General features: G+C 43.8%; 51 protein-coding genes and 1 pseudogene (2 of these 52 only partly in view). 27 read left to right on the top strand and 25 right to left on the bottom strand.

Features of this window, described 5'->3' with window-relative positions; genetic code table 11:
* Both bioD and ACIQ6T_RS02100 read left to right on the top strand, forming a co-directional pair.
* Positions 1–265 carry the 3' portion of a dethiobiotin synthase gene (gene bioD / locus ACIQ6T_RS02095; RefSeq protein WP_395783734.1) on the top strand. The gene continues 359 nt to the left of window position 1, outside the view, so the window shows 265 of its 624 coding nt (coding positions 360–624); the start codon falls outside the window, past its left edge; it ends in the stop codon at positions 263–265.
* Between the two features lie 78 nt (positions 266–343).
* The gene (locus ACIQ6T_RS02100) at positions 344–1,963 is read left to right on the top strand and encodes a sodium/solute symporter (protein WP_395783736.1); all 1,620 of its coding nucleotides are present in this window, start codon (positions 344–346) and stop codon (positions 1,961–1,963) included.
* 39 nt (positions 1,964–2,002) lie between these two features.
* Here the strand turns inward: ACIQ6T_RS02100 and ACIQ6T_RS02105 are convergent, their stop codons facing one another.
* The gene (locus ACIQ6T_RS02105; RefSeq protein WP_395783738.1) at positions 2,003–3,340 is read right to left on the bottom strand and encodes a PhoPQ-activated pathogenicity-related family protein; all 1,338 of its coding nucleotides are present in this window, start codon (positions 3,338–3,340) and stop codon (positions 2,003–2,005) included.
* Positions 3,341–3,545: 205 nt separating this feature from the next.
* On the opposite strand from ACIQ6T_RS02105, the gene ACIQ6T_RS02110 reads away from it, so the two are divergent.
* On the top strand, positions 3,546–3,875 hold the full coding sequence (locus tag ACIQ6T_RS02110) for a hypothetical protein (protein ID WP_395783740.1): 330 nt from the start codon (positions 3,546–3,548) through the stop codon (positions 3,873–3,875).
* Here the strand turns inward: ACIQ6T_RS02110 and ACIQ6T_RS02115 are convergent, their stop codons facing one another.
* From ACIQ6T_RS02115 to ACIQ6T_RS02145, 7 genes are all read right to left on the bottom strand, one after another.
* Positions 3,876–5,975, bottom strand: a complete 2,100-nt coding sequence (locus ACIQ6T_RS02115; protein ID WP_395783742.1) for a c-type cytochrome domain-containing protein — start codon at positions 5,973–5,975, stop codon at positions 3,876–3,878.
* Entirely contained in the window at positions 5,975–7,426 is a 1,452-nt protein-coding gene (locus ACIQ6T_RS02120) for a DUF1501 domain-containing protein (RefSeq protein ID WP_395783744.1), read from the bottom strand. The genes ACIQ6T_RS02115 and ACIQ6T_RS02120 overlap by 1 nt, the downstream gene beginning before the upstream one ends.
* Before the next feature lies 1 nt (position 7,427).
* Positions 7,428–9,746: a PSD1 and planctomycete cytochrome C domain-containing protein gene (locus ACIQ6T_RS02125; RefSeq protein WP_395783746.1), complete on the bottom strand. Its 2,319-nt coding sequence runs from the start codon at positions 9,744–9,746 to the stop codon at positions 7,428–7,430.
* 57 nt (positions 9,747–9,803) lie between these two features.
* Positions 9,804–11,237 (bottom strand): c-type cytochrome domain-containing protein, encoded by a 1,434-nt coding sequence (locus ACIQ6T_RS02130; RefSeq protein ID WP_395783748.1) that lies wholly within the window; start codon positions 11,235–11,237, stop codon positions 9,804–9,806.
* Complete coding sequence (locus ACIQ6T_RS02135) at positions 11,238–12,227, bottom strand: 6-bladed beta-propeller (protein ID WP_395783750.1); 990 nt, start codon at positions 12,225–12,227, stop codon at positions 11,238–11,240.
* A gap of 85 nt (positions 12,228–12,312) precedes the next feature.
* Entirely contained in the window at positions 12,313–15,087 is a 2,775-nt protein-coding gene (locus ACIQ6T_RS02140; RefSeq protein WP_395783752.1) for a PSD1 and planctomycete cytochrome C domain-containing protein, read from the bottom strand.
* A 4-nt stretch (positions 15,088–15,091) separates the two neighbouring features.
* On the bottom strand, positions 15,092–16,552 hold the full coding sequence (locus ACIQ6T_RS02145) for a DUF1501 domain-containing protein (protein ID WP_395783754.1): 1,461 nt from the start codon (positions 16,550–16,552) through the stop codon (positions 15,092–15,094).
* A 103-nt stretch (positions 16,553–16,655) separates the two neighbouring features.
* Here ACIQ6T_RS02145 and ACIQ6T_RS02150 point away from each other — a divergent pair, with 103 nt between their 5' ends.
* Positions 16,656–17,741 carry a Gfo/Idh/MocA family protein gene (locus ACIQ6T_RS02150; RefSeq protein ID WP_395783756.1) on the top strand — a complete coding sequence of 362 codons (1,086 nt, stop codon included), beginning with the start codon at positions 16,656–16,658 and terminating at the stop codon, positions 17,739–17,741.
* Here the strand turns inward: ACIQ6T_RS02150 and ACIQ6T_RS02155 are convergent.
* Positions 17,730–19,016 carry a GntP family permease gene (locus tag ACIQ6T_RS02155; RefSeq protein ID WP_395783758.1) on the bottom strand — a complete coding sequence of 429 codons (1,287 nt, stop codon included), beginning with the start codon at positions 19,014–19,016 and terminating at the stop codon, positions 17,730–17,732. The genes ACIQ6T_RS02150 and ACIQ6T_RS02155 overlap by 12 nt on opposite strands.
* 105 nt (positions 19,017–19,121) lie before the next feature.
* On the bottom strand, positions 19,122–19,778 hold the full coding sequence (locus ACIQ6T_RS02160) for a peroxiredoxin (protein WP_395783760.1): 657 nt from the start codon (positions 19,776–19,778) through the stop codon (positions 19,122–19,124).
* Positions 19,779–19,930: 152 nt separating this feature from the next.
* Here ACIQ6T_RS02160 and ACIQ6T_RS02165 point away from each other — a divergent pair, with 152 nt between their 5' ends.
* The gene (locus tag ACIQ6T_RS02165; protein ID WP_395783762.1) at positions 19,931–22,423 is read left to right on the top strand and encodes a zinc-dependent metalloprotease; all 2,493 of its coding nucleotides are present in this window, start codon (positions 19,931–19,933) and stop codon (positions 22,421–22,423) included.
* Here ACIQ6T_RS02165 and ACIQ6T_RS02170 read toward each other — a convergent pair.
* Positions 22,413–22,829 (bottom strand): SRPBCC domain-containing protein, encoded by a 417-nt coding sequence (locus tag ACIQ6T_RS02170; protein ID WP_395783764.1) that lies wholly within the window; start codon positions 22,827–22,829, stop codon positions 22,413–22,415. The genes ACIQ6T_RS02165 and ACIQ6T_RS02170 overlap by 11 nt on opposite strands.
* Before the next feature lie 122 nt (positions 22,830–22,951).
* On the opposite strand from ACIQ6T_RS02170, the gene fabV reads away from it, so the two are divergent.
* Entirely contained in the window at positions 22,952–24,154 is a 1,203-nt protein-coding gene (gene fabV / locus ACIQ6T_RS02175) for an enoyl-ACP reductase FabV (protein ID WP_395783766.1), read from the top strand.
* Between the two features lie 108 nt (positions 24,155–24,262).
* On the opposite strand, the gene ACIQ6T_RS02180 is transcribed toward fabV, so the two are convergent.
* Positions 24,263–24,712 carry a nuclear transport factor 2 family protein gene (locus ACIQ6T_RS02180; RefSeq protein WP_395783768.1) on the bottom strand — a complete coding sequence of 150 codons (450 nt, stop codon included), beginning with the start codon at positions 24,710–24,712 and terminating at the stop codon, positions 24,263–24,265.
* Between the two features lie 147 nt (positions 24,713–24,859).
* Here ACIQ6T_RS02180 and ACIQ6T_RS02185 point away from each other — a divergent pair, with 147 nt between their 5' ends.
* The 9 genes and pseudogenes from ACIQ6T_RS02185 (at position 24,860) to ACIQ6T_RS02225 (ending at position 31,564) form a co-directional block, all read left to right on the top strand.
* The gene (locus tag ACIQ6T_RS02185; protein WP_395783770.1) at positions 24,860–25,774 is read left to right on the top strand and encodes a helix-turn-helix domain-containing protein; all 915 of its coding nucleotides are present in this window, start codon (positions 24,860–24,862) and stop codon (positions 25,772–25,774) included.
* 31 nt (positions 25,775–25,805) lie between these two features.
* Positions 25,806–26,267, top strand: a complete 462-nt coding sequence (locus tag ACIQ6T_RS02190) for a (2Fe-2S)-binding protein (RefSeq protein WP_395783772.1) — start codon at positions 25,806–25,808, stop codon at positions 26,265–26,267.
* A gap of 1 nt (position 26,268) precedes the next feature.
* Complete coding sequence (locus tag ACIQ6T_RS02195) at positions 26,269–28,509, top strand: molybdopterin cofactor-binding domain-containing protein (protein ID WP_395783774.1); 2,241 nt, start codon at positions 26,269–26,271, stop codon at positions 28,507–28,509.
* Between the two features lie 80 nt (positions 28,510–28,589).
* Positions 28,590–28,802 (top strand): annotated as a pseudogene (locus ACIQ6T_RS02200) (DUF4386 family protein); the annotation flags it as partial.
* A 25-nt stretch (positions 28,803–28,827) separates the two neighbouring features.
* A complete protein-coding gene (locus tag ACIQ6T_RS02205; protein WP_395783776.1) occupies positions 28,828–29,250 on the top strand; it encodes a DUF4386 domain-containing protein in 423 nt (140 codons plus the stop codon).
* Positions 29,247–30,032, top strand: coding sequence for a PhzF family phenazine biosynthesis protein (locus ACIQ6T_RS02210; RefSeq protein WP_395783778.1), 786 nt, complete (start codon positions 29,247–29,249; stop codon positions 30,030–30,032). Before ACIQ6T_RS02205 ends, ACIQ6T_RS02210 begins: the two co-directional genes overlap by 4 nt.
* 50 nt (positions 30,033–30,082) lie before the next feature.
* Positions 30,083–30,220 carry a DUF2256 domain-containing protein gene (locus ACIQ6T_RS02215; RefSeq protein ID WP_252624661.1) on the top strand — a complete coding sequence of 46 codons (138 nt, stop codon included), beginning with the start codon at positions 30,083–30,085 and terminating at the stop codon, positions 30,218–30,220.
* Entirely contained in the window at positions 30,195–30,488 is a 294-nt protein-coding gene (locus ACIQ6T_RS02220; protein WP_395783855.1) for a TIGR03643 family protein, read from the top strand. Before ACIQ6T_RS02215 ends, ACIQ6T_RS02220 begins: the two co-directional genes overlap by 26 nt.
* Positions 30,488–31,564, top strand: coding sequence for an FAD-binding domain-containing protein (locus ACIQ6T_RS02225; RefSeq protein ID WP_395783780.1), 1,077 nt, complete (start codon positions 30,488–30,490; stop codon positions 31,562–31,564). The genes ACIQ6T_RS02220 and ACIQ6T_RS02225 overlap by 1 nt, the downstream gene beginning before the upstream one ends.
* Here the strand turns inward: ACIQ6T_RS02225 and ACIQ6T_RS02230 are convergent.
* From ACIQ6T_RS02230 to ACIQ6T_RS02240, 3 genes are read right to left on the bottom strand one after another with little or no spacing between them, the layout of a single operon-like run.
* Positions 31,544–32,983 (bottom strand): cryptochrome/photolyase family protein, encoded by a 1,440-nt coding sequence (locus ACIQ6T_RS02230; RefSeq protein WP_395783782.1) that lies wholly within the window; start codon positions 32,981–32,983, stop codon positions 31,544–31,546. The genes ACIQ6T_RS02225 and ACIQ6T_RS02230 overlap by 21 nt on opposite strands.
* The gene (locus tag ACIQ6T_RS02235) at positions 32,980–33,582 is read right to left on the bottom strand and encodes an FAD-binding domain-containing protein (RefSeq protein ID WP_395783784.1); all 603 of its coding nucleotides are present in this window, start codon (positions 33,580–33,582) and stop codon (positions 32,980–32,982) included. Before ACIQ6T_RS02235 ends, ACIQ6T_RS02230 begins: the two co-directional genes overlap by 4 nt.
* Positions 33,564–34,352, bottom strand: coding sequence for a deoxyribodipyrimidine photo-lyase (locus ACIQ6T_RS02240; protein ID WP_395783786.1), 789 nt, complete (start codon positions 34,350–34,352; stop codon positions 33,564–33,566). The genes ACIQ6T_RS02235 and ACIQ6T_RS02240 overlap by 19 nt, the downstream gene beginning before the upstream one ends.
* An 84-nt stretch (positions 34,353–34,436) precedes the next feature.
* On the opposite strand from ACIQ6T_RS02240, the gene ACIQ6T_RS02245 reads away from it, so the two are divergent.
* Positions 34,437–35,066 (top strand): hypothetical protein, encoded by a 630-nt coding sequence (locus ACIQ6T_RS02245; protein ID WP_395783788.1) that lies wholly within the window; start codon positions 34,437–34,439, stop codon positions 35,064–35,066.
* Here ACIQ6T_RS02245 and ACIQ6T_RS02250 read toward each other — a convergent pair.
* The 3 genes from ACIQ6T_RS02250 to ACIQ6T_RS02260 form a co-directional block, all read right to left on the bottom strand.
* A complete protein-coding gene (locus ACIQ6T_RS02250; RefSeq protein ID WP_395783790.1) occupies positions 35,061–35,612 on the bottom strand; it encodes a PIN domain-containing protein in 552 nt (183 codons plus the stop codon). The two genes, ACIQ6T_RS02245 and ACIQ6T_RS02250, sit on opposite strands and share 6 nt — an antisense overlap.
* Positions 35,612–36,064: a helix-turn-helix domain-containing protein gene (locus ACIQ6T_RS02255; protein ID WP_395783792.1), complete on the bottom strand. Its 453-nt coding sequence runs from the start codon at positions 36,062–36,064 to the stop codon at positions 35,612–35,614. Before ACIQ6T_RS02255 ends, ACIQ6T_RS02250 begins: the two co-directional genes overlap by 1 nt.
* Positions 36,065–36,131: 67 nt before the next feature.
* On the bottom strand, positions 36,132–38,138 hold the full coding sequence (locus ACIQ6T_RS02260; protein WP_395783794.1) for a glycoside hydrolase family 3 N-terminal domain-containing protein: 2,007 nt from the start codon (positions 38,136–38,138) through the stop codon (positions 36,132–36,134).
* A 53-nt stretch (positions 38,139–38,191) separates the two neighbouring features.
* Here ACIQ6T_RS02260 and ACIQ6T_RS02265 point away from each other — a divergent pair, with 53 nt between their 5' ends.
* Both ACIQ6T_RS02265 and ACIQ6T_RS02270 read left to right on the top strand, forming a co-directional pair.
* Positions 38,192–38,839 carry a DUF1801 domain-containing protein gene (locus ACIQ6T_RS02265; protein WP_395783796.1) on the top strand — a complete coding sequence of 216 codons (648 nt, stop codon included), beginning with the start codon at positions 38,192–38,194 and terminating at the stop codon, positions 38,837–38,839.
* Positions 38,840–38,898: 59 nt separating this feature from the next.
* The gene (locus ACIQ6T_RS02270) at positions 38,899–39,393 is read left to right on the top strand and encodes a 2TM domain-containing protein (RefSeq protein WP_395783798.1); all 495 of its coding nucleotides are present in this window, start codon (positions 38,899–38,901) and stop codon (positions 39,391–39,393) included.
* A 47-nt stretch (positions 39,394–39,440) separates the two neighbouring features.
* Here ACIQ6T_RS02270 and katG read toward each other — a convergent pair whose 3' ends face one another.
* The gene (gene katG / locus ACIQ6T_RS02275) at positions 39,441–41,585 is read right to left on the bottom strand and encodes a catalase/peroxidase HPI (protein ID WP_395783857.1); all 2,145 of its coding nucleotides are present in this window, start codon (positions 41,583–41,585) and stop codon (positions 39,441–39,443) included.
* Between the two features lie 297 nt (positions 41,586–41,882).
* Here katG and ACIQ6T_RS02280 point away from each other — a divergent pair, with 297 nt between their 5' ends.
* From ACIQ6T_RS02280 to ACIQ6T_RS02310, 7 genes are all read left to right on the top strand, one after another.
* The gene (locus ACIQ6T_RS02280; RefSeq protein WP_395783800.1) at positions 41,883–42,779 is read left to right on the top strand and encodes a LysR family transcriptional regulator; all 897 of its coding nucleotides are present in this window, start codon (positions 41,883–41,885) and stop codon (positions 42,777–42,779) included.
* A gap of 54 nt (positions 42,780–42,833) precedes the next feature.
* Positions 42,834–43,457 (top strand): hypothetical protein, encoded by a 624-nt coding sequence (locus tag ACIQ6T_RS02285; protein ID WP_395783802.1) that lies wholly within the window; start codon positions 42,834–42,836, stop codon positions 43,455–43,457.
* Positions 43,450–43,752 (top strand): winged helix-turn-helix domain-containing protein, encoded by a 303-nt coding sequence (locus tag ACIQ6T_RS02290; RefSeq protein ID WP_395767574.1) that lies wholly within the window; start codon positions 43,450–43,452, stop codon positions 43,750–43,752. Before ACIQ6T_RS02285 ends, ACIQ6T_RS02290 begins: the two co-directional genes overlap by 8 nt.
* 1 nt (position 43,753) lies before the next feature.
* On the top strand, positions 43,754–44,998 hold the full coding sequence (locus ACIQ6T_RS02295; protein WP_395783804.1) for a hypothetical protein: 1,245 nt from the start codon (positions 43,754–43,756) through the stop codon (positions 44,996–44,998).
* Between the two features lie 192 nt (positions 44,999–45,190).
* On the top strand, positions 45,191–46,105 hold the full coding sequence (locus ACIQ6T_RS02300) for a transporter (RefSeq protein ID WP_395783806.1): 915 nt from the start codon (positions 45,191–45,193) through the stop codon (positions 46,103–46,105).
* A gap of 27 nt (positions 46,106–46,132) precedes the next feature.
* On the top strand, positions 46,133–47,533 hold the full coding sequence (locus ACIQ6T_RS02305) for a Gfo/Idh/MocA family protein (protein WP_395783808.1): 1,401 nt from the start codon (positions 46,133–46,135) through the stop codon (positions 47,531–47,533).
* A 273-nt stretch (positions 47,534–47,806) separates the two neighbouring features.
* The gene (locus ACIQ6T_RS02310; RefSeq protein ID WP_395783809.1) at positions 47,807–48,403 is read left to right on the top strand and encodes a sterol desaturase family protein; all 597 of its coding nucleotides are present in this window, start codon (positions 47,807–47,809) and stop codon (positions 48,401–48,403) included.
* Here the strand turns inward: ACIQ6T_RS02310 and ACIQ6T_RS02315 are convergent.
* From ACIQ6T_RS02315 to ACIQ6T_RS02330, 4 genes are all read right to left on the bottom strand, one after another.
* The gene (locus ACIQ6T_RS02315) at positions 48,400–49,788 is read right to left on the bottom strand and encodes a TolC family protein (protein ID WP_395783811.1); all 1,389 of its coding nucleotides are present in this window, start codon (positions 49,786–49,788) and stop codon (positions 48,400–48,402) included. The two genes, ACIQ6T_RS02310 and ACIQ6T_RS02315, sit on opposite strands and share 4 nt — an antisense overlap.
* A complete protein-coding gene (locus ACIQ6T_RS02320; RefSeq protein ID WP_395783813.1) occupies positions 49,778–51,091 on the bottom strand; it encodes an HlyD family secretion protein in 1,314 nt (437 codons plus the stop codon). Before ACIQ6T_RS02320 ends, ACIQ6T_RS02315 begins: the two co-directional genes overlap by 11 nt.
* A complete protein-coding gene (locus ACIQ6T_RS02325; RefSeq protein ID WP_395783815.1) occupies positions 51,078–52,721 on the bottom strand; it encodes an ATP-binding cassette domain-containing protein in 1,644 nt (547 codons plus the stop codon). The genes ACIQ6T_RS02320 and ACIQ6T_RS02325 overlap by 14 nt, the downstream gene beginning before the upstream one ends.
* A gap of 147 nt (positions 52,722–52,868) precedes the next feature.
* On the bottom strand, positions 52,869–54,077 hold the full coding sequence (locus ACIQ6T_RS02330) for a multidrug effflux MFS transporter (protein WP_395783817.1): 1,209 nt from the start codon (positions 54,075–54,077) through the stop codon (positions 52,869–52,871).
* A gap of 270 nt (positions 54,078–54,347) precedes the next feature.
* On the opposite strand from ACIQ6T_RS02330, the gene ACIQ6T_RS02335 reads away from it, so the two are divergent.
* Positions 54,348–54,728, top strand: a complete 381-nt coding sequence (locus ACIQ6T_RS02335; RefSeq protein WP_395783819.1) for a hypothetical protein — start codon at positions 54,348–54,350, stop codon at positions 54,726–54,728.
* Positions 54,728–55,525: an SDR family NAD(P)-dependent oxidoreductase gene (locus ACIQ6T_RS02340; RefSeq protein WP_395783821.1), complete on the top strand. Its 798-nt coding sequence runs from the start codon at positions 54,728–54,730 to the stop codon at positions 55,523–55,525. Before ACIQ6T_RS02335 ends, ACIQ6T_RS02340 begins: the two co-directional genes overlap by 1 nt.
* A gap of 53 nt (positions 55,526–55,578) precedes the next feature.
* Here the strand turns inward: ACIQ6T_RS02340 and glf are convergent, their stop codons facing one another.
* Complete coding sequence (gene glf, locus ACIQ6T_RS02345; RefSeq protein WP_395783823.1) at positions 55,579–56,682, bottom strand: UDP-galactopyranose mutase; 1,104 nt, start codon at positions 56,680–56,682, stop codon at positions 55,579–55,581.
* 144 nt (positions 56,683–56,826) lie between these two features.
* Positions 56,827–57,671: the 3' portion of a 1-acyl-sn-glycerol-3-phosphate acyltransferase gene (locus ACIQ6T_RS02350; protein ID WP_395783825.1), read on the bottom strand. The gene runs 37 nt beyond the window's last position; only the last 845 of its 882 coding nucleotides appear in the window; its start codon lies off the right edge, out of view; its stop codon occupies positions 56,827–56,829.

Consider the following 57,671-nt stretch of genomic DNA (forward strand, 5'->3'; position numbering starts at 1 on the left):
ACAAATTCCTGTTATTCTTGTTTCCAGAAATTACCTAGGAAGCATTAACCATACCATATTATCCATTGAGGCTTTGCAGCACCGCCAGATTTCGATTGCCGGAATTGTCTTTAATGGCGAACCCAATTCCGCAACGGAAACATTCATCGAAAAATATAGCCAACTACCCGTACTTTTTCGGGTAGGAGATCTTCCGGAAATTAGCCCGAAAGTCATCAGTAAATTCATCAAAGAAATGAATATCGATTCACTGAAATTCTTTTAGCATCAAAGTGATATTTAATTGAATTTCGGTAAGTTTGAACAAATATGAGCTTTAGAGCTCTGAACCTATTGACCATTCATGAAACAATTACAATCACTCGATTACGTCGTATTTCTATTATATTTTATCTCCGTCACCAGTTATGGCTATTGGGTATACCAACGGAAAAAGAAAACAGAGGTTTCCACAAAAGATTTTTTTCTTGCTGAAGGATCACTAACGTGGTGGGCCATCGGTGCATCTTTATTAGCCTCCAATATTTCTGCCGAACACTTTATTGGTATGTCTGGCTCCGGATTTGCGATTGGTTTAGCCATTTCCTCCTACGAATGGATGTCGGCAGCCGCACTCGTAATCGTTGCCATTTTCTTTGTTCCCATTTTCTTGAAGAATAAGATTTATACGATGCCACAGTTTTTGTCGCAGCGTTATAACAATACGGTGGCAACCATTATGGCCGTTTTTTGGTTGTTGTTGTATGTATTTGTCAACCTGACTTCCATCCTTTATCTAGGTGCTTTAGCAATCGAAAGCATCACGTCGATTCCCTTTTTATATGCGATGATCGGTCTCGCTCTATTCGCCATTTTCATCACTTTGGGTGGGATGAAGGTGATCGGATACACGGATTTTATTCAGGTAATTGTCTTGATTATTGGCGGCCTCGTGGTGACTTATTTGTCTCTCGATATGGTTTCTGATCGCTTTAACAGCGGAGGTGTTTTCGGTGGATTGTTGGAGTTGCGCACGCAGGCCGACGACCATTTTCATATGATTTTTTCTGAGGGTGATAACTACTACGACGTACTACCCGGCTTTGCGATTTTATTTGGAGGGATGTGGATTAATAACCTAAACTATTGGGGATGTAATCAGTACATAGTCCAACGGACTTTGGGAGCGGATTTGCCAACAGCCCGTGCGGGTATTTTGTTCGCAGCCTTTTTAAAATTATTGATGCCGCTTATTTGTGTCATCCCGGGGATCGCGATGTATGTCTTATACCAAAATGGCGCGTTCCAAAATGAAATGACTATTGCCGGAATTGTGAAGCCGGACCATTCGTATCCTACCCTCATGAACTTGTTACCTGCCGGTCTAAAAGGGCTTTCTTTTGCGGCTTTAACAGCTGCAATCGTGGCCTCATTGGCCGGGAAAAGCAATAGCATCTCCACAATTTTTAGCTTAGATATTTATAAAAAATCCCTCAATCCGAATGCTACTGAGGCCCAAACAGTTTGGGTTGGCCGCATCGCAATTTGGGTTTCTTTCGGGATTGCTTTATTAATCGCTCCGCAATTACGCCAGCTTGAACAAGCCTATCAGTTCATACAAGAGTATTCTAATTATTTGACGCCAGGAGCCTTCGCTTTGTTCTCTTTGGGCCTATTTTGGAAGCGGACTACCTCGTCGGCCGCCATCGTTGCCGCAGTCGCCTCCATTCCATTAGTCGTTTTGTTCAAGAACTTACACACGTTTATCGGCGGGAATCCAATTCCATTCCTGAATGTGACGATGTGGGTCTATCTGCTCTTGGTCGCGTTGATGGTGGTGATCTCTTTGGCAGATCGCAGTTCAAAAGACAATCCAAAAGGATTGGATGTGGAGCGTGCTGACTTCCTTGTATCGAAGCAGTTTGCGATTATTTCCATTTTAGTCATGGGAATTGTGGCCGCGCTATATACCGTATTTTATTAATGGGTTTTGGGGGCAATCATTTAATTGCCCCCAAAAACTTTATAAAACCTTTTCTGTATCCGTTGTAAACAAACGCGTACTTACGGTATACGTTCCTCCATTCGGGTCTTTGTATTTCAAATCCATGTAAAATGCTTGGTATCCTTTTTTAACAAATGGGATCATATATTTGACCGTTGACCCCTCATATTTTACCCGACGCGTTTGCCATAAATTATTTCTAAAATCCCGATCAGCCGAAGTCGTTGCCCATATTGCAGCCTCTACTAATTCCTCCGGTTTTGCTTGCACTGTTAATTCAAACCCCTCCTTACCTTTCACCACATTCCAGGTGCTTACTGGGTAATCCTTGTTTTGTAAAGTCAAACCAAAGAACGCACTCAATCCCTCAAGCGCTTGTTTCCCGCCCGCCAAATCATGTCCGGCATTCGGTACATAGTGGATTAAATTTTTTCCAGGTATTTGATCGAAATAAAGCTTGATGGCATCAGCAGTCCAGTAGGGGTCGTTTGTGCCAACAAATATCATCTTGGGAACGGTCAGTTTCTCCCGATAGGAATAAGGATCAATCATGGCTGTAATCGCCTTACCATCAGGGCTTTCTGTGCTTTGTGGGATACCTATTTTGACATAATCCTCTATTTGGTCACTGTATTCGCCATAAGTTTCAAGTTGGTAACTTAGGGATTTTGGCATGTTTAACATGTCGATTACCATGGGCCCAATTGCTTTTACACGCTTATCGTCGATGGCGCTCGACAACCAAGTGGTCCATCCGCGCTTCGATGCGCCAGCAATCACAAAATTTGTGACGGCATTTTTTGTCTTTTTGGCAACAAATTCCTGAACAGCATCCATGCCACGAACAGTGGACTTAACCATCGGGAATAACAAGGGCCATGTGTAATCTTTATTTTTACGGAACTCGTTTAGGGTATACGTAATCAATTCGTCTTCTGTTTTTCCACCATAAAACGGTTGATTAGGGACCTGTTTGATTAGGGCAACCACCGCTTTATTCTTTGTCGCAATCGCATTTAAAACAGGCCATAATTTATCTTCATTACTCCAGTTCGGTTGCTCATCTTTATTACTTCCGCCCGTGATGAAAAGTAGCGCGCCGTCGTATTGTACGGTCGACGGAATGATAATGGTAAGTTGGTGCCGCCACATGATCCCTTGCCATTTTTGCGAAGTCAATACGAGCTGATATGCTTTGGCGCCACCGAAGTTGGCAGAATCCTTTAGTTCCCAAGCATAGTTTTGGTCGCCATTCGATAAGTAACTTTTAAGCGCATTTTCGGGTTTGATTTTGGATTGTGAAAATCCAAGAATTGGAATCAATAGGAAGATGATTCCGGCTAATCGATTTTTCATAGGTGAGTTAAATAGTTTTGGCAAATATATTAAATTAATGAATACAAGCCTGTCGAGCGGACGTCCCTTAATTCCCAATCATCCCTTAATTTTACGTCTTGTCATTTAATTTTTGAATTTTCTGAGGAGACTCATAATATTAGTCGTGGCTACCTCAGATTTTACCTAAAACTAGGTGGGAAATAGAACCTAAAATAAGTACAACATGTACATCTCACTCACGGGTTTAAAGCCCAAAGGCTTCTTCGCTTATCTTCGGTTTTGGCTATTAGCCATTCCTTCATTTCGCCAGGCTCAAATAGCGGAAGGAAATCTGCATTGTGATGTTAAAAAAGTAAATGAATATCAATGCACAATTACGGCGTGGGAAAGTAGAGAAATCATGCTCAAGTATTTGCGAAGTGGCGCACATCTTAAGGCCATGAAAGCGTTTAAGCAAATTGCGACCGGGCCTACGTACGGATATGAATCAGAGATAATTCCGACTTGGGATGAGGCTTACGTTTTACTCACAGAAAAGGGTACAATGCATTGATTAGTAAAACAATAACTCATCTACTCGCAGCCAAGAATCTTTGATTTTTTCATCTACAAAACTTGGTAAACTTTTTAAGCGCACAGCTTTAATTCGGTAATATGTGTATGCATTATTTGCCAACGGGATATTAATTCCGCGCGGAGAAAAACCTTTTTTCTCTTTCGGCTGAATCGGTTTCGCCGAAGCGACCATGCGTAAGTTAGTAGGCGAATCTCCTGCCCAAACCTCAATCCGAGTTGGCGGAAAAACTCCCGTATCCGTTTTCTCTAAATACGAAAGCGTTACGCCATGAATCGCCGTTGATTTTTCGAAACTCGCCACCACATCTAAGTCGGCATTTTTAAATCCCAGCCACGTAAAATTAGGAACGCCTTTTACCTCGCGGGCACCTGCAATAAAGTCCATTAAACTCGCCCCACCTGCTGCCGGATATTTTGGATCTGGCTTAGAAAGTAAATCCATGCGCGCTGGAATGAATTGCGATTTATATACGCGGAGATCGATGGGTTTGCTGGCGCGCCAACCGCCCTTTGTGGCTAAAACACGAACCTTTACAAAGTTTGTGATCGCAATGGATGCTTTTGTCGCCGGACTTTGCAAGCTATCCGGTAAGGAATCATTCAAGGTATAGCGAAACAATACGTCACGCAACGTATGTTTAAACGTAAGTTTTTCGCCTGGCCGCAATATCAAATTTTCATTCACCAAAATCGGTGGATTGATTTGCAAGGTTTCTTCCTTCGCGATGTAGCCTGCATCAAAAATTACTTTGGGAAATGTTTTGCGTAAGGCCGTTAAATCTTCAGCCGAAAGTCCCGAACTCCACACATGAATTTTTTGCAAGGCCGGAAGTTTGGGGAGGAGCTTCGCGATTCCCGATCGTCCAATTTTTGTTCCGGAAATAGCCAATTGCTCCAAGTGATTTAAGCCGGCTAATTGGCTTATTCCTTCATCATTAATGGACGTGAAATTCAAGTTCAATTTTTCTAGATTAGCGAACTTCGAAACAAGATTTAATGACTCATTGGTAATTGGCATTTTAGCGAGTTGTAAACCCACCAACTGCTCACTGACTTGTGATAAATCCGATAGTGTTTTGGGATCGAATTTTGCCGCGACATAAAAATCTGCCTGCAAAGCTGGGGACTCATTCGCGATCGGATACACGGTACAATAAGGCGTGTTCATGGATTCGATGGTGGACGCCGAAGCAGTAGAAAAATCGTACGTTTTTGTACTAATTGTTAGTTCAGCGGGCTTAATTAGCTTCTGAAAATCAGGACTGTATTGCCCCAGTTTTTTCTCAAATGAAGCACCTTCTTTAACCCACAAACGTAAGATCGTAATTTCATCAGGAGTTAATTGCGCCTTCCCCAGCGGAGGCATGTGCTCCTTCGCATTCATGGGTAATTTGATTCGTTGGACCAAGTGACTATTCAGTTCATCCCCCGCTTTCCAAATCGCACCATGTTTTCCGCCTTTCATCAGGTTTGCGATGCTATTCATTTTGAGTGCGCCTTTCGTTTTTTGGTCGTTGTGGCAAGACTCACATTTGGCTTTTAAAATCGGTTGGACAATGTCCTCAAACACCACACTCGCTGAAGTAATTTCTGAGGCTTGTGCTCCAAAACGCAAGTAGTCTTCGCCATGTGTGATACTCGCTCCGGTGTGGCCGGCAATCACTAAGGCAATGAATCCAAGCGCCGCTCCCACGATGAGATTTCTGCGGACAAGCACCCATGTAAAATAGATAAATGACACCGCGACGCCCGACCATTGATGCCAGTCCAATGCGCTCTTTTCGTAGCCGCCTTCTTTGGCCAAAAACAAGCCAAAAATGGCGGTTGACGTGGAAAGAATAGCGGTTAACAAGAGCAAGAATTCAGCCAAAACCTCAAAAGATGCCAGCTGTTTTTTAATGCTAAAAAGACCGAGTAATAAAACTCCGAAGCCAATAGGTAAATGTAAAATTAAGGGATGCAGATGCCCGATACCTGCTAGCGGCAAGGCAAAGCTCGACTGAAAAATCAAGAGAAAAACGAGGAAGCCTTGGAGACCCCACAAAATCAAATTGCCTATCTTTTCGACCTTCCCCATTACGCGATTAATCCGGGTAAAACATTTCCTGCGATATCGGTTAATCGGTAACGCCGACCTAAATGTTTGTAGGTTAATTGCTCATGATTGATACCCATCAAATGCTGCACCGTCGCATGGAAATCATGAATATGCACCGGGTCCTTCACCACATTGTAACCAAACTCATCTGTTTCTCCATAAACGGTTCCTGGCTTTACGCCGCCACCGGCCATAAAAATACTATATGCTCGGGGATGGTGATCGCGGCCGTAGGTGTCAACCGTGTATTTCCCTTGGCAATAATTCGTCCGACCAAATTCCCCTCCCCAGATAACCAACGTTTCGTCCAACAATCCCCGCTGTTTCAAATCTGAAATTAACGCTGCCGATGACCGATCCACATCCTGTGCTTGCATCGCCATTTCTTGAGGTAGGTTGCCATGTGAGTCCCAACCTTGGTGGTAAATTTGTACGAAGCGAACACCTGATTCAGAAAGTTTACGCGCTAATAATACGTTGGCCGCATACGTCCCAGGAACTAAACATTCCGGTCCATACATTTTGATGATATGATCCGGCTCCTTTGATAAATCCGTTAATTCGGGAACCGCCGTTTGCATGCGGTACGCCATTTCATATTGCTGTACTTTAGCTTCTACTTCCGGATCTTTATTCTCCGCAAATCCCTCGTGGTTTAATTCCGCGAGCTGGTCTAGCATTCTGCGCCGACCGGCCTTATCGATTCCATCCGAATCATTTAAGTATAAAATCGGATCCTCTGAACTACTAAAAACAACTCCTTGGTGTGTGGAATCTAAAAATCCATTCGTCCAAAGTTTCGAATAAACACCCTGTCCATTTCCGCGTCCGCGCGAAAGCAATACGCAAAAAGCCGGCAAGTTTTTGTTCTCACTTCCTAACCCATAGGACATCCAAGCTCCCATACTCGGGCGGTTGCCCACCTGCGCTCCTGTTTGTAAAAAGGTTAAGGCCGGATCGTGATTAATCGCATCCGTACTCATAGTTCGAATGACGCAAATATCATCTGCCACCGATCCAATATGTGGGAATATATCACTAATGTAGGTCCCCGATTTGCCGTATTGTTTGAATTTATAAAACGAACCTACTAAAGGAAATTTATCCTGAGAGGCAGTCATTCCCGTTAGCCTTTGTGTTCCCCGAATCGAAGCCGGCAAATCTTGACCGGCCATTTTGTTCAAAGTTGGCTTATAATCAAAACTCTCATATTGAGATGGCGCTCCGTTTTGGCAGAGGTAAATTACGCGTTTCGCTTTGGGCGCAAAATGTGCTACGCCTAATGGCAACGTTTGGCTAGACGCATCGCCTTTAAAAAGCTCAGGTACCAAAAGTGACCCTAATGCCAACCCGCCAATGCCCGCAGCCGCCTGACCAAAGAAATGCCGGCGCGTAATATTCAGTCGATTTTTAAAGAATTCATTTTCCATATTAAACCCGCATGATGGCCTCCTCCATGTTATAGATTAATTGAATTGTCAGCATCATCGCTGCTGTAGATCCCGTGACCGTCGCCTTATCCTGTTTGTATTCCCCAATCTTCATGAGTTTCTGAACCTTTTTGGGATTCTGGGTACAGGATACTTGCTCCGCGGCATAATATTTTTTGAGCATGGCAAGCTCTTTTTCGTTCGGGGCCCGACAAACAATGCGTCTAAATGCCCGCGTTAATTTTTCATCGATGTTTCCTTTTTCACGCGAAAATTGACTTGCCAAAACACGCGAACTTTCCAATACATGCGGATCATTCATCATCACCAAAGCTTGTAATGGCGTGTTTGTTCGGCCACGCTGCACTTCACATTGATCCCGATTACTCGCATCGAAAATCAACATGGTGGGCGGAGGAACGGTACGCTTAATGAACACATACATCCCGCGGCGATATAAATCTTGGTTATGATCTTGAATGTAATTCATCAACGATCCACGACCGGAAGTTGCGACTTCCCACAAGCCTTTAGGCTGATAGGTCTTCACGCTCGGCCCACCGATTTCTTCATTTAAAATGCCCGCGGATGCCAAAACCTGATCCCGAATTTGTTCCGCTGGAATACGAATTCGTGACATGCGCGATAAGTAAATATTTTCTGGGTCCACTTGTTGGGCCGAAGAGGTCACCGTGGAGGCTTGTTGGTACGTTGCCGACATCACCATCTGTTTCACCAATCGTTTGATGTTCCAGCCGTGACTTTGGAAATCGACGGCCAACCAGTCTAATAATTCGGGATGAGTAGGAAGTTCACCTTGCATACCAAAATCCCCAACGGTTTTTACAATGCCGCGTCCAAAGATTTGAGTCCATAGTCGGTTGACAAAGACGCGCGATGTTAATGGATTTTGAGGTTCTAGTAGCCAGCGAGCTAAACCAAGCCTATTTTGGCCATATTTCGAGGCAGAGTAGGGTAAAATACTTTTGGGAATTCCGACACCCACTTCAGGACCAGGCATATCGTAATTGCCACGCGACAAAACATAGGTAGGTCTGCGTTTACTTGAGTCTGCCATGACCATCACGTCCACGGAAGCCGTATCTTTTTTATGAATGAACTTCATAATAGACTGAACATCTTTGGTCGTAATGTTCATATTTGGGGGATCTGCAAATGATGCATCGATGGTCCCAAACAATCCTTTTTCAGGCACTTGATTAAAAAATGCATACGTGCTGTAATAGTCTTTTTGCGAAATGGGATCGTACTTGTGATCGTGGCAACGCGCACATTCAAAAGTCAGCGCGAGGAAGGATTTCGAAAATGTATTTGTCCGATCGTTCACATATTCCACCCGGTACTCCTCGTCGATAACCCCGCCTTCTTGCGTGATTTTATGATTGCGATTGAACCCGGTGGCGAGCAACATTTCTTTCGAAGGTCGTGGCAGTAAGTCGCCGGCTAATTGCCAAGTGACAAATTTGGCATACGAATAATTTGAATTAAATGCGTGAATCACCCAATCTCGCCAAGGCCACATCGTCCGTAATCCATCGTCTTGATACCCATGTGAATCCGCATACCGGGCTAAATCCAACCATTGTACCGACATCTTTTCGCCGTAATGTTTGCTACCTAAGAGTTCATTGACAATTTTCTCATACGCCTGAGGGCTGTTGTCTTTTAGAAAACGATCCTGCATCTCAAGGCTTGGTGGCAAACCCGTCAAGTCTAAGGAAACCCGTTTTAATAGTTGTTCTTTTGACGCTTCTGGGCTAGGCTTCAGCGATTTCTCCGCCATTTTCGCATAGACAAAATAGTCGATGGGATTGCGCACCCATTCCTCATCAGCATCTGGCAAAGCCGCTTTCACGGGTTTGATAAAGGCCCAGTGGGGCTTATAAACCGCACCTTGTTTAATCCACTTTTCGATGAGGTTAATTTCATGTTTTGAAACACTCAAGTGTGAACTTGGCGTAGGCATGAGCAAGGAAGTATCTTTTGTAATTAGGCGTTGAAAAACATCCGAACTTTCCGGGTGGCCTGGTACAATGGCGTGCATGGATGGATTATCCTTGAACGCGGCGTAAGCTCCTTCTGGTGTATCTAATCGCAGACCGGCCTTACGTTTATTAGCATCCGGCCCATGGCATTTAAAACAACGATCAGAGAAGATGGGACGAATGTGGTAATTATAGTCGATGACATCCGGCATCGCCGTTTCTTGTGCTTGCGTTTCCGTGCAGCGCGTGTAGGTAAAAATGCCTCCAATGGCAATAAGTAAAATAAGCCAAGAACGCTTTTTAAAGAAATTCATTTAGTGGAATCCTATTTAGGCCGTTAATATACGATTAAATTTTTTCTTTGAAAATTTCTATTTAGCTAATACCATTTGCGTACTGTCCACTTCTAATGGCCATTTACCCTTAAAGCCTGACTTAACGGTTAAAGCAGGATTTATTTTTTTTAGGGCCAGGATTCCCTTTTCCGTTACGCGCGTTTGCCATAAATAGGCGCGTTTAAGGGATTTGATTTTGGCGAGATGTACTAAGCCACGATCACTAATTTGGGTGCCTACCAAATTAATTGATTCCAAATAGGCCATGTTTTTGAGTTCCTCTAGGTCCTTATCTGCCATTTTTGTGTGATTTAAATCGAGATGGATAAGCAGCGGCATGGCGGCAATTTCTTGAATAAAATCTCCACCAACACACGTATTTCCTAATTTCAGACGGACAATTTGCTCTTGAATAGCCCGTAAATCTGCGAGTTCTTTGCTCGTCACGCGAGGAGCATTGATGGCATTAACTTCGATAAAGTTCTGGTCTTTCGAAATGGGATTTGCCAATAATCCGTGTTTGCGAATGCGTTCAAGATCCGCCTCGTTTGCAGCCTTAATTGTAAGTTTAAAAACAGGCGACTCCTGCGTCTCCTCCATTTTTGTATACGCTGTGAGCACTTTTTTAATCTTTTCATCAGCAGGTAATTGGGCAACTTTTTTAGTAAAGTCGGCCCCATGTTGCACCCACCAGTGAAGCAAGGCAATCTCATTTTCGGTCAGCGGGGTTTTGCCTTTGGGTGGCATGTGGTGTTCATCGTTCTCGTCTAGCAATAGACGCTTGATGAGCTCACTATCCAAGGGTTTTCCTGCGGAAATGATGGGGCCATCTTCCCCGCCTTTTAAGATAAAATCCGGTGTATCTAAGCGAAGTTTCCCTTTCTGTTTTTGGTCGTTGTGGCAAGAGGTACATTTTTGGGTAAGCAGCGGTTTTACGAGTTGGGTGTACACGATTGCCTCGGGGAGGTTGGTGATTTTGGGCACCTCCTTACGCTCGGCTTCTGCTTCTTTCATGCCCAGCATTTTGCGGGCTGAACCCGGCAAACTCGCCGTCAAATAATCAGAACCATGCGTTAAATTACCTCCGTAATGCCCGGTGATCGTGAGGCAAGTTAGACCCAAAATAAATAGGGTATTAGTCGGCCGAGGATTCATACCCGAGCGCATGGCAAAAGCTAAAACTGCCGACAGCCCGCAGGTGCTTATCCCGAGCCATTGGTGAATTTGTAACGCCTCCGGATCATATTCACCTGATTGCGCCAGGCTCCAACCCATCGCTGCAGAAAGTATGGAGAAGACGGTCGTCCAAATTAAAATTCGGACGATAATTTCATGGTTTTCCGAGGTTTGCTTGGAAAAAAATTGCAAAATCCCCGCAATGAAAAACATCCCGATGGGCAAATGCACCAGCATCGGATGGAAATGTCCCCAAAAAATCAGCCACGACTGGCCCGCCTCCGCTACCATCATTTAGCCAATTCGTTCTAATTTAATCGGATAGGTTTTTCCCGAAGCCCACTGTGGTACGTATATGTTTTCATCTGAATCGGCATAAACATCATGCGGATGAATAAACACTTTGTGTTCATCTTCTTTTCGCTGCTTCTGCAAAACACCATTTTTATAGATCGGTTCAGAGCCACCTGGGGTCGAAACGACTTTCATGTTTTTATCTAAAATTTGTAAGTAGCCTGAGCCTGCCCAGGATCCGTCAGTACTCCGGAAACATGCGGCGAGAATGTAGTCGCCGTGTAGGACAGGCCGACAAACAAACGATCCTGGAAGGTGGTAACGCGTGATGAATTTTCCGTCCAAGGTGAATCTTTTCAAGCTGTTATTCACCCGATCCGTAATTAATAAAGTCCAGTTATTCGGGTCGCGCGTATCCACTAAAACCCCATGGCAACAATTGAATTTGTCATCTGCATAACCGGTAGTTGATCCTCCAAAATGACGAATGTACCGTCCCTTTGCATCGTATTGAATGATGTAATTTGAGCCATATCCATCAGCTACATAGATGTCACCGTTTTTTGGATTGACGGCTGTTTCGGTAGGCACAAATTGACGCGGATAATCGTAAACGCCAGTTTCTTTTGGGTACTCAATTTTAAAAATCTCTTTCCCTTTTAAATCGGTTTTGATGACTTGGTGGCGGTTATTATCGCAGATCAACAAAAACTGCTCACCACCTTCATTCAGTATGGTTAAGCCATGCGCACCTGGATATGAATGGCCCCATGAGTCAAGTAATTTACCTGATTTATCATAAATAAGGACGTTGTTTTTGACTTCGTTCGTCAGCAAGAATAGTCGGCCTTTCGCATCTTCCACCATCTCATGGCAGTCGTTAACTGGGTTTTTCCCAGCGTCTAATAAACCCCAATTAGGCACAACCTTGTAGGTAAATGAGCCATGACCAAGGGTAATCTCCCCTGCTTTCGGTGCAATTTTTTTCATAGTGTTGTTGGTTAATAAAGATGTTCCGAGGAGTGCGGAACTGGTTTTTAAAAAGTTTCTACGAGGAATGTGTTCGTTCATGTTATTACGGTTTATTTACGCTTTCATCAATATTAAATAGGGCATTAGCCACCATGGTCTTGGCAACTAGGTTGGCCGGATTACGCGGTTTCTCATTATCCGAACAAAGTTTTAAAAAGGCTATGGTCTCTTGTGGATGTGCCTGATAATAGGCCAATGTCTTGGTATAAAAGGCATTCAATTTTTCAGCTTTTGATGTAGAAATCTCTTTGCCAAATAAATCAGCATAGCCTTTTTGGATAAAGGCGATGCCATTTTCCGCGTATTTCCGTGCGAAAAACTGGGAGGCTTCAAGGAATACAGGATCATTCAGGGTGCTCAGCGCTTGCATCGGCGTATTCGTTCTTATCCGTCTTGAAAGACAAATATCCCGAGTTCCCGCATCAAAGGTCACCATCGTAGGGTATGGACTGCTACGGCGCCAATAGGTATAAAGCGAGCGCCTCCACTGATCTTCCCCATCACTTTTTTTCCACTCCATTCCACTATACGGCGCATTCCAAATGCCATCCGGTTGTTCCGGCATCACACTCGGGCCACCTAATTTTTGACTCAATATTCCTGACCAGTACAAGGCCTGATCGCGGAGTTGTTCTGGGCTCAAACGAACACGCGGCCCACGCGTAATGTAGCGATTGTTCGGATCCTTTTCACGCGTTGATTCGTTCACGATGGAGGACTGCTGGTAACTTGCCGACATCACCACATACTTTAAAAACGCCTTGGTTTGATACTTAAAATCAACTTGAAATTTATGCGCTAGATGGTCCAATAATGCCTGGTTTGCGGGTGCGAGCCCTTGACTTCCCAGGTCCTCTAACGTTTCCACAATTCCGATTCCAAACAATTGCTCCCAGAAGCGGTTCACGGCTACGCGGGCGGTTAAGGGGTTGTTTTTGCCTCCAATCCAATTCGCTAATTCGAGTCGATTGGATACGGGGCCGTTTTTAAATAATCCTGGAATTCCGGGCTGAACAGCTTCTGCTTGATTTAACCAAGAACCGCGCGTGAAGACACGTGTCGTTCGGCTAAATTCGGCCGGGTTTTCCAATATAATGGGTGTCGTTTGCTCAGGTTCGGTGGCAATGGCTTGGAAGGCTAATTTTTCAAAATCGGTAGATTTAAGTTGGCCTGGCACTTCCGGCAACACGGCCCAAAATCCAATACTTGCGGTCGTCTGGTCTGGCTTTGTTTTGGTGTTCAAAAACTCCCAAACGAGGTCTTGCTTTCCGGGTAAAGAGGGAATGTTAACAAACATATAAGCCCAGCCTTTCACCCACTGGCCTTTGGGTTTCGCATATTTTTCTTGCAGTGTCGTGTCTAGTTTAACGCGCGCAATAATCGGTCCCGTTTTAGTTCCCTGGTGAATATTTAAGTAGGTAGGAGCTGGACCTGAGTTCTTACAAGCGATCAAGATCTTTGTTTTTCCCATCATCGGCACGGCCTTAAAGCGCGTGAATCCCTTATTCCGCATGGCTAAATATTTATTGTCGGCCAATGCCCCATTTTCAAATTGGTCTGCCCAATGTGGATGTATTTTGGGCTCAACAAACCGGATCATTTGATCCCATGCTTTTTGGGTTGCGAGGGGCTGCTTGACTAAGAAGGATTTTAGCTGAGCAATCGTTTTTTCATTAGCCGGCGTATGGTGCTTGTATGTTGGTGATTCATCTGGAATATCCTCATCGCGTGAGTTATTGAAGAACGCCATGTATTTATAATATTCCTCATGTCGGATGGGATCATACGGATGCGAATGGCATTGTACACAGCTAAAACTTGTTCCTTGCAGCACTTCCCAAGTCGTATTGACACGGTCCAAAATCGCCGCTGTACGGAACTCCTCATCTTCTGTTCCTCCCTCATCGTTATTCGTCGTATTCCGATGAAAGGCCGTGGCGATGTAATCAGTTTCTTTTGGGTTTGGAAGCAAGTCCCCGGCTAATTGCTCTTTAATAAATTGGTCGTAAGGCTTATTCTGATTGAAGGATGTGATGACATAATCCCGGTATTTCCAGATGTTGCGTGCATCATCTTTTTCATAGCCTTTTGTATCTGCATAGCGGGCGAGGTCCATCCACATCGCCGCCCACTTCTCGCCAAAATGCGGTGATTTTAAAAGTTTGTCTACCTGCTTCTCATACGCGTCTTTTGAATCATCTTGTTCAAATGCTTGGTAGTCGGCCGCTAAAGGCGGAAGCCCCGTTAAATCCAAATACAGCCGACGAAGCAAATCGGCTTTTTCAGCCTGATCCGTATGCGTAAGTCCTTGGTTTTTTTGTTCCGCTTGAACGAAATAGTCGAGGTCATTTTGTGCCCAGGAGGCTGGAATGCCGATAAAGGATAATGCTTTTTCAAGCCAACTGCCCGTTGGGATGCTCGGAGCTTCCAGCGGTTGGTACGCCCAATGACTCCCCCAATTAGCCCCCTCTTTCACCCAAGTAGTTAATAAATCGATTTCTTCCTCAGACAAAGCTGGCCGTTGATACGGCATTTTTTCCTCCTGATCTTGGCTGTGTAGGCGCTGGATGAAACTCGATTGTTCTGGGTGCCCAGGAATGATGGCTGGTTTTCCGGATTTGGTTTTTCCTAAGGCCTCCTCTTGAAAAAGTAAGCTAAATCCCCCTTGCTTTTTGACACCTCCATGGCATGAAATGCAATTCTTATTTAAGATGGGTTTTATCTGTGTGCTGTAATCAACTTTTTGTTGCTTGTTCGATACGTAGTAGGCGGTCATTCCCGCGATGCAAAAGCCCAGAAAAATGAATACTTTTTTCATTAGTCTATGCCAAAATTGGTTTAATCACTTTTCCATATACGTCGGTCAGCCGGAAATTTCGCCCCTGAAATGGGTACGTAAATTCTTCGTGGTTAATACCCAAGCAATGCAAAATAGTCGCCTGAACATCATAAACGGACGTTTTTCCACTTACTGTCGAATAGCCCAAATCGTCTGTTTCGCCTAGGGACATGCCGGGTTTAATTCCGCCGCCAGCCAGCCACATGGTGAATGCTTCCGTGTGGTGATCACGACCAAAATAACTTTGCGTTTTCCCTTCTCTATTTTCTTGCATCGGGGTCCGACCAAACTCGCCGCCCCAGACAACCAACGTTTCGTCTAATAAACCACGTTGTTCTAAATCGATCAATAATGCGGATACGGCTTGGTCGGTTTCCATGCATTTTTGGTGTAAACCAAAATCTACTGAACCACCTTTGCTCGTTCCATGCGAGTCCCAGCCCCAATCAAATAACTGGACAAAACGAACGCCTTTTTCGACCATTTTGCGCGCCAATAAACAGTTATTGGCAAAAGATTCTTTCCCTGGATTTGTCCCGTATAATTGGTGAATGTATTCCGGTTCTTTGCTGATGTCCATGACATCGGGAACCGAACTTTGCATTTTATAGGCCATCTCATATTGGGCCATACGAGCCACGGTTTCCGGATCACCAAATTCGGCAAATGTTTCTTCATTGACCGAATTAATCACATCGATACTTGCTTTGCGCATGTCGGCATTGACCCCCGCTGGATTCTTAATGAAGAGGACAGGTTCACCTGCCGAGCGGCATTGTACGCCTTGGTAGACGGATGGGAGGAAACCGCTTCCCCAGGCCGACTTCCCTGCGTCGGGGTTTTTACCACCTGAGGCGAGCACCATGAAGGAAGGTAAGTTTTCGTTTTCAGATCCGAGGCCATATGAAACCCAGGAACCTAGAGACGGCCGACCGAGTCGCGCTGAACCGGTATGCATGAGTAATTGAGCCGGTGCATGGTTAAATTGATCCGTGTACATGCCCTTCAAAAACGTGATTTTATCTGCTTGTGTAGCCAAATGCGGCATGTGGTCGGAGATCCAATGCCCCGAATTTCCATGTTGGAGGAACTTAGCTTTTGGTCCCAATAAATTAGGAACGCCCCGAATAAAAGCGAATTTTTTCCCCTCGAGCAATTCTTTGGGACACTCTTTCCCGTCGAATTTGGCTAATGTGGGTTTATAGTCGAATAATTCCAATTGCGATGGCGCCCCAGCCATGTGTACAAATATGACAGATTTCGCTTTCCCAAAATGAGGCGGAATACGCGTGGAGGCTTGTTGGCTTTTTGTATCCGAAGAACACCCCAAAAGGGCTGAACCAAAAGCAATGGAACCGATGCCCGTACCTAGCGACTGCAAAAAATGCCTTCTCGTCGCCAAAACAGCTTCTTTCTCGATTGCTTCTTTAACTAAATTGTTCATGTTGCCTGAATCAGGGGATGTCGGATAAACCACAATTTCAAATATACTATTTTACTTAATATGTAGGATATTTTTTATAATTTCCTGCCAAAATACTACAATCATGAAAAAGCTATTCTTTTTGATTTTGTTGCCCTTTGTTTTTCAAGCCAAACCACTTCGGGTAGGTATCGCAGGGATGACGCACGGTCATGTGGGGCAGGTTTATACGGCGCTAAAAAAGCCCCAAAAAGATGTGATCATCGTGGGTTTTGCCGAGCCAAACAAAGAATTAGGCTTATCACTTTTAAGGAAACAAAATCTGCCGGATTCGCTTTGGTTTCCATCCTTGGAAGCGCTTATTGCCAAAACCAAACCGGAGGCAATTGCCGCATTCAATAGTATTTATGAGCACCTCGAAGTGGTCAAAGTTTGTGCTCCCAAAGGAATCCATGTCATCGTGGAAAAGCCGTTGGCAGTCAACATGGATCACCTCAATCAAATGAAGGCGCTCGTTGCCAAACACCCCATACACTTGTTGACGAATTTTGAAACAACCTGGTATCCATCCCATGCAAAAATGTGGCAGCTGGTTAAGGAAGAAAAAGCCTTGGGAACGATACGCAAAGTGGTGATTATGGATGGCCACCGCGGACCAAAAGAAATTGATTGCGCTCCAGAGTTTTTAAACTGGTTGACAGATCCTGTGCTGAATGGGGGTGGTGCTCTTATTGATTTTGGTTGTTATGGGGCGAATATCATGACGTGGTTGATGGATGGCCGGAAGCCACTGGCGGTGACGGCGGTGACCCAACAATTAAAACCGGATGTGTATCCGAAAGTGGATGATGAGGCGAGTATTATTTTGACCTATCCGGATTGCCAAGCGATTATTCAGGCTTCTTGGAATTGGCCCTTTGACCGGAAGGATACTGAAGTGTATGGGACAAAAGGAATTTTGGTGGCGGATAAAACAAACAAAATGCGCTATGTTTCGGGAGATCGATTTGGGAAGGAAGGCATGCTTTCGCTGAATCCCCTACCTCATGATGTTTCGAATGTATTTCCGTATTTAGCCGCAGTCGTACAAGGGCGAATCAAACCTCAAAAAGATTTATCTTCTTTCGCAATCAATCAGGTTGTCGTGGAAATATTAGAGGCAGCTAGGGAGTCGGCAAAAACGGGTAAAAAAGTCCAATTACAGCACTAATTCGAGTCCGAGTACCCCCAGTAAGCCCACGACAGCAAGAATGGTTTCCATGATGGTCCAGGAGCGCAAACTGTTTTTAATCGAAACGCCGAAGTATTCTTTGTAGAGCCAGAAGCCCGCGTCATTGACATGCGAAAGGACCATGGAACCCGCCCCGATGCTTATGGCAAGGAGGTTCGGATTTACGCCCGAGGAGGCTAATAAAGGCAAAATCAATCCGGCTGTGGTAATTCCGGAAACGGTGGAGGACCCCGTCACGATACGTAGTACAGCAGCAATTCCCCAGGCAATAATCAATGGATTAACCGCGGAACCTTGCGTCATTTCATGCATCGCATCGCCTACATGCATCTCTTGTAAGATTTCTTTGAAGGCGCCGGCACCGCCGAAGGTCAACATTAAAGGAGCAACATCTTTGATAGAATCTACGAGCCAGCTGCTGATTTCAGGCCACGAAATTCCGCGTCTTAGCCCGAGGAAGTAAACACCCACAAACACGGAAATCAACAGGGCAACCATCGGTTCGCCAATCAAATCAATACCGGGAAGATGGACAAAAGATTTAATCGCAATCAGTGCCACAGGTAATAATAGAATCGATAAGCTAATTCCTACCGAAGGATTATTTCCACTTTCATCAGACTCCACAAACGACATGGGCGTAGCCGGGATATTTTTCAAAGTCTTGCCAAACAGCCAACCAGAAGCGAGCATGGCTGGAATCGAAATTAGAATACCATAGCCAAGTGTCGTCCCCATTTCTGCCCCGGGTAAATGCGTCACTAAATAATAGGGTGCGGGATGTGGTGGGAGAAATCCTTGGGTGATTGAAAGTGAGGCCAACATCGGAATTCCTAAATATACGGGGGGTAAATTATAGCGCTCTGCCGTGGACAGCACGAGTGGGGTGAGCAATAAAAAGGCCACGGAAAAAAACAAGGGAAGCCCCACGATAAAGCCAATCAGCATGAAGGCGATTGGTAAGTTTTTCGGGCCAAAAAGCTGGACAAAATATTCGGAGAGGACGAAGGTAGCCCGACTTTTTGCAACCATTTTGCCCAACATGGACCCTAGAATAATGATGGGAATAATCGATCCCAATGTTCCGCCAATTCCCTTTTGCATGGCGGCGACGGTCTGCTCAGTTGTTAACGATGCGGCCATACCCAAACCGAGCGAAACGACTAGAAAGGCAATAAAAGGCTGTAGTTTCATGACCGAGATGAGGGTCACAAGTACGAATATTGCCGCGCAGATTAGGAGCCAAATGCTCATTTGAGTGAATTTATTAGAATTACATCTCAAGTTTCTCAAATGAATTGGTAAATCAAATAGTTCGTAAAAAAAAGCCGCTATTAAAATTTAATAGCGGCTTCAACTTTACAAAATGGTTTTCTTTGCCAAATAAAAATCGATTTTTTCGCACGTCGTATCGGCGATACGTGCATCCATTTCTGCTAAGGTTTTTGGTGGAGGAACAATCACCTTATCGCCGGGTTCCCAATTTAATGGCATGGCTACTTTGTGTTTGTCGGCGAACTGCAAGGCTTGAAGCGCACGAATAATTTCATCCATATTACGCCCTACATTTAAAGGATAATACATGATGAGGCGTATCTTTTTTGTCGGGTCAATGAAAAATACCGCACGAACGGCTGCCGTTTCACTTTCATTGGGCTGAAGCATACCGTATAATTTTGAAACGTGCATGTCTATGTCGGCGATGATCGGGAATTGAAAATATACCCCTGTTTTTTCGCGCACGTTATTTACCCAAGCTAGGTGCGAGTGAATGCTGTCAATGCTCAAACCCAAAAGTTCCGTATTCATAGCCGTGAACTCATCATGTCTTTCGGCAAAACCACTCATCTCTGTAGTGCAGACTGGGGTGAAGTCGGCCGGATGCGAAAACATCACAATCCACTTATCCTTCGCGAAGTCTGAAAATTTAATTTTTCCTGTTGTCGTTACTGCGGTAAAGTCAGGCGCCATATCCCCGATCCGAGGCATTGGGTACATTTGTTCTGTTGTTTCCATGATCTATTTTGTTTATTTGTGTGCTGCAAACTTAAAGAGCCCATAGGTCTTAATTTGTGACAATTATCACTTCCGCCCAAAGCCTGTCCTTTTTTTTAATGGTATGGGATAAAAGAAAAATGACTAAATTCGAAAAACCCAATTTAAACCGAATGAAAAAAGCTTTTACGCTCATCTCTTGCCTTTGTGCAGTATCCTTTTTTAGTTTTGCGCAGTCGGCGAAAGCCCCCGCAACTCCTCCCGTAAAACCGGCAGATTCTTCTGCTGTAAAAAAACCTGCGTCGAAGGCAAAGTCTTACGAACAAGTAATTACGAAGGAAGCTAAATCCAAGAAAGGATTATTTACCACGCACCAAGTAGGCGATAAATATTATTTTGAAATTCCGAAGAAACACTTGGGTAAAGACATGTTATTGGTCAGCCAAATCGCGAAACTTCCAAGTGGTATTGGTGGAGGCTATGTCAATGCAGGAACGTCTTCGCGTGAACAATTAATTGTGTGGGAGAAATTCCAAGAAAAGATTTTGATCAAAGTTAAATCGTATGCCTCCGTGGCCGCAGATTCGTTGCCAATTAGCTTATCGGTGAAGGCGAATAATTACGAGCCAACTTTGTACATGTTTGACATTGAAACGTATAGTAAAGATTCGAGCCATGTGGTTATTGATGTAACCAAGTTTTACAGCAGTGACATTCCCGCGATGAGTGGTTTGGATGCGTCGTTGCGTGAAGCACACAAAGTCAGAAATTTAGATCCAAGCAGAAGCTTTATTCGTTCTGTTAAATCTTTCCCATTGAACATTGAGGTCTTACAAGATTTTACATTTAACGCCTCAAAGCCATCGGTAACTTCTTATACGGAAACACTGAGTATGCAGATGAATCAGTCGATGATTTTATTGCCTGAAAAGCCGATGAAGCCGCGTTTGTTCGATCAACGTGTGGGATATTTTACACAAAAGCAATATGATTATTCGAGTGAGGAATTAAAGTCAGACCAAAAAACGTATATCCAACGCTGGCGTTTGGAGCCAAAAGATATGGCAGCCTATAAGCGTGGGGAATTAGTAGAGCCCATCAAACCGATCGTCTATTATTTAGATCCAGCTACGCCGATGAAGCTTCGCAAGCACATGAAAAAGGGCGTGGAGAATTGGCAAAAAGCCTTTGAGGTTGCCGGATTTAAGAATGCGATTATTTGTAAAGACCCACCGACTGCCGCGGAGGATCCAGATTTTTCACCGGAGGATATTCGGTATTCTGTGATTCGTTATGTGGCAAGTACAACGCGTAATGCCACGGGTCCAAGTGTCAGCGATCCGCGTTCAGGGGAGATTATTGAGAGTGATATTATTTGGTACCACAACCATTTACGTTCGTATCGGAACCGTTTTCTATTAGAGACGGGAGCTTCAAATCCGAACGCTCGGACCCTAGATACGCGTGAAGAGGACATTGGCGAAATGATGGAAATGGTGATTTCACATGAGGTGGGCCATGCGTTGGGTTTCCCGCACAACATGGGAGCGAGTGGATCATACGAGGTGGAGAATTACCGCAAGGCAGATTTTACCAACAAGGAGGGAATCTCTGCGAGTATCATGGATTATGCCCGTTTCAATTACATCGCTCAGCCGGGGGATTTGGGGGTTCGTTATATTCGCCAAATGGGCCCGTATGATAATTATGCGGTGAATTGGGGCTATCGCGTTTTACCGGATGCGTCGACACCAGAGTCGGAAGTGTCGACCTTAGACAAATGGATTGAGGCCAAAGCAGGGGATCCAAGATTCCGTTTTGGAAATCAGGGAACGAATTTTGATCCAAGTTCACAGACGGAGGATATTGGTAACGATCCGATTCGCGCAAGTACGTATGCGGTGAAAAACTTGAAATATGTGGCTAAGAATTTGGCTGATTGGACAAGCAAAAAGACAAATGATTACGAAGATTTGATTGAATTAAATGATGAGTTATTAGGTTCTTGGTCGCGTTACGTGGGACATGTAACGACGATGGTGGGTGGTGTATATGAGCAATATACGAAGCCAAATCAAAATATTTCCTCGTACAATCCGGTACCGAAGGCGAGCCAACAAGCCGCTGTTAACTGGTTGATTACCAATGTTTTCACTAATGTTGACTGGTTGATTAACAAAGAAGTAGTCACGCATCACATGGCGGGTTATACGGATCGTATTCGTAGTTTACAGGTTAGCCCGTTGAATCGTATGTTGAGTTTAGAGACTTTTGCGCGTTTGGATAATAGTGGCTTGACTACGCCAAATAATTACAAGACGATTGAGCTTTTTCAAGACTTACGTGGAGGCATTTGGACTGAGTTAGCTGCAGGAAAAAACATCGATCAATACCGTCGTAATTTACAGAAAGCTTATATCGAACGCTTGAAGGCGTTGATGACAGATCAAGCACCTGCACCTCCTGCTCCTGCTAGTTCTTATGGACCTCCGCGGGAAACGTATCCGGTGGCACAGTCGGACGTTCGTTCCATCGTACGCGGTGAGCTAAAAGCGCTACAAGCAAGCTTAGCTATCGCGAAAGGTAAGTATGCAGATAAAGAAGTGCGCTACCATTTGGATGATTGCTTGGAGCGTGTGGGGCTGATTTTAAATCCTAGGAAGTAGGGTTTTCGGCGTAGCTTTTGAAATTATTCAAAATCATCTGCCAGCCTTCTTGTTGGAGATCTTCTGGATTTTCATTTTCGGGCTCAAAATGTTCGGTTACTTTCGTTCCTGCTTCGGTGGTTTCGAAAGTAACCTGCATATTGCGGCCATCGCCAATGAAGATATGAAGTGATTCTTCCGGGTTAATTTCAAGGTAGGTGCCCCAAAAATCAAAGCTCACCGAACCATCTTTCGCAGCCATTTCATAGTGATATTCGCCACCTACTTGTAGGTCGATTGTCGCCTTTGGGCAATGCCAATCCGGCGCCGCAAAGTTCCATTGCTGGACATGTTCCGGGCTTGTCCACTTTTCCCAAACAGCGTTTACGGGAGCATTTATTAGTGTTTCTACAGTAATGAAAGCCATCTTGTGTAAGGATTTCTAGGTAAAAAAATGACCCGCGATCAGATCTTACGGGATGAAAACGGGTACTGTTGTGGCAAATATACGCGCTTTGACTATATTTGCGGAAACAAAATTCACGCACCATGATTATTGAACCTAGAATGAGAGGGTTTATCTGTTTGACATCTCACCCGAAAGGTTGCGAAAAAAACGTATTAAATCAAATTGACTATGTGAAGGCTAAAGGCAAAGTTGCCGGGGCGAAAAAAGTGCTTGTGATTGGAGCCTCGACGGGTTTCGGACTAGCTTCTCGCATCACGAGTGCATTCGGTTCTGATGCTGCGACGATTGGCGTTTTCTTTGAAAAAGCACCTGCAGCAGGTAAAACAGCTTCTCCAGGATATTACAATAGCCTTGCTTTCGAAGCAGCGGCGGGTAATGCGGGTCTTTATGCGAAAAGCATTAATGGTGACGCGTTCTCTAATGAAGTAAAAGACCAAACGATCGACTTAATTAAGGCAGATTTAGGCCAAGTTGATTTGGTGATTTATAGTTTGGCATCACCTGTACGTCAGCACCCAGTTTCGGGTGTGTTGCATCGTTCAGTTTTGAAGCCTATCGGCGACACATTTACACAAAAAACGGTTGATTTTCATACAGGTATCGTATCCGATATTACCATTACACCTTGTAATGAGGAAGATATTTCGAATACGGTGGAAGTTATGGGCGGCGAGGACTGGTCGATGTGGATGGATGCCTTATTGAATGCGGGCGTTTTAGCGGAAGGCGCGATGACGGTTGCCTATTCGTACATTGGGCCGGAAGTGACGGAAGCGGTTTACCGCAAAGGAACCATCGGTATGGCAAAGGAGCATTTAGAAGCGACGGCGTTTCAGATTACAGAGGATTTGGCCAAAATAGGTGGCAAAGCATTCGTTTCTGTGAACAAAGCGTTGGTTACCCAAGCGAGTTCAGCGATTCCTGTGATTCCATTGTACATCTCGTTGTTGTATAAAATCATGAAAGCCAAAGGCACGCATGAAGGTTGCATCGAGCAGATCCAGCGATTATTCAGTGCGCGTTTATATACAAATGGTGCTATTCCAGTTGACGAGAAAGGACGTATCCGCATCGACGATTGGGAAATGGATGAGGCGGTACAAGCTGAGGTGGCTGAATTATGGAAAGGGGCTACGACAGAAAACCTGACGGCGATTGGCGATTTGGCTGGATATAAATCGGATTTCTTAAATCTATTTGGCTTCGGTTTCGATGGCGTAGATTACGCGGCGGAGGCGAACGAAATGGTCGAGATTCCGGGATTAATTACGGTAGAAAAATAATTTGAAAGCCATCTGAGAGGATGGCTTTTTTTATACAATCTTCAGAAAAATAAATCCTTCGCTGTTCAAGGCCAAAGATTGATGGGATGTTCGGGAGGCTCTAATCGGTTAATGTTTAATTTGATGGGTATCACGAACACTGCTAAATGTAAGATTTAGCATCTTCCACCCCGTATCTTGTTTATGATAGACCTCCGTTACTGTGAATTCTGTTACGACTACTTGTTCGCGTACGACAGCATCTAGGGTGATTCGGTTCCATACAATGGCGGTGTTTCCAAAAAATTCAACGGCAGTATCTTTTACAGTTGCCTTGCGGTACCAAATACTTCCTGATGCAATAATGTTTAATTCTTCTTCTTTTTTCCAAGTACCGCTCATGTGAACAAATTTGGCTTTATCGTCAAAAAGGTCCTTTAGCTTTTCTACGTTTTTATCTGACATCCATTGCCATTTTTCCAAGGATAATTGAATTAATTCCTTTTCTGAAGGCGCTTGTGCAAAGCTTAATGTGGTATTTAGTAATAAAAAGGTTAGTAGTAGAAATTGCTTTTTCATCGTTGGTACATGTTAGAATTGAGCAGGCAATTTCGGGATATGTCATTTAATCTAGCGACCAGAATTACTGCTTTTTCTACCATTTTTACTACTACATACCTTCAGGCAATTGAAATTGTTTAAATTTCGTTTGAAAGCATTATTTATATGGTCAAGACATATACAATTGACTCTATCAGTCAGTATAACACGGATAATAACCACACGACTCAGCACCCTTTGGTTAGTGTGATTGATTTTTCTAAAGCTTCACCGCGCTCTTGGGGAGAAGAAACGACACGGGTTAAATTTCATTATGGACTTTACTGTGTTTACCTCAAAGATGTCAAATGTGGTGATATTGTTTATGGTCGCCATACATACGATTATCAAGCGGGAACTTTGGTATTCTTTGCCCCTGGTCAAGTATCAGAATTCGAAATACCTTCACCGGTATATCAGCCGAAAGGTTTCGGGCTCGTATTCCACCCTGATCTTGTACATGGAACAGCCTTAGGTAAGGCATTAGCTACGTATCATTTTTTTAGTTACCAGTCTAACGAAGCTTTACACATTTCAGATGCAGAGCGTCAGGTGGTATTGGATTGCTTTTCGAAAATTGCATTTGAATTATCGCAGAATATTGATAAACACAGTAAAAAGTTGATTTCTGCGAATATTGAACTCCTTTTAAATTACTGCGAACGCTTTTACGATCGCCAGTTTATCTCACGTGATCATGTAAACAAGGGGGTTTTGGCTAGTTTTGAAGAACTATTGAATCAGTATTTTTTATCGGACAAACCTCAGACCTTAGGCTTACCATCTGTTGCTTATTTCGCCGAGCAGTTACACTTCTCGGCTAATTATTTTGGTGACCTAATTAAAAAGGAAACGGGGCAATCCGTGAAAGAATATATTCAAAATAAGCTGATTGATGTAGCGAAAGATCGTGTTTTCGATGGCGACAAGTCTGTCAATCAGATTGCTTATGAACTAGGCTTTAAATATCCACAACACTTCACGCGTTTGTTTAAACAGCGGGTAGGAAACACACCGCTTGCTTACCGAAATTTGAATTAAAACGACTTAAATTGCGCTAAATAATCAGCATATGATCAAGAAATTCACAGTACGCATAAATAAGAAATCTCACACGGTAACCGTGGATGAAAACATGCCACTTTTGTGGGTACTTCGAGATGTGTTAGATATGAAAGGAACGAAGTATGGTTGTGGCGTAGGTTCCTGCGGCGCATGTACCGTTCACTTGAATGGCGATGCCGTTCGGTCGTGTCAATTACCCATTTCGGCCTTAGCTAATCAAGACATTACGACGATTGAAGGCTTATCAGTCAAAGGAGATCATCCCGTACAAAAAGCTTGGATCGACGTAGACGTTGCCCAATGTGGATACTGCCAGTCAGGCCAAATCATGAGTGCCGCAGCCTTGTTAAAAAATACACCGAAGCCAACGGAAGAAGATATCGAGAATTTTATGACGGGAAATATTTGCCGTTGTGGAACGTATACACGTATTAAAAAAGCCATCCAACTAGCAGCAGCCTCGAAATAAGATGAAAAAGACCGAATCAAATTACAGCAGACGCTCGTTTTTAAAAGTTTCGTCCCTATCTGGCGGAGGCTTGATGTTGGGAATTTCCTGGTTTGCATCAGCGAAGTCGGAAGAAACCTTACAAGCACTGGGAGCAGAGCCTACCTGGGAGAAATTAACGAGTTATATTAAAATCACTCCTGATAATGTGGTGAAGATTTTCTCACCTAATCCGGAATTTGGCCAAAATGTCATGACCTCCTTACCGATGTTGATCGCGGAGGAATTGGATGTCGACTTTACGGCGGTTCAGGTCGAACAAGCCAATTATAGCCTTGCTTTATACAATCGTCAGTTTACGGGAGGTAGTCAATCTATCCGCCAAGCTTGGAAATTGTTGCGTACGGCGGGCGCCTCCGCGCGTCAAATGATTCTAACGGCTGCCAGCCAAGAATGGAATGTGCCTATCGCGGAATTAACGACCGCAAACGGGATGGTGATGAATTCATTCAGTGGTAAGTCAGCGACCTACGGATCTTTTGCGACAGCAGCTTCGAAATTACCTGTTCCGAAAGACATCGTTTTAAAAGGAAATAAAAGCTTCAAGTTATTAGGCACCCCACAGAAAAATGTGGAGGGGCCAAAAATCGTGAAAGGCCAACCCTTATTTGGGATGGATTACCAAGTTCCAGGTATGCTGATTGCGATGACGGAACGCCCACCGGCTTTCGGGATGCGCTTGAAGTCTTTTGATGCGACGGCAGCGAAAAAGATGCCAGGTATCGTGGACATTTTCCCAATTCAAGTGTATGAGCCGACACAGAAATTAGCCATGTTTGATACCCGTACATTTAATGAAGTGATTGCGGTAGTAGGGAAGACGACTTGGGAGGTAATGAATGCCCGCAAGGCCTTGAAAGTAGTGTGGGAAAATGCGCCTGAGACTAAAGAATTAGGCATGGGAGGTCGCGATACGATCGTTCCAGCTGGACTAGAAAGTACGAAAAAGCATTACGAGCAAATGCTCGACATGGATAAAATGCCGGGCCGCGTTGAGCGTAAAGATGGAGATCCAGAGAAGGCATTTGCTGAGGCAAAGCATGTGATTGAGCGGACGTATACAGCCCCGTTTTTAGCACATAATATTATGGAGCCTACGAATACCTTCGCCCATGTGCAGGGGGATAAGGTTCGTATTTTAGGTCCGATTCAGGGTCCTGATATGGTGGCAAATACAGTGGCAGCGCGCTTAGGGATACCGAAGGAAAATATTGAGATTGAGTTGGCCCGAATGGGGGGCGGTTTTGGCCGTCGGGCCTATGGCCACTACATGTTGGAGGCTGTCTTGATTTCGAAGCAGGCAAATGCCCCGGTAAAATTAATTTACAAGCGTGAGGACGATGTGAGTGCGGGAATTTATCGCCCAACCTACCAAATGACGTATCGTGCTGCTTTTGATGAAAACAAGCGTTTGACAGCAATGCATATTAAGGGTGGCGGGATACCTGAATCCCCGTTACACGCGAATCGTTTCCCGGCTGGGGCCCTAGATAATTACTTGGCAGAGAGCTGGGTGATTCCTTCCAATGTCACGATTGGTGCTTTTCGTGCCCCGCGTTCAAATTTTAATGCGGCGGCGGAGCAGTCGTTTTTGGATGAGATATCTGAGTATATGGGTAAGGATCCCATTGCCTTCCGATTGGAATTGTTGCAACGTGCCAAAGACAACCCCGTAGGAAAAAGCAACGATTATGATCCGGCACGTTACATGGGTGTTTTGGAATTAGTGCGAGATAAGTCGGGCTGGGGAAAACCCGAAAATGCGGGTAAGAAACGAGGTGTTTCGGCATATTTTTGCCATAATTCATATGCAGCACAGGTAATTGATTTGCAGGTAAAAGACGGCCAAGTGATCGTGGATCAGGTGACCTCTGCTTTAGATTGCGGCGTTGTCGTGAATCCGGAAGGGGCTAAAAATATGGCGGAAGGTGCGGCGATTGATGGGATTGGGAATGCCTTGTTTGGCCAATTAACCTTGACGGAAGGAAAGACAGATCAGAAGAATTTTGATACCTATCGCATGATTCGTCACAATGAGGCGCCGAAGAAGATCGATGTGCATTTTGTGCAAAATGAGGTAGATCCGACAGGATTAGGCGAGCCGCCATTCCCACCTATTTTCGGAGCGATGGCCAATGCCTTGTATAAAGCGACAGGAAAGCGTTTTTACCAACAGCCTTTTCAGCCGCAGGTCGAGGGCTAGGCTATAATTTCGATGTCCTCGGGCTTGCCGTTCATAAAGTAATCAGTTTAAGGGAATAATTAATGTCGTACTTGCGGCCTATGACAATATCCCGAAAAACCTCATTAGCCGCTGGTATTTTGTACCTGCTCACTTTCATTTCAATTCCGACATTGTCGCTTTACCACGAAATCCATCAGCCTAATTTTATCCTTGGTTCGGCGCCTTCAAGTGATGTGGTATTGGGTGGAATGTTGGAATTATTGATGGCCTTGTTCTGCATCGGAACGGCTATTGTTTTGTATCCGGTATTGAGGAAGCAAAACGAAACGCTGGCTTTTGGGTTTTGTGGCCGCGCGCGTATTAGAGGCTGCTCTGATTTTTGCGGGAGTTGCGGCTTTGTTGACCGTTTTGCAAATGCGCACCTTAGGGGCGGAGGCTTCGGTCATGAGCCGCGGGCTGGTCATGCTTTACGACCGTCTTTTTTTAATTAGCCAAAGTTTCATCCCAGCCGTGAATGGCCTTCTATTAGGAACGCTTTTATACCAAAGCCGCTTAGTTCCCCGCCTTCTACCCATCATCGGAATCGTGGGTGCGTCTACGTTGGTGGCTGGAGATGTTGCGGTACTTTTCGGAGTAATTGGTCAGCATGCACCGCTTGCAGGTATATCTGCGATCCCCATTGCGCTTTGGGAGTTTTCGCTGGGAGTTTATTTAACCGTCAAGGTCTTTAAAGAAAATTCTATTATTTTAGCGGAATGAAAATCCCTATTTACCAATTTGACGCCTTTAGCAATCAATTATTCAAAGGCAACCCTGCCGCTGTTTGTCTATTAACTGAATGGTTAGCAGATGAACTCATGCAAAACATTGCGCAGGAGAATAATTTAGCAGAAACAGCTTTCATCGTTCCTGCTAATGACGGTTACGAAATTCGCTGGTTTACTCCCGCTGTAGAAGTTGATTTGTGTGGTCACGCTACCTTAGCGAGCGCGCATGTGGTGTTTCACGAACTCGGTTACTCGGGAGATTTCGTCCATTTTCATTCACCTAGAAGTGGCCTGTTAACGGTGACTAAAAGGGGAACAGAATTAGTCCTGGATTTTCCTTGTGATACCATCTCGCAAATCGATGTTGATCCCATTCATAGTACAGGACTTTCCAAAGCACCTCGCGCCGTTTTCAAAGGCAAAACGGATTATCTGTTTGTCTATGATGCTGAGGCAGATATTCGCGCACTCCAACCGGATTTTGAGGCCTTGAAAATTCATCCCGTACGCGGGATAATTGTGACCGCTCCGGGAGAAAAGGTGGATTTTGTTTCTCGATTTTTTGGGCCAGCTTGTGGGGTGAATGAGGATCCAGTGACAGGTTCTGCGCATACCACCTTGACTCCTTATTGGTCTGCTATTTTAGGCAAAACCACTATGTCGGCCCTTCAATTATCTCAAAGAACCGGTTCTTTGACCTGTACGCTGAAAGGCGATCGGGTGGAAATAGCCGGTGAAAGTATGCTGTATCTAAGGGGAGAGATTTTGGTGTAGTCAACCCAAAATAGTCAAAACAAATTTGATACCACCCTCGTTTAACACCTATGCAAGGCGTTAAAAAACAACATTTACCTTCCAAAACCTGTCCCGTTTGTAATCGCCCTTTCGCCTGGCGTAAGAAATGGGAGAAGAACTGGGATCAAATCATCTATTGTGGTGAAAAGTGCAGACGTAGCAAATAAGTTTACCGACCAAGACATCGACCGAATCATCCAAATGGCTTGGGAAGATCGTACGCCTTTTGAGGCAATCGAATTCCAGTTTGGCCTGAAAGAAAAAGAGGTCATCGAATTCATGCGCTTGAATAGCAAAGAGTCCAGTTTCCGGATGTGGCGAAAGCGCATGACCGGCCGTGGCACCAAACACCTGCAAAAACGCGTAGCTGTAGATCCGCGCTTCAAATGCACGCTGCAGCGCGGGATCAGTATGAATAAAATTAGTAAACGCTAGTGGATTTTCCTGCCAACTTAGATGCGGTTTACGAACGTATCGATCAGTTTGATCCCGAGCGTTATGCTCGGACGCGCAACTTTTTAAATGGAGGCGTTTCCTATCTTTCCCCGTATTTATCGCGTGGATTTATCACCGTTCCTCAGGTCGTTCAGCGATTGAAAGACCGCGGAATTGGTTTGGAACAAGCGGAGAAATTCATCCAAGAATTAGCTTGGCGCGAGTTTTATACGCGCACCTGGTTTCAAAAAGGGGATGCCATTTTTAACGATATTCGACACCCTCAGGAAGGCGTTTTGCATTCCGGTATTCCGGTCGCAGTGCTCGAGGCATCTACCGGAATTAAGGCCTTGGATAGTCATTTTGGCGCCTTTTTTGAGTCTGGGTACCTTCACAATCACTTGCGTATGTACCTCGCTGCGATTACCTGCAATGTGGGAAAATACCATTGGCAGGCACCCGCGTCATGGCTCTATTACCATTTGTTGGACGGCGATTTAGCCAGCAATGCGCTGAGTTGGCAATGGTGCGCCGGCACCTTTAGCAATAAACAATATTATGTGAATCAGGTGAATGTAAACACCTACACAGGCACAGGCCAACGGGGCACTTTTTTGGATTGCGACTACGAGGATTTGCCGATGAGACCAGTTCCTGAAGTGCTACAAAAATCTACCCAATTAGATCTCGTTTTTACACCACCCGCAACAAAAACACCAGTTTTACAGGATGGAGTACCTACCTTCATTTACACCCATTACACGCTTGATCCCACTTTTCATGAAGGTGAAACAGGCAATCGAATTTTGGTCTTGGAACCGAGTCATTTTGCGAAGTATCCAATGGCGCCAAAGACCATACAATTCATATTGGATTTAGCGGCAAACATCCCGGGGATTCAAGTTTTTTACGGGGAATACGCAGAGCTTAACATAAAAGGTATTTTCCGCGACCACCCCATCAATCCTCATTTTCACGGTATTCGTGAGGAGCATCCATCCTTAGCTCCAGGCTTGCCAGGAGAGTTCAATAGCTTCTTTTCGTTCTGGAATAAATTAAGCAAACAGTTGCGTTAAGAAGGTTTCCGCCCTTAGCAGGTGCGCCTCTCTTTTTTCTACAGGCATTTTGTCCCAGGTGCTGATGATCATGGCCCAACGCGGATTTTTGCGGAAGGTTTCCCGCTGTTTATCCAAGAATCGCCAAAACAAACCATCCCAAATCTCCTGCCATTCGCCCTTCGGATAATCACTCATTTTCAAGATGTAATTCGACCCACAGATATAGGGTTTCGTCGTCATCAATCCGCCATCGCTAAATTGCGACATGCCATAGACGTTAGGAACCATCACCCAATCGTACGCGTCAATGTACATTTCCATAAACCAGCGATAGACTGCATCGGGTTTAATTTCGCATAGTAGCATGAAATTTCCCAACACCATGAGTCGTTCGATGTGGTGATTATAACCCGTTTTCAAGAGTTTGCGAATCGTCTGATCGATAGGTTCTAAGCCTGTGGTTCCGTCGTAAAATGCAGCAGGCATCTCGTTCGTAAATCCCCAGTAATTCGTGGTGCGCTGTTGGACACTTATTTTGCGATAGAGCAGTTGGACAAACTCGCGCCAACCGATAATTTGGCGAATAAAGCCCTCCACGCTATTTAATGGTCCATCGCATGCGGCGACACGTGCGACAACATCAGCAGGATTGAGCAATCCCACATTAATCAAGGGACTTAAAATACTATGAAACAAGGTCTTTTCTTGCGCTTTGATGGCGTCCTCATAGTCACCAAACAAGTGCATTCGTTCTCTTAAAAATAAATCTAAAGCCGCTTGTGACTCTGCATGTGTCACCGGGTAGTAGGCTCCCGAAAAGGGCTTTTCGCTCGATCCAGGATTGGCCGGGAAATACGTGTAAACATAATCGATGGCTTCAAGAATGTATTTATTAGTCGGTGTCTCCGGAAAGGGCGCCGGAATGAAGGTATTCTTAGGAATCTTTTTGCGATTATCTGCATCAAAAGTCCATTGGCCGCCCATTGGTTTTCCATCTTCTTCAAGCAATAGTCTGCGATCTTTTCGCTGTTGGGTATAGAAGGCTGTTTGGAAATAGGGCTTGCGGGTTCCGAGTAGTGAGGTGTCCGTATTGAGGAAATTTGGGCTTGCCAATAAACGAATGTCGGCCGTTCGACGCAGTCGGCGTTCCAACAAATAATCATTCGGATCGAACAACATTATCGCGCCTTCGATGGAGGAGACCAGTGCAACTTCCGAAGCGCGAGGATCCTGCGCATCGATGTATTCGACTGTTTTCCCTGCGGCCCGAAGGCGATCCGCGAAAGCGCGCATGCTAGCTCGGTGGAAGATTAACTTTTGTTTATGGAAGGCGTATTGTTTGAAGAAAAGATTTGATTCCACCACATAGAAAACGTCCGCTTCCTGAGCTAGCGTTTCTTCAAACAATTGGTGTGGGAAAATCAGGAATGCGCTCATTTATTTACGTGTTTTTCAAGGATTCGCGCCCCCTCTTGTCGGGCCTTTTTCGTTTTCCGCATCGCCCAAACTTGGTCGGATGCCGTTTTGCGTGTGGCACTCAAATCCACCACCGGCGCTGGATAATCCACCCCGATTTTCACGCCGTACAAAGTCTGCTCCATGTCACTCAATTTCCAGGGTTCATGAATTAAGGTAGAAGGAACCGTCGCTAATTCAGGCACCCATTTTTTAATAAAGACACCTTCTGGATCGTGAGCGTAAGAATTCTTGATTGGGTTATAAATGCGAATGGTATTGATACCGGTCACGCCGGCTTGCATCTGAATTTGAGGATAGTGAATACCGGGTTCATAGTCGAGAAATTGCCGTGCTAAAAAGTGCGCTAAATCCCGCCAATCTTGCCACAGGTTAAACACAAAAAACGATACGACCATGGCGCGCATGCGGAAATTCAAATAGCCCGTTGCCACTACGCAGCGCATGCACGCGTCTATTAGAGGAACGCCGGTTTTACCCGTTTGCCAGGCTTGAATTAAGTGCTCATCGCGGTTTTTCTCGAGCGCCTGATATGCCTTATTCACCGGCTCAAATTCCATCCGCGACTCATCTTCAAATTTTTGAATAAAGTGACTTTGCCAGTGCAGCCTTGAGACAAAATTTTGAAGCGAACGTTTATTGCGCGCCGACTGGCCTCAGGCTTGCTGATGGACGAACTGTACGCGGGATGCCGCGTTTCGATGAAACTTTTCAAGTATTTCCAGCCCCAATATTCGCCCCCTTCTTGGAAAACAGGGTTACGCGTTTTGAATTCAAGGGGAAGTTCAGGCCCTTTAAAAGCCGTGTAAAATTCAGACGGCAAACGTAGCAAATTCCAGTTATCCTCGCGAACTAAATAGGGCTCATGCCGCATCGTTTCCTCCCAGCGTTGTTGCCAAGTTTTGCGGGATTTCAAACGGCGAATCACACCGCCCGTTGGCGTTTCTTTCCAAGCAATTTTTTCGCGCTTGCAAAAAGCAGCTACTTCTTTGTCTCGTCGATAACTTAAATCATTTCCAATTTCTTCGTGAGAGAAAATTTGGTGAATACTAAATTGCTCAGATAAAGCCTGAAATACAGGTATTACTTCGGAATGAAATAGATATAAAATACCATTTCGATCTTCTAGTCGGCCCTGCATTTCAACAAGTGATTCATACACAAATCGCCAATGACGCACATCGCTATCCGGGAATGAAATCATTGACGGTTCGAAAAAATAGACCAACAATACCGGAATATCTTCCTCCAATGCTCGGCACAAAGGCTCGTGGTCCGTAAAGCGGAGATCACGTTTAAACCAGACGATATTGATGGGAGATTTGGGCATATTGAGTAAACTGAAAATACCCTCGGTTGTTTTCAGAATGGAAAAGGGCTACTTTTGTACCGTCAAATCCCTTAATGTATCAAAATGAAACAATTGGCGGCTATAGGCCTTATTTTAGCCTCATTTACACTAAGCGCACAAACCGGAAGTATTGAAATGAGTACCGGCGGTTTCTCATTTATTCCTGCGTTTACGTCAAAAGAGCCCAATTTGATTATCAATGCCAGTACGAATCCGAAAAGAAGGCTGACGGGCTCATTGATGTACATGATGCGGATGAAAAGTATGACGCCCACCACGGTGGCCTTATTTACACGTTATCGATTTATTGATAAGAAATTTAAAGCGACAGCTGGCATACATATTCCAGCTTTTCAAATGACAGAGCAGTATAAGGTAACGAGTTTCTTTGGTCGGGAATTAACGTTGTCCTACCCAGTAAACGCTTCCTGGAATGTGGGCTCATTTATCCTGAATGGCAATGCGCGAAATACGGATTTTAAGGTGACGCTGGTTTCGGGGAATGCCAACTACCATCACAAGAAATGGAATTTTTTCTCACAAGGATATTACTTGTCGGTGGGTGAGTTAACCGGTGTTGCGGAGACGATTTCCTATGACATCAACAAACATTTTCAGGCCAAAGCCTTTGGCAATTATACAATCACAGATGGTCAGGTGATTGGTACAGTAGGTTTGAAATATAATCTATAGGGTTTTCAAATGATTAATTGTTTTAGTTAATCCTATTTTCTTAAATATATCGAATACCTCTAGTCGGGATAGTGGTGGATGACGCAATCGCTTAATTTGATTATGTAAGGCGACTAAAGCGAGTGTCTTTTGATCCTTAAATCGTTCTAGTATAAAGGTATCCGGATCTATTGCTTGAATATGATATTGCCCAAGTATCTTATGTGGAAAGTCCTTCAAATTGGATGTAATAATGTAGTTTGATTCACTAACAATGGCTGTTCCCAAAACATGGATGTCATCTTGATCAGGTAAGCTTAGAGAGCTTGCGATATTTACATTACTCGAGACATTTGCGTCAGGAAAGGCCTTGTTCATCGCTTCAACAGTTAAGGCTAATTTTGAAAGGGATAATTCCGGCCTTTTAATCAATAGGTTTCGAATCCATTCTTCATTGATTTTAGCTGACCAAAATGGTTTGAATAGGCCAATATCCGCTAGGCTGAGTAATAAATCTCGAAGTGGAGCTGGGTATATAACGCAGGCATCTAAGACAGCTTTTATCATTAATATCCCAAGGAATCTTCCTGAGCCTGCTTCGCAATGAGTGCTAAATTTGCTTCCCTCGATTTTTTTAATTCCCTTTGGTAGGCCACCAAATCTTCTTGCAATACCCTGCGGTGACTACCCACTTTGAAATAAGGAATTTCACCTTCTTCCATCAAATGAACGACATGGGGCCTAGAAACCTGAAGTAAATCGGCTGCCTCTTGCGAACTTAAAGCGGAATCGGTGGGAATAATTGTAAATGGTTTCCCTTCTGCCATTAATTTCAACATTTCCTGGATTAAAGGAATCGCATGATCGGGCAATTGGGCACTCGTATTTGTTTCTTTAAAATGGAGGTTAACGCGAATTTTTCCTCTCGTTTGATAATTTCCACGCTCCTTTCGAATAAGTTCAAAAGTTGCCTTGGCTAATTTTTGATCCGCAGGGTTTGGTTTTTCTAAAGGATGCATAATTTTCGTTTATTTCGATTAAAACTAATCAATTAATCGAAATAAACGAAACAGTTTCCTGATAATTTTAATACGTTAACCCACGCCCAAAGGCAAACAAACCATATCCCGGACCTTCCATGTGTCCCGGAACGTCGGATTTATTCGCCTCAACTGCGGCTTGGTTAATCGGAGTCGTGAATGGCATCTTGCCTGATGGCTTGTAGGCCCCCGTCACGATGTCCAACAAAGCTTCTTGTGTCGTACCAAAAGTCGCAATAATGGATGAAGCTTTACCCTTGTCGATTTCCTCGATCACCCATGGATTCGTGTAATTTATCGCAATGACCGTTGGCTTAGCATTCAAAACTTCATTAACATGATTCACATCAATGCGGTTTTTAGACAAATTCAGGTCGATTTTTGAACCTTGGGAACTGAATAAGCCACCGGCTGTAGGAACTAACCACAGTAAAACGACATCGGCCTCCTCTTTCGTTGACACAAACTCAAGACCCGGATATTCGGGTTTCGAAACTTTGATGGCCTCTCCCGCATTACGTCCGGATTGGAAGTAGGTTTCAAAATAAACCTTGGTTTTCTTAGCTAATGGCAAACGCTTTTCATCATTGCGCAATAGCACAATTGATTTCCGCAAGGCCAAATCAGCCGCCGCAACCGCCTCCTTATTTCCCACCGTTTTCACCGCTTCTTCGACATTGACATATGGATTCTCAAATAGACCTAAATCAAATTTCTCTTTTAATAATTTTGACACAGATTGATCAATGCGCGCCTCTGAAACTAAGCCTTTTTTTACTACGTCAATCAAGGTGGTCGGATCTGCCGCACCAGAGAAAATATCCACGCCTGCTTGCAAGGCTTTTTGGTAGCGCGCAGGAATGCTCATACTTTCCACTCCCCATGGCATCATTTCGATTGGACCTGTATCCGAATTAATGATTCCATTGAAGCCTAATTTGCCTTGCAATAAATCACCAATCATCGCCTTGTTGTAAGAGAAACCCACCTCTTCAAATTCCTTGCCTTTAGGTGCTGAGTAGTAAGGCATGATCGCCGATGTTCCCGCAGCAATCGCTGCCTTGAATGGTTTCACATGGTAGTCAAACATGCCGCCCGGATAATGTGCGAATTTTCCCCAATCAAAATGGGAGTCCTGCCCATCTACTTGCGGCCCACCCCCTGGAAAGTGTTTCGTAGTCATCGCCACTGAGGTAGGTGTTATTTTTTTACCTTGAAATCCTAAGACAATTTCCGTGATCATTTTAGATGCCAAATCCGCATCTTCACCGAATGTTCCCTCGACACGTCCCCAGCGAGGTTCCGTGGCCAAATCCGCCATATACATATAGCCTTTCCGTAATCCTACCGAGCGCCATTCAGCTGCGGCTGTTTCTGCGAACTTACGTGTTAATTCAAAGTCGCGCATCGCCGCCAAACCTAATTCGCCTGGCCATTTTGAAAATGCCGTTAGGCCTACGCTAAGCCCCACCGATGCATCTGTGGTTACGTGATTTCGTGGGTTGGAAGCGACGATTGCTGGAATACCGAGGCGTGTGCTTTCGCAAAGTTCTTGTAAGTTATTCGACCATTTGGCCATAATTTCTGGAGAAGCACTTGCACGTAAAATGAAGTGCCGTAAGTGAAATTGAGATACGCCTTTGGTGGTACCGGCTGCCGACATATTTGGTGCGTCCAGCGGTTTACGGGTAAACATGTTGGTACTTTGAACCAAATCTTCCTCATTAAACCCTTCCGTGATTTTAGGTCTTGGACCACCGCCACCTTGAACCCCATTATTGAAAACTTGATCTCCACCCATGCGGGTCGTGCTGATGAGCATAAATCCCACCTTTTCTTCAAGCGTCATTTGGGACACCAAATCTTTAATACGTGCCTCTACGGGCAAACGCCAGTCTTCGTATTTGTCAAGTTTATTGTTCTTGTTAAGGTCTTTAAATGACAATTTTCCTACACGAAGCGTAGGCGTTTTCATGGCTACAAGGACGGGAGGCGTTTGGGCTAGTAACGAACTAGAAGCAAAAAGCAGCGCAATAAGCATACGTGATTTCATGGGTTTTTTCTTTCTTTGTAGGATAAAGCATATCTGTAGCCAATTCTAACCATATGAAAGACCCGAATGTAGACGAATTCATCCTAAGTGCCGACCATTGGTCTGCAGAAATGGCTTGTTTGCGCCGCATTTTGCTCGACTGTTTGCTGATAGAAACCTTTAAGTGGCGGACACCGGTGTATATGGTAGGTACGAAAAATATCATTGCCATTGGAAGTTTAAAGGGACATTGTGCCTTGAGCTTTTTCAACGGCGCGCTACTTCAAGACGAGGACAATCTGTTAATAAAGCCTGGCGAGCACACGCAGTCAGGTCGCTGGATGAAGTTTAGTTCGGTGGAGGAGATTTTGGCCAAAGAAGACTTCATCAAAGCCTATGTCTACGAATCCATCGAGGTAGAGAAACTGGGATTGAAAATGGAAAAGCCGCAAGAAATCCCTTATCCAGAAGAATTAACAGCTATTTTTGAAAAAAATCCTGCTGTAAAAATGGCTTTTGAAAAACTCACCCCCGGTAGACAGCGCGCTTATCTCATGCATTTTTCTGACGGAAAGCAGTCGGCGACACGCACCGCACGTATCGAGAAAAATGAAAAATATATCTTGAGAGGTATTGGTATCACAGATTGCGTTTGTGGTTTAACAAAGCGCAAGCCGAGTTGCGATGGTTCGCATAAAGCCATCGAAAATTTTAAGCGATGACGCAAAGAAGTCATATAAAAGGCGTTTGTTAATACCATTTTAAACCTCAATTTTGGCCCATGAATTTTGGAGAACAACTCAAGGAAATCCGCACATCGAAGGGCCTTACGCAAAACGAATTATCGGAAAAGTCAGGCATCGCCCTACGCACCGTGCAACGCATGGAACGTAACGAGGGTAAGCCTAGCTTGTATTCGATGAACTCGATTGGCGAAGTGCTCGGTGTGAATTTGACCTTATTGTATGCTCCAGATGATGAAACCGAAAATCGAAACATTATGGAAAGTACAGATCAACAATTATGGCAGCTTGCCCGTATGCGTGCCAAATTCAAGCGGAGTCTAGGCTCTTATTCACTTGTTATTCCTTTTCTATGGGTTATCTGGTATTTGACAATGCCAGTTGAAGCCAAAAAGCATCATATTCCATGGCCTATTTGGCCGATGCTAGGCTGGGGATTAGGGTTGACGATACAATACTTGAAGGCCTACCATATCTTCGGTGAATCATCCTTAGAGCAAAGCGAATACGACAAGTTGAAGGCGAAGCAATAAAAAAGGCCGACTCAATGAGTCGGCCTTTCTTCAAACTTCAAAACAATCTATTTAAAACTTACATCAAAGCGGTCAAGGTTCATCACCTTCGTCCAAGCAGCTACGAAATCCTTCACAAATTTAGTTTGTGAATCCTTCGTTGCATAGACTTCAGCAAGAGCGCGTAGCTCTGAATTCGAACCAAAAATCAAGTCGGCACGCGTTGCAGTCGCAACCACAGCTCCTTTTTCATTTTTACCTACGTATTCTTCTTTTGCTTCGTCTACTGGCTTCCAGGTAGTTCCCATCTCCAACAAGTTCACAAAGAAGTCGTTCGTTAACGCGTCCTTCTTCGTCGTAAATACGCCGTGTTTCGAACCGTTGTAATTCGTGTTCAACACACGCATACCACCTGTTAACACCGTCATTTCTGGCGCAGTCAAAGTTAATAATTGTGCTTTGTCTACGAAGATTTCTTCTGTCGAAAGCGTGTAACGTGTTTTCGTGTAGTTACGGAAACCATCACCCATCGGCTCTAATAAGCTAACGGATGCCACATCTGTTTGCTCTTGTGAAGCATCCATACGACCTGGTGTAAACGGAACGGTTGTTTTCACACCTGCATTCGCTGCTGCTTTTTCTACCGCTGCAGAACCACCTAAGACGATTAAATCAGCAACTGATACTTTTTTCTTACCTGATTTAGCATTGAAATCTTGTTGGATTTTTTCCAAAACCGCTAACACTTTTTCCAATTGCTTCGGGTTGTTAACTTCCCAGCTGCGTTGTGGTTGAAGACGAATACGCGCTCCGTTTGCACCACCGCGGCGATCTGAATGACGGTACGTTGAAGCTGAAGCCCAAGCTGTCGAAACTAATTCGCTGATCGATAAACCAGAGTTTAAAATGGTCGTTTTCAAAGCCGCTACGTCTTGCGCGTTCACTACCTCGTGATTCAACGCAGGAATTGGATCTTGCCAAAGCAATTGCTCCTTCGGAACTTCTGGTCCTAAATACGTTGAGCTAGGACCCATGTCGCGGTGCGTTAATTTGAACCAAGCTTTCGCAAAAGCCTTCGCATACAATTCCGGATTCTCTAAGAAACTACGTGAGATTTTCTCGTAAACTGGATCAGCGCGTAAAGCGATATCCGAAGTTAACATCGTAGGCTTGTGGAATACGTTTTTATCAAACGCATCTGGGATGATGTTTGGACTATCTTTCGCAATCCACTGGTTAGCACCGGCTGGGCTTTTCTCTAATGTCCACTCGTTATTAAATAGCAAGTGTAGGTATCCGATACCCCATTGTGTAGGCGTCGACGTCCAAGTAACTTCTAAACCAGACGTGATCGCATCTTTTCCCTTACCTGATTTGTACGTGCTTTTCCAACCCATTCCTTGCTCTTCGATTCCTGCTGCTTCTGGATCTGGACCTACGTTCGTCGCTGGACCTGCACCGTGTGTTTTACCAAAGGTGTGACCACCGGCGATTAAAGCCACTGTTTCTTCGTCGTTCATCGCCATGCGGCCAAACGTCTCACGGATATCTTTCGCCGAACCAATAGGATCTGGTACGCCATTCGGCCCTTCTGGATTCACATAGATTAAGCCCATTTGAACCGCAGCTAATGGATTCTCTAATTTACGGTCACCTGAGTAACGGTTTTTATCGTCTAACCATTTTTTCTCTGATCCCCAATACACGTTTTCTTCTGGTTCCCAAACGTCCGTGCGGCCACCGGCAAAACCAAAAGTCTTAAAGCCCATTTGCTCAAGTGATACGTTCCCTGTAAGGACCATTAAGTCAGCCCAAGAAATTTTATCGCCATACTTTTGCTTGATCGGCCATAACAAACGACGCGCCTTGTCAAGGTTTGTATTATCTGGCCACGAGTTCAAAGGAGAAAAACGCTGTTGGCCTGCTCTTGCGCCACCACGTCCATCACCTGAACGGTAGGTACCTGCGCTATGCCATGCCATACGGATGAAAAGTGGACCATAATTGCCAAAGTCAGCTGGCCACCAATCTTGTGATTTCGTTAATACGGCTGCGATGTCTTTTTTCAACGCGAAATAATCAAGGCTCTTAAATGCTTTGATGTAGTTGAAGTCAGGTCCCATCGGGTTTGACTTCTCGGAGTTTTGACGTAGCATGCCTACGTTCAATTGGCTTGGCCACCAATCTTTGTTGGTAGGTCCTGACGCTTTCATACCCGTGTGCGGGTTGATGCCTGCGTGTGGATTTACGCCTCCTGCGGCGTGTGGGTTGGCGCCATGTGGATTTGCTGCGTGTGGATTTACACCTGCCGCTGCATGTGGATTAGCCGCTGCTGCTGCTGCTGGCTTAGCTGAATAATCCTGTGCTTGAGCAGTAAATGAAGCTGCAATCGCACTGATTAATAGTAGTTTTTTCATGATTTTTAATTTTTAGTGGTGCCAATTTAGTGGCAAAATATTTATAGAGAAAACTGAAATTTTCTATATTTGACATAGATAAAATCTATATCGGTGAATATACAGCAATTAGAGTACATATTGGCAGTTGACCAATTTAAAAGCTTCTCCAAAGCAGCTGATTATTGTCATGTTACCCAGGCAACGTTAAGTGCCATGGTAAAAAAGCTTGAGGAGCAGCTGGATATCGTGATTTTTGACCGCAAAGCAAATCCGATTGCCACGACGGAAAATGGGCGGGAGGTTTTGGTGCAAGCCCAACAAGTTGTCGCACACGCCAATGCACTGCTTTCGTCTTCCAAGGCAATTAATCAGAAAATTGAGGGGAAGGTGAAATTGGGGATTATACCCACGATTGCAAGTTCGGTTTTGCCTTTGATCATGAAACCATTAGTGGAAAAGTATCCGCTTCTCCATTTGGAAATTCATGAGGTAACCACGAATCAGATGATCAAAGATTTGCGCGAGGGGAAGTTGGATGTAGGCATTTTGAGTACGCCTATTGCATCCACCGACTTAGAGACACAACGACTGTATGTTGAGGACTTGCGCCTTTATGGATATCTGACTACCGGGGAAAAGCAGCTAAGTAAAACCGATCTGAGTCAGCAGCGGATCTTTTTACTACAAGAGGGCCATTGTCTGCGTGATCAAATCATTCAATTGTGTGACTTGAAGAAGCATAAATCGTTGCCTGCTAACCTATCTGTAGAATCTAATACATTTGATACGTTGCTGAATTTAGTGGATACATTTCAGGGTGTGACCTTGTTGCCATCTTTGTATGTGCGGCAGTTGAGTGAGGGTAGGAAGAGACAACTTTTGGAAATCAGCGATGGCACACTTCGGAGAGAGGTGAGTATTTGTTATTATCGACCTTATGCCAAATGGAATATAATCCGACGGTTACAAGCTGAAATCACAGAGCTTGTCCAGGTTCATTTGAAATAAAATTTTCATTTTCGGATTTTCATTTTAACTTTGCAATACAAAGTACTTTTTAATATGGAAAATCACGAAGAACAGTTGGCCGCCATCCAAGAGATGCGGGATATGATGGATCAAGCTTCTCGATTCAAATCGATTAGTGGTTTATCGGGAATTTTGGCAGGAATCCTATCGATGGTATGTGTCTGTTTTGCTTATCTGATGACGGGCATTTCGCCATTTGAGTCAGAGGCGTTGGAACGGATGTGGCATTCATCACATCAGACTCTTCTCATCATCCTTATCAGTTCCTTGTTTATAATTTGTGTGGGGATTGGGCTGTTTATGGCAATGCGCAATGCACGCGAATCAGGCAAGCGGGCGTGGGACAATGCGGCCAAACGCCTCACCTATAGCCTAGCCATTCCGGTACTTACGGGAGGAATTTTTGCTATTCTATTAGTGCAAGTCGGATTAGTTTCACTTGCGGCCCCTGTTTCACTTCTATTTTATGGACTAGGGTTATTAAGTGCGAGTAAATATACCTTGGACGCCGTACGGTCAGTTGGCCTATTCTTTATCATTTTAGGTCTTTTGGCAACGGCATTTTTAGCGTATGGCATATTGATTTGGGCGCTCGGATTTGGTCTGGTTCATATTTTTTACGGTTTCATCATTTATACCCGATACGAACGTGTCTAATTTATTTCAAGATCTGAATAAGGCTTTTGAAAGTCGGGTCCGACTGGGGATGATGTCCTTGCTGGTGGTTCAGGACGAATTGGATTTTGCGCGTTTGAAGGAATCGCTTCAATTAAGCGACGGCAACTTAGCGAGTCACATGCAGGCTTTAGAAAAACTGGGTTATGTAGAGGTGCGTAAGCAGTTTATTGGCCGTAAGCCCAATACACAATATGCCGCCACGGAATTAGGTAAGCAGGCCTTTGCGCAGCACCTCCTTAGTTTGGAGAAATTCATCAAACAAATGCAATCATAGTATGGAAAATCGCATTAAAGAAAATTTACATAAGCCTGAGGTATTAGAAAATTTATACCGGGCTAACCCAGCTGTTTTTACAGTTGCATTTCAACAAATCTATCCTGATGTACAGTCGGATATTGCTGCGCAATTTTGGTATGAGCGCTTGCGCGGGGTTCAATCAGAAATTACCTGGGGGAATTTGAGAGATTGGGTTTTTGTAGGTATTGTTGCGTTGATTGTTGCATTTTTCATGCAAATGCCAGATCTGTTCTCCATCTCGCATGATTTCTATTATCCGCGAAACATAGCATTTATTGTGTTGCCTGGTATGGCTGGTTTTTTTGTTTTTAAGCAGGGACTGCCTTTCCAGCGTCTTTTATGGCCAGTGGTACTGTTACTTTTTTCCGTTGTTTTTGTGAATTTGCTTCCGGATAATTTGTCGAGCAATACCTTTATTTTGACTTGCTTGCATGTCCCTTTGTTGATGTGGTTTTTAGTCGGTTATATTTTCAGTGGAGCTCAAAGGACAGAAGTTAAAAAGCGCGTCAATTTTCTGCGTTTTCATGGGGACTTGCTTGTCATGAGTGCAGTAATCTTGTTGGCAGGTGGCCTTTTCACAGCCTTAACGATTAATCTTTTCAATTTGATTGACATTAAAATTGAGGATTTTTATTTCCGTTATTTGGTGCTTTCTGTGTTACCTTCTGTGCCTTTGCTTGCGACGCTGTTGGTGCACCAAAACCCCACACTCGTCAGTAAAATTTCACCTGTAATTGCCCGAATCTTTACACCACTGGTCACCGTGATGTTAATTTTGTTTTTGTGTGCATTCATTTATTCGGGGAAAGATCCGTACAACGATCGTGAGTTCTTGCTGATTTTTAATGGGATTTTGTTGGGGGTAATGGCTTTGTTGTTATTCTCAGTCAGTGAGTCAACAAAAGATTCTGCGCCGACATTTCAACGTTTTTCCTTGGTGGCTTTAGCCTGTCTGGCGATTGTCAACAATGGCATTGCGCTTTCAGCCATTGCCTTTCGATTGTATGAATTGGGTTTTACGCCTAACCGCGTGGCGGTTTTGGGAAGTAATGTATTGGTTTTGTTGAACCTTATTTTCGTCACACGTCAATTGCTCGGGTTGCTCAAAGGGCAAAAAAATCTCGATGACGTGGAGGCAGGCATGACCCGGTTTTTACCCTATTATGCAATCTGGGCAGCGGTCGTAAGTTTTGTATTTCCGTTTGTTTTTTCTTTCCAATAAACTGGTTTCGATTATCAGTTTTTCAAAATCAGTTACGCCGGCAAACCACTACCTTTGGCAAACCTTGGAGGATTGCCAAAGGTAAGGGGCCCAAAGGTAAGGGGCCCAGAGGTGGGGGAGAATGGTAAGGCGGAAAATCAGGATAGGAATCTTTTCCGATTCTATGTAAACTTACGTGAATCTAAACCTATCATGAAAAAAATCCTAGCCCTGGCGCTCCTCGCCAGCTCGCTTTCGGCACAGGTGCCCGCGGGCAAAAAAGTCATTAGTGCGTTGTACATTTACGACCTCGAGTCCGGTAAATCCGAGAAAATTTTAGAAGAAAAGCGACATTTTGAGGCACCTAACTGGTCTCATGATGGCAAATTTTTATTAATCAATGCATACGGTAAACTGGAAAAAATCAGCCCGAATGGGGAGAAATTAGGCGAACTGAATACGGGGACGGTGCAGAAGGCCAACAATGACCATGGCTATACCTTTGATGGTAAAACGCTTTTTATCTCCAGTGGAAAACCAGAAATCAAAGGGGGCTCTTCCTTTATTTATAAAGTAAGTGAAGCAGGTGGCGAGCCAGTTCAGTTAACCCCTTTGACACCGTCGTACTGGCATGGTGTTTCACCTGACGCTAAAACGATGGTCTATTGCGCAGAACGAAATGGTAATTTTGACGTATACGCCATGTCGACGAATGGCGGCGAAGAGATTCGTTTGACAAGCACGGAAGGGTTGGATGATGGACCCGAATATTCGCCTGATGGGAAATACATATATATTAATTCGTACCGTTCAGGCATGATGCAGATTTGGCGAATCAAACCCGATGGATCTGAGCCAGAACAAATGACTTTTGATAACTACTCCAATTGGTTTGCACACATCGCCCCGAATAATAAGGTAGCGACCATTATTACTTACATGGAAGACCAGGCGCAGTCACATCCGTTTGGCCGACAAATTAAATTGCGCTTATTAGATTTGAAAACGAAAAAAATTAGAGATTTGACGGAGGAATTTTATGGCGGACAGGGCACGATCAATGTTCCATCTTGGAGTCCTGATGGAAAAAAGTTCGCCTATGTGCGTTACGCATTAGAAGATTTGTAAATTAGCACTCGAAAAAATAACCTATTTATGAAAGATAACAGTTCCGCATCACGCAGACGATTCCTGCAGCAAATCGGTGCAACAAGTATGGTAGCCGCCGCGGCACCTTTACAATCATTCGCAGCACAGCAAAAAGCTGAAGAGCGAATTTTACGTTACGAAAAACCAATATCCATTGGTGATAAAATCCGCCTGGGCGTTATCGGTTTTGGCGTACAAGGCCATTTCGATTTAGCATCTGCCCTAAAAGTTCCAGGCGTAGAATTAGCCGGAATTTGTGATTTATACACGGGTCGTATCGAAAATGCCAAAGAACTTTACGGCAAAGATTTATATACCACCCGTAACTACAAAGAATTATTAGACCGCCCGGATATCGACGCGGTCATTATTGCGACGCATGACGTTTGGCATGCACGCATCACCATCGATGCCTTAGCTAAAGGAAAACATGTGTATATAGAGAAGCCGATGGTCTACAAAATCAGCGAAGGACAACGCGTCATCGATGCGCAAAAGAAATACAACAAGGTGTTACAAGTAGGCTCCCAACGCGTTAGCAGCTTAGGCTTAGCAAAAGCGAAGGAGATGTTGGCCAAAGGCGAAATCGGAAAGCTCAACATGGTTAACGCCGTATACGATCGCCAAAGCTCCATCGGCGCGTGGGAATATACCATTCCAAAAGACGCAGATGCATCTACCTGTGATTGGAATCGTTTCATCGAGGCAACTGCCAAAATGGAATTTGACGCGAAGAAATTTTTCTGGTGGCGTGCATTTAAGGAAGTAGGAACCGGTGTTGCAGGTGATTTATTCATCCACTTATTGAGCGGCACCCACTTTATGACTAACTCTAATGGTCCAGAAACCATTTTCTCTACGGGCCAATTTAGCTATTGGAAAGATGGGCGTAATTTACCAGATGTAATGTCGGGTGTTATGCAATATCCGGATACTCCTCAACACCCTGCCTTCCAATTGACCTTGCAGGTGAACTTTGTCAGCGGAACGGGTGGTCAAGAGGTGACTCGTTTGATCGGCTCAGAAGGAGTAATGAACGTGAAGGGAAATACGATATCTGTGACTCATAGCATCATGCCAGAGGCGCCAGGTTTTGGCGGATATGATTCGGTATTTACGTTCCCGAAAAGTATGCAGGAGGAGATGACGAAGGAATACAATGCCAAATGGTCGGAGTCTCAACGCAAGCGCCCGATCAAAGAAGATGTGATTTTTAAAGCGCCAGCGGGTTACGATGAACATGTGGATCACTTCACAAACTTCTTTGATGCGATTCGTACGGGTAAGCAAGTGGTGGAAGACGCGACCTTTGGATTTAGAGCGGCCGCGCCTGCTTTGGCTTGTAATGAAAGTTATTTCAGCAAGAAGATTATCCAGTGGGATCCAGTCAGTATGAAATTAAAATAACGGAAGGGCGCCTGTGAAGGCGCCCTTTTTTTATGAATTGTTTAAAACCTAATGCGGAACAATTGGATATTTCTAAAAAGGAAAAATTTCTTGTAATATTGCACGATGAATTTTTCCACCGATAAATTTCTTGAAATCCTTCGTAATGTAGGCAGTCGCTATTTTATTCTGGCAGGCATCATATTTATCCTATGTTATTTTTTCTTGCGAAATCGAATAGCAGCCAAAAAAATTCAGGTCTCTTTTCCTAAAAACACAGATTATCTCCGCGAAATGATATACTCGCTCTCGAGTATGATCATTTTTTCTTTGATTGTGACAGCGATCGTTTTCAATCCTGCCATAAGGCCTTATACCACGATTTACCGGGAAATTGCTGAATACGGATTGGCTTATTATCTACTCGCTTTCCCAATCATGTTTGTGATACATGACACCTACTTTTATTGGATTCATCGAATGATGCACCATCCCGTATTATTCAAATGGTTTCATTTGGTGCATCATAAATCTACTAATCCCTCTCCGTGGGCGGCGTATGCCTTTCACCCGTTGGAAGCGATTCTGGAAAATGGGATTATCATTTTGTTTTATTTCACCTTACCCATGCACGTTACACATGTGCCAATCTTTTTCCTTTTTTCCATTATCTACAATATTTATGGACACATGGGTTGGGAATTATATCCCAAAGGATTTAATACAACGCAGATCGGTCGGTGGGTAAATACAGCCGTGGCACACAATCAGCATCACAAATATTTTAAGGGGAATTACGGTTTATATACCTTGTTTTGGGACCGTGTGATGGGAACGATACGAACTGACTATGATGCGGCTTTTGATCAGGTCAAAAACCGAAAAATCTAGTTTTCATATAAGATACCCGCACTCGCCTGCATGGCAAAAGTGGTTTTTTGTAGGTAGGCTTTTAGGTCCACCAACTTTTCTGCGGCCTCGAGGGATTTCATTTCCCGACTATTGATTAAAAACAACGAAGACTCTCCATTATCAAATCGTAGTTCCTCAGCCTTTACAAGCGATTGAAAATTTTTGTAAGCAGATTCCTGTGTTCTAATTTGTTTTTGTAAGGCTTCGAATTCATTGAAGTAATTACGGATTTTGATCTCAACTTGAACCTGTTTTTGATTCAAATTAAGTTGCTCATTTTCGAGTTTTAACTTGGCCGCTTGATAGGAACCACGACCTTCGGAAAGCCGCAAGGGTAATTCAAATTTGACCCCGTATTTGTAATTATTTTCCAAGAAGGAAGCTCCATAAAGTGATGGGCCACCTCGTGACAAATGGTTATAGCTTAGGTCTAGTTTGGGTAATAAGCTTTGAAACTTTAATCTTTTCTCAATCCCCAACACATCTAATTTATTTCGGTAATTATTAAGTTCGGGATGATTTTGCATGGCCTTGTCAATGAGACTTTGCAGATTAAGGTCGGCATTTGCAAGTAAGCGAACTTCATCGTTTGGTGTTGGAATGACGTCTTCGGCTAGGTCAACTGGATTATTGTTCGCATTCCAAAGGTAAGCGGATAAGCCTATTCGGGCGTTTGCGACATCAAGCATTTTTCCGGTTAACATATTTTCGAATGTCTGTTTCTGCGTTAAGGCCTCCAACGTATCCAAAGCTGGCCGATCACCAAATTCTACACTCTTCTTAACAAACTCTAATCGATTGCTAGCATTTTGATAATTTGCCTTTACCAGTAGAAAAGCTTGGTAGTTTCTCACCCAAGAGATGTAACTTTCCATGGCATCAAGTAACAATTTGTTCAGCTCACTACGCTGATCTTGAATCGCCATTTTTTGCATAATTTTAGCCTGCTGAAGTACGGCTCGTCGCTTATCCATGAGCAAATTTTTGGCTAAAGGAATTTGAATCCCGAGGTAACTCGTTTGGCCTACAGTCTGGCTAATATCAAGCCGCGAACCTCTGATATTTTCTATTCCTGCATTGAACTCGATACCGTACCAGGTAGGGATACTTAGGGATGGCGCGTGATATTCAATGTAATTTTTGCCATCCAACGTTTTTTGTGTGCTGTAATGTTCCAATATAGGGTCAAAAGCGCCACGCGCAATCGTCAGCGAGGCATTCGATTGTTTAATTTCAATCAAAGTTTGCTTGACAATGGGGTGGAAATTTTGAACAATTTGCCAATAATCCGTCGAGCTCAGCGTTTTTTGTTGGCCAAAACTGACGTTGAAAACCAGCAGAAAAAGCAAGACTTTATTTTTCATTCTTTTCCTTTTTTGCTGTTTTGCCACGGTAGTAATCGGCAGGGAATCCATTAATATTTCGCCACAATTCATACCAAACTGGTACGTCGTTTAGCAGGGCAATTCCTTGTGCGCCTGCACCAATTCGAAGCTGTCTAGGCCATCTTTTTCCTTGGGGGTCTTCCTCCACAATGACGCGAAACAGTCCTTGTTCATTGATGGTATTTTCTACCGCGCGTATTTTCCCTGGGAAGGTTCCAAAGCTTTGATTAGGCCAGCCGCCAGCAAATAAAATCACGGGATAACCATCGAAAATTAAACGGACTTCTTCCCCGCGTACGATGAGTGGTAAATCCACAGGGCGGACAAAAATTTCTACCGCAACATTATTAACATTTGGAACAATCGTCAAAAGGTCTTCTCCTTCTTTAATAATTTCACCAAGTCCGGATTTTGTTGCCTGTATAATCTGACCGGCTTGCGGTGCGATGATGAAATACATGCCATTTCGAATGGTATAATTGGTTACCATATTCTTTAGTTTGGCCACATCTCCTTTGTTGGTTTCCACCTGTCCTAAACTTTGAAACCTTTCGCTCTCTGCCTTATTGATTTTTTCGCGGTATTCTTGGTCAATACCCCCTAACTCAATTTGTGCGTTTGCTATATCTTGCAAGGTTTGATTTACCTTATTCTCGGCTGTTGTATTTTTTGCCAGGGCATTTTGCATGGCCACATTTCTCTGTTGGAATTGCGTCTGCGAAATCAAGCCTTCCCGGTACATTTTCTGGTTTCGTTCAAACTGATCTTTGGCTAACGCATAGTCGTTTTTAGCCGCCTCTAATTCGGCTCGCTCTCCCGTAATTTTTTGTTGGAGCTGCTTTATTTTGTTTCCTACCTGCTCTTGTTTCAGGGTCAATGAACGTTTCAGGTTTTTAATCTGTGCATCGGTGGCTAAAATCTTTTGTTCATAGTAGCTGAGGGATCCCACTTTGGCATTCAATTGGTCTTGTGTACGGGCAATCAAATTAGGGTCAAGGTACTCGCCTTTAATCTCCGTGATTTTGGCAAGCGTATCGCCAGCCCGAACAGTGTCCCCCTCTTTGACCCACCACCTAGAAATTTTCCCGGCGATTGGGCTATAAATTTTTTGAGGTTTTTGTTCTTGAAAAAGGCTTGTAATATTTCCTCTGCTACGAATGTTCTGAGTCCAAGGTAAAAAAATAAGCGCAAGACTAAGAAAAAGCAAGGTGTATAACCAAGGTTTAACTGCCGTGCCTTTCCCTTCTTGGTAGATGTGGTCAAACGAGTTAAACTTTTCCATGGTTCATGTTAATTTGTTGGTCTGTCAATTTATTAAAATCGGCATCATCTGAAACGACAATCACGGTCGTATCAGCAGGTAAATTCAAAAGGTATTTTTTAATAATCTCTTTATTGCTTGGGTCTAAACCTGCCCAAGGCTCTTCTAGTAGTAGTAGTTTTTTATTTCCGCAAAGTGCACGAAGTAGGAGTATTTTACGAATAATGGTTTGTGGCGTTTTCTTCCCGATTGGCTCCATTGGAGTGTTGAATCCCGAAGGAAAATGAGTTAACAAATCATCAAATCCAAGTTCATTTGCTTTTTGGAGGATCAATTCACTTGTGATTTCCTCTTGTCCTAAGCTAATATTTTCCCACAGACTCCCACCGAATATTTCCTGTCCGTGAAGTAAAATGCCTGTATATTTGCGCAGGCTTTGTAAGGAGTAATTTTGTATGGGGAAGTGATTGATTTGAAAGCTTCCTTGAAAGTCTTGGTAATTTCCAGTTAATATGCGGAGTAGCATGGATTTACCTGAACCTTCAGGGCCTGAAATGCTTATTTTTTGGCCTGGTGTAAATCGTAATGTAATTGAATCTAGTATTTTTTTACTTGAGTTAAATGAAAAAGTGAAGTCGGCCAACTGCACATCGAGTCCTTTATCGACGCCCAGTTCCATCGTTCCGGATTGCTCCAAGGGGCTTTCGGTTACGCTAGCAATTTTTTCTAGTCCGGTGATCACGTCGTATGCACTATCTAAACTAGTGATTAGTTTTTCGACAGCCCCAATCACGATTAAGATGACGATTTCAGCGGCAATAAACTCCCCAATGTTTAACTGTTGTTCGACCAATAAAAATGTCCCCAACGTTAACATGAGAAGTGTCAAACTTACTTTGAAAAAAATCAATGTTTTGTATTGAAATAATAGCACGTGAAAATGTTGCGTACGTGCGTTCAAATATCCTCGGGTATGAACGTTTGTTTTTTCCAAGTTCAGATGAGTTCCTTGACTAAATTTAAATGATTTTAACGTGCGGCCCATTTCGTTAAAAAAGCCAACTACCTCGTATTTGTAATTTGATTCTTCAATACTAGTTGAAATCCCTTTATTACTACTAAAATTAAAAATAAGAAGGAGAAGTGTAATTAGGAAAATACCCAATAAAATGAAGAGCGGGTGGTATAGGGAAAGAAGTAAAATTCCGAAAACGATTTGAACAGTGGCAATAGGTATATCGAGAAGTAACTTGGCAAATCCCTTTTGAATATTTACGGTATCGAAAAATCGGTTCACTTTTTCGGGTATGAAATAGTGGTCCATTTTCTTTAAGTCCAAGCGAGGTATCGTGTCAGCAAATGTGTAGGCATAACTTGTGAAGACGCGCTGCTGAATCGTCTCAATGATTTTCATCTGATTGATTTGTAAAATACCCACTAAAAATACACCCAAGACAACGAGGAAAATAAGCACATAAATGGAGCTGACCATCGTCGCACCCATCACTAAACCAATGATCGTTTGAACGCCCAAGGGTAAACTTAAATTGATTAGACCACTGAGCATGGAGAAGAGGTAAATAGAAACAACCTCTTTTTTATGCAATTTGACAAGTTGGGCAATTCGCTTTAACGGATTGGATGGTGCCATTTTTTAATTGTTGAATTACAAAATTAAAAATACTTTACGTGATAGTCGTAATATAAATGCTAATGAATCATAAATTTATTTTATGAGCATTATATGCTTTGGGGCCTTTGTGGGAGTTCAGTTTGAGGTGAGTGGCATCGTTGGTTTTCACGCATGTGTATTTGGTGTCAAAATGATTTTATTTCCTAGGCCAAAAAGGATAGTATTCGCTATAACTGCGCAGCTAAAAATGATGATTGACATGGTGAAAGGAGTTCCATCAAATAATAACCCAACGAGTACACTGCAAACCGCTCCCCAGGCCATTTGAATGGATCCTAGCATGGCAGATGCCGTTCCTGCACCTCGATGAAATGGACGTAAGGCAAGTGTTGCAACATTCGGGAAGTTGAATCCTTGGCATCCCATGATCAAAAACAATAGGAATATATTGAGCTCCATGGTCAACAAATCAAATTTTGCCAAAATCGACAATAAGAGTCCCAAGGCCAATTGCGTAGGCAATGTTACGCGTAACACCTGTAAACTTGTATACTTTTTAAGGACCACGCGGTTCAGTTGGCTCGCTGAAATAATCCCCGATGCCACAATCGCAAACAATAATCCAAACTTCGATTCACTGACTCCATAGTAGTTCAAAAATGTCAATGGTGCTCCTCCAACATATGTAAAAATACTTCCTGCGCCAATTGCGCCTGTAAAAGCGAAAATCAGGTATTCTTTTTCTTTAAAAAGTGCGCGATATGCTTTGGCAATGGTCGTTATTTTGAATGGCCCTTTTTTCTCGTGATTAATTTTCTCTGGAAGCCATGACTTGATTAAGAATATGATGACAAATAGGATTCCTGCTAAAACAAGAAAAATAGCTTTCCAGCTGGCTAATGTCAATAATAAACTTCCAAGTGAGGGAGCAAGAATGGGCGAAACCCCTAAAATTAAGATCATGAAAGACATGATTTTTGGTCGTTCTTTTTCCTCAAAGGTTTCCCGAATGACGGCGTTTGGCGCGACCATGCCCACGCTGCCACCTAAGGCTTGAAATAAGCGAAAGATGGTTAATGCCTCCACAGAGGGGGCAAATGCACAGGCAATGGAGCTTACTACGTAGATTGAAAGCCCGATGTATAAGACATTTTTTCGGCCAAAATGGTCTAGTAAAGGGCCACTAATTAATTGGCCCATGCAAATTCCAAAAAAGAAACTTGAAAGGGTGTAGCCCATTTCCTCTTGTGAACAGTTTAAGGCGTGTGCGATATTTTTGAAAGCAGGCAAATACATGTCGATGGACAGCGGCCCGATCGCTGAAAGTATGCCAAGTATTAAGATAATTTTCGTGCGGTTCGCAGAAGTAAGCATGTTGGGGGGTATTTTTGAAAGCGCAAAGGTACGCCCAATGTTTGGGAATATGGGCACTTGTTTTAAAGTGGAAGGATAAATTTGATTGGGTATTTTATCAGTTTTTTAGGTTAAAGGGATCTTTTTTCCCCTTAGCTTTGGCAAACCTGTCAGGTTTGCCAAAGCTCAAGCATGAAGTCCTTTTTGGCCAATTCATATTGTATCAAGATTAGACAATATTAATAATGTTTCTATATTTGCTTTTAGTATAAACCCTTAAATTTTAATGAAATGAAAAAGTTAATTGCATTAGTGTTTGTTTTAATGTCATTGTGTTCAGCTTCATCCTTTGCTAAGCTTCCGGATCCAACCGATTTTTTTGCTGGTAAATGGAAGATTTTAGTGATTGGGACTCCGAATGGGGATGCAACTTTTTCGACAGATTTGGTACGTAAAGATGGCGCGTTAACGGGTGTCTTAAAAGTTGTAGGTGATGCTGCAGCGGAGCCTGTTCAAATTGCGAAGGTTGAGGACGATAAGGACAAAGTGGTCATTTTCTTTACGATTCAAGGCTATGATGTGAACGTTGAATTGACGAAAGTTGATTCTGACAACTTGAAAGGCTCTTTGATGGGGATGTTTGAGGCGAAGGGGATGCGCGTGAAGGAATAATGCAAATCGCCGGGAAGGTATTTTTGCTCACAGGAGCAGGCAGTGGGATGGGGCGCGAAATGGCGCACCAGCTCATCGCCAAAGGGGCTAAAGTTGCTGCGATAGACATACACCTGCCTCAGTTGCTGGAGACAAAACAAATTTGCTCGGCGGATGAAACTAATTTTTTACTTCTCGAAGTGGACATCAGCAATCGTGCTGCTGTGCTTGCTTTACCCGATCAGGTGATTACTCATTTTGGGCATGTGGACGGAATTATTAATAATGCGGGGATTATTCAACTTTTTGTGCGGGTGAATGAGTTAAGTTTTGACGCGATTGAGCGCGTAATGAATGTTAACTTTTATGGCACTGTTGCCATGGTGAAGGCATTTTTACCACATTTATTACTTCGCCCTGAGGCGCATATCGTAAATATTTCTAGTATGGGAGGTTTTCTCCCCGTTCCCGGCCAAAGCATCTACGGTGCCTCCAAAGCCGCTATCAAGTTATTTTCTGAAGGTCTATATGCAGAACTGAAGGAGACAGCTGTTCGTGTAACGCTTGTGTTTCCCGGTGCGATTGCGACGAATATTACGGTTAATTCTGGGGTTGACGTTCCTTCTTCTCCGGGTTCATCAGCGATGGTGGCCTTGCCTGCAACGGATGCCGCACGGATTATTTTAGCGGGTATGGAAAATAATCAGTTTCATGTTTTTGTGGGGTCTGACTCGAAATTCATGGATATCTTATGCCGAATCGCCCCTGAATTTGCCACGAATTTCATTCGCAAAAAAATGAAGGCCTTGCTTGGGTAGGCTTTCCCCCTTACCTTTGCCAAACCTTGGAGGATTGGCAAAGGTAGTGAAAACTAAGGGGTAAAAGTCTCCACCATCGTTAATGCACGCTCGATGATTTGGTGCATATCGTAATACTTATATTCACCAAGTCTCCCACCGAAATACACCTGCGATTCTGCAGCGGCTAGTGCTTTATATTTACTAAATAACTCATTGTTTAGGGCATCATTCACTGGATAATACGGCTCCGTTTTTCCCGCTTGATACGGCTCTGGATATTCGTAACTAATCCAGGTTTTTTCAGTCTCATTAAACTCAAAATGTTTGTGTTCAATAATGCGCGTATATGGAACCTCGGCATCTGTATAATTCATAACCGCAACACCTTGGTGATTGGGATATTCCTTTTTGACATGGTCAAAACGCGTGGTCTTGTACTCTAATTCCCCGTGCTGATAGTCGAAATATGAATCAATCGGGCCTGTGTAAATGACTTTGTTTGCCAGTGTGTTAAATGCTTCCTTGTCCGCCAAATAATCCACATTCAAGCGCAACTCAATTCCATCTAGTAATTTCTCAAAGATCTGCGTATATCCACCTTCTGGAATTCCTTGGAAACGGTCGTTGAAATAGTTTGTGTCAAAGGTAAAACGAACAGGAAGACGTTTTATGATCTCTTTTGGCAACTCCTTCGGGTCTTTTATCCATTGTTTTGCCGTGTAGCCTTTGATCAATTTTTCGTAGATGTCTTTACCTACTAATTTGATGGCTTGTTCTTCTAAATTCTGTGGATCTACAATATCTTTTCCTTGTTCGGCGATGATTTTTTGGGCCTCTTCCGGCGTGTTTACTTGCCAAAGTTGGTTAAACGTCCACATGTTAAACGGTAAGGCAAATAATTCCCCTTTGTAATTCGCAATTGGCCGATTCGTGTAATGATTAAAAGTTGCGTATTGATTAATCCATTTCCAAACGCGCTCATTTGACGTGTGGAAAATGTGCGCACCATATACATGTAAGTGAATGTCGTCCCGTTTTTCGGTATAGCAATTACCGCCAATGTGTTCGCGCTTCTCGATGACCAAACATGAATATCCTTGATTCGTTAATTCGCGGGCACAAATACTGCCAAAAAATCCAGCGCCCACAATCAGGAAATCGTACTTTTTAGTCATGTTGTTCAATTATTCAATGTCAAAATTAGCTAAATTTCGTATTTCAACGAACCCATCTTTTCCTACCTTTGCCAATCCTCCAAGGTTTGGCAAAGGTAAGGGGGAATGTGCTCTATACGCAAACCTATTTCATGCGTTTATTGATTATTTTTTAACCACTCGCATCCCAGTCAAACGAAATCCCACAGGAAGTGCCAGCATCGTCACGACCATCGGGATGCCAAAAAGCCCATGAAAAAGAGCTGAAAGCGTAACCAAATATATTGGATACGTAACCAATAAAACCCCGAATAGCACCGAATCATAAAAAACGGTTCCCGCCGTACGACTCCACACATAATCACTGACCAAACGAAAAAAAGGCAGGTTTAGGTAGTAAAACAGCCCTTTTCGAAGGACCACTACCTCATCAGGCACGCGAACCAAACGAACCATTTGCTCACGTACCGCTGCATTAAAATCCAACCGATGCCGCGCATGATCAAAAACTGCTTCCTCCGAAAAAGATTCAATCGCTACGTTAATCACTTTTCCAAATGCCCTAAAATTCGAATATCCCAATCCCACCACATGCACCATGGGCTGAATGCCCGCGGCTTGAGCCGACTCCAATATACGGGTAGCCCCTTTTTTGAAGGGTTGGATTTCATGGGTTAATAAACAGATCCCTTCGATAAAAATCAACAGCCCATCTCCCCGACGAAGCACTTCGACCGATTCCTGAAACGTACCTTCATTTAAATGTAAATGCTCGCGGCCCTCACGAGCCCGATGAATCGGAATCATCCCGATCGACCGTAATAAAAATCCAAATAACGGTTTTCGAAACACATCCCCGCGAGCCAGAAAATGAAGCTTCCGCGGATAATATGCACCCAAAATTACAGCATCTAGAAACGAATCAGGATGATTAGCTACGATCAGCAGAGGTCCCCGCGCCGCCATCAACTCCGCACCTTCAATCCGAACCCGCGGACAGAAAATCCACA

Source organism: Aquirufa sp., from assembly GCF_044377215.1.
Taxonomy (GTDB): Bacteria; Bacteroidota; Bacteroidia; order Cytophagales; family Spirosomataceae; genus Aquirufa.

Excerpts from the sequence above, each read along its gene's own strand:
- ACIQ6T_RS02255 (WP_395783792.1), bottom strand. The coding sequence starts at position 36,064 with ATGCATCCTTTAGAAAAACCAAACCCTGCGGATCAAAAATTAGCCAAG.
- ACIQ6T_RS02260 (WP_395783794.1), bottom strand. The coding sequence starts at position 38,138 with ATGAAATCACGTATGCTTATTGCGCTGCTTTTTGCTTCTAGTTCGTTA.
- ACIQ6T_RS02185 (WP_395783770.1), top strand. The coding sequence starts at position 24,860 with ATGGTCAAGACATATACAATTGACTCTATCAGTCAGTATAACACGGAT.
- ACIQ6T_RS02335 (WP_395783819.1), top strand. The coding sequence starts at position 54,348 with ATGAAAAAGTTAATTGCATTAGTGTTTGTTTTAATGTCATTGTGTTCA.
- ACIQ6T_RS02230 (WP_395783782.1), bottom strand. The coding sequence starts at position 32,983 with ATGAGCGCATTCCTGATTTTCCCACACCAATTGTTTGAAGAAACGCTA.
- ACIQ6T_RS02305 (WP_395783808.1), top strand. The coding sequence starts at position 46,133 with ATGAAAGATAACAGTTCCGCATCACGCAGACGATTCCTGCAGCAAATC.
- ACIQ6T_RS02270 (WP_395783798.1), top strand. The coding sequence starts at position 38,899 with ATGAATTTTGGAGAACAACTCAAGGAAATCCGCACATCGAAGGGCCTT.
- ACIQ6T_RS02180 (WP_395783768.1), bottom strand. The coding sequence starts at position 24,712 with ATGAAAAAGCAATTTCTACTACTAACCTTTTTATTACTAAATACCACA.
- ACIQ6T_RS02300 (WP_395783806.1), top strand. The coding sequence starts at position 45,191 with ATGAAAAAAATCCTAGCCCTGGCGCTCCTCGCCAGCTCGCTTTCGGCA.
- ACIQ6T_RS02110 (WP_395783740.1), top strand. The coding sequence starts at position 3,546 with ATGTACATCTCACTCACGGGTTTAAAGCCCAAAGGCTTCTTCGCTTAT.
- ACIQ6T_RS02160 (WP_395783760.1), bottom strand. The coding sequence starts at position 19,778 with ATGGAAACAACAGAACAAATGTACCCAATGCCTCGGATCGGGGATATG.
- ACIQ6T_RS02330 (WP_395783817.1), bottom strand. The coding sequence starts at position 54,077 with ATGCTTACTTCTGCGAACCGCACGAAAATTATCTTAATACTTGGCATA.
- ACIQ6T_RS02170 (WP_395783764.1), bottom strand. The coding sequence starts at position 22,829 with ATGGCTTTCATTACTGTAGAAACACTAATAAATGCTCCCGTAAACGCT.
- ACIQ6T_RS02315 (WP_395783811.1), bottom strand. The coding sequence starts at position 49,788 with ATGAAAAATAAAGTCTTGCTTTTTCTGCTGGTTTTCAACGTCAGTTTT.
- ACIQ6T_RS02310 (WP_395783809.1), top strand. The coding sequence starts at position 47,807 with ATGATATACTCGCTCTCGAGTATGATCATTTTTTCTTTGATTGTGACA.
- katG (WP_395783857.1), bottom strand. The coding sequence starts at position 41,585 with ATGAAAGCGTCAGGACCTACCAACAAAGATTGGTGGCCAAGCCAATTG.
- ACIQ6T_RS02120 (WP_395783744.1), bottom strand. The coding sequence starts at position 7,426 with ATGGAAAATGAATTCTTTAAAAATCGACTGAATATTACGCGCCGGCAT.
- ACIQ6T_RS02105 (WP_395783738.1), bottom strand. The coding sequence starts at position 3,340 with ATGAAAAATCGATTAGCCGGAATCATCTTCCTATTGATTCCAATTCTT.
- ACIQ6T_RS02245 (WP_395783788.1), top strand. The coding sequence starts at position 34,437 with ATGAAACAATTGGCGGCTATAGGCCTTATTTTAGCCTCATTTACACTA.
- ACIQ6T_RS02195 (WP_395783774.1), top strand. The coding sequence starts at position 26,269 with ATGAAAAAGACCGAATCAAATTACAGCAGACGCTCGTTTTTAAAAGTT.
- ACIQ6T_RS02135 (WP_395783750.1), bottom strand. The coding sequence starts at position 12,227 with ATGAAAAAAATTGCACCGAAAGCAGGGGAGATTACCCTTGGTCATGGC.
- ACIQ6T_RS02240 (WP_395783786.1), bottom strand. The coding sequence starts at position 34,352 with ATGCCCAAATCTCCCATCAATATCGTCTGGTTTAAACGTGATCTCCGC.
- ACIQ6T_RS02140 (WP_395783752.1), bottom strand. The coding sequence starts at position 15,087 with ATGAAAAAAGTATTCATTTTTCTGGGCTTTTGCATCGCGGGAATGACC.
- ACIQ6T_RS02295 (WP_395783804.1), top strand. The coding sequence starts at position 43,754 with ATGGAAAATCGCATTAAAGAAAATTTACATAAGCCTGAGGTATTAGAA.
- ACIQ6T_RS02265 (WP_395783796.1), top strand. The coding sequence starts at position 38,192 with ATGAAAGACCCGAATGTAGACGAATTCATCCTAAGTGCCGACCATTGG.
- ACIQ6T_RS02150 (WP_395783756.1), top strand. The coding sequence starts at position 16,656 with ATGAAAAAGCTATTCTTTTTGATTTTGTTGCCCTTTGTTTTTCAAGCC.
- ACIQ6T_RS02325 (WP_395783815.1), bottom strand. The coding sequence starts at position 52,721 with ATGGCACCATCCAATCCGTTAAAGCGAATTGCCCAACTTGTCAAATTG.
- ACIQ6T_RS02100 (WP_395783736.1), top strand. The coding sequence starts at position 344 with ATGAAACAATTACAATCACTCGATTACGTCGTATTTCTATTATATTTT.
- ACIQ6T_RS02190 (WP_395783772.1), top strand. The coding sequence starts at position 25,806 with ATGATCAAGAAATTCACAGTACGCATAAATAAGAAATCTCACACGGTA.
- ACIQ6T_RS02215 (WP_252624661.1), top strand. The coding sequence starts at position 30,083 with ATGCAAGGCGTTAAAAAACAACATTTACCTTCCAAAACCTGTCCCGTT.
- ACIQ6T_RS02130 (WP_395783748.1), bottom strand. The coding sequence starts at position 11,237 with ATGATGGTAGCGGAGGCGGGCCAGTCGTGGCTGATTTTTTGGGGACAT.
- ACIQ6T_RS02250 (WP_395783790.1), bottom strand. The coding sequence starts at position 35,612 with ATGATAAAAGCTGTCTTAGATGCCTGCGTTATATACCCAGCTCCACTT.
- ACIQ6T_RS02320 (WP_395783813.1), bottom strand. The coding sequence starts at position 51,091 with ATGGAAAAGTTTAACTCGTTTGACCACATCTACCAAGAAGGGAAAGGC.
- fabV (WP_395783766.1), top strand. The coding sequence starts at position 22,952 with ATGATTATTGAACCTAGAATGAGAGGGTTTATCTGTTTGACATCTCAC.
- ACIQ6T_RS02340 (WP_395783821.1), top strand. The coding sequence starts at position 54,728 with ATGCAAATCGCCGGGAAGGTATTTTTGCTCACAGGAGCAGGCAGTGGG.
- glf (WP_395783823.1), bottom strand. The coding sequence starts at position 56,682 with ATGACTAAAAAGTACGATTTCCTGATTGTGGGCGCTGGATTTTTTGGC.
- ACIQ6T_RS02235 (WP_395783784.1), bottom strand. The coding sequence starts at position 33,582 with ATGGAATTTGAGCCGGTGAATAAGGCATATCAGGCGCTCGAGAAAAAC.
- ACIQ6T_RS02165 (WP_395783762.1), top strand. The coding sequence starts at position 19,931 with ATGAAAAAAGCTTTTACGCTCATCTCTTGCCTTTGTGCAGTATCCTTT.
- ACIQ6T_RS02125 (WP_395783746.1), bottom strand. The coding sequence starts at position 9,746 with ATGAATTTCTTTAAAAAGCGTTCTTGGCTTATTTTACTTATTGCCATT.
- ACIQ6T_RS02115 (WP_395783742.1), bottom strand. The coding sequence starts at position 5,975 with ATGGGGAAGGTCGAAAAGATAGGCAATTTGATTTTGTGGGGTCTCCAA.
- ACIQ6T_RS02155 (WP_395783758.1), bottom strand. The coding sequence starts at position 19,016 with ATGAGCATTTGGCTCCTAATCTGCGCGGCAATATTCGTACTTGTGACC.
- ACIQ6T_RS02285 (WP_395783802.1), top strand. The coding sequence starts at position 42,834 with ATGGAAAATCACGAAGAACAGTTGGCCGCCATCCAAGAGATGCGGGAT.
- ACIQ6T_RS02145 (WP_395783754.1), bottom strand. The coding sequence starts at position 16,552 with ATGAACAATTTAGTTAAAGAAGCAATCGAGAAAGAAGCTGTTTTGGCG.
- ACIQ6T_RS02210 (WP_395783778.1), top strand. The coding sequence starts at position 29,247 with ATGAAAATCCCTATTTACCAATTTGACGCCTTTAGCAATCAATTATTC.